Here is a 57,671-nt window from a genome sequence, read left to right as displayed (position 1 = left end):
CGTTCTGGCTGTAGAGCGCGTCGAACAGCCCGCGCAGCACCACTTCGGTGACTTCGTACGCAGTCTGGATGTCGTGATCGCCGTCGAGCAGCACCTCCGGCTCGACCATCGGCACCAGACCCTGCTCCTGGCACAACGCGGCGTAACGCGCGAGCGCGTGGGCGTTGACGTCGATGCAGGTACCCGACGGCATGTCTTCGCCGATCGTGATCACCGCCCGCCACTTGGCGAAGCGCGCGCCGAGCTTGTAGTACTCCTCGAGCCGCGAACGCAGGCCGTCGAGGCCTTCGGTCACCAGTTCGCCGGGGAAGCCCGCCAGCGCGTGCGTGCCCTTGTCGACCTTGATGCCCGGGATGATGCCCTGCTGCGTCAGGTACTTCGCGAACGGCACACCGGCCTTGGTCGACTGGCGCAGGGTCTCGTCGAACAGGATCGCGCCGCTGATGTGCTCCGACAGCTTCGGCGTGGTCAGCAGCAGCTCGCGATAGGCGCGGCGGTTCTCTTCGTTGTTCGGAATGCCGACCTGTTCGAAGCGCTTGCCGATCGTGCCCGTCGACTCGTCGATCGCGATGATGCCCTTGCCCTTCGCCACCATGGCCTGGGCGGTTTCGGCAAGCTGTTCGATGCTCATGACGGGTTCCGGGATCGCGACGGGAAAGGGCCGCGATTATAGCCCGGCGCATCGGCCGGGCCTCCGGAACACGCGGACCGGGCGTTACAGCTCGCCCAGCCCCTCGGCGCGACCGTCGGCGCCGACCTGCAGCAGGCGCAGCGTGTTGGTGGCGCCATGGGTTTCCATGTGCTCGCCGCTGGTGAACACGACGCGCTGGCCAGGACCAAGCAGCCCCGCCTCGACCAGCAGCCGCACGCTGCCGCGCGCGGCCTCGCGCGGGGTCTGGCCGCGGCTGTCGTAGTTGAACGGGAACACGTCGCGCATCAGCGACATGCGCCGGCGCGCACCGTCGTGACGCGCGAACGCATAGATCGACGCGCCGCCGCGGAACCGGGACAGGTAGCGCGCGGTGCCGCCCGATTCGGTCATCGCGACGATCGCGCCGACGCCGACGTGTTCGGACAGGAACATGGCCGCCATCGCGATCGCATGGTCGGCGCGCTCGAGGTTGCGCTGCGCCTTCTCGAAATCGGTGTCGTGCGCGAACTGGCGTTCGGCGCCGACGCAGATGCGCGCCATCGCTTCCACCGCGCGCACCGGATAGGCGCCCGCGGCGGTTTCGGCCGACAGCATCACCGCATCGGTGCCGTCGATGACCGAATTGGCCACGTCCAGCACTTCGGCGCGCGTCGGCATCGGGCTTTCCACCATCGACTGCAGCATCTGCGTCGCGGTGATGACCACCTTGTTGCGGGCCAGCGACTCGCGGATGATCTTCTTCTGCAGGCCGGGCAGCTCGGCATCGCCGATCTCCACGCCCAAGTCGCCGCGCGCCACCATCACCACGTCGCTGGCGTCGATGATCTCGCTGAGGTTGTCGATCGCCTCGGTACGCTCGATCTTCGACACCAGTGCGGCGTCGCTGCCGTGCGAGCGGGCGATCGAGCGCGCCTCTTCCATGTCGGCGGCGTTGCGGCAGAACGACACCGCGATGAAGTCGACGCCGATGTCCGCAGCGACCTTGATCAGCTCACGGTCGTGATCGGTCAGCGCGCCCAGCGACAGGCCGCCGCCCTGCTTGTTGAGCCCCTTGCGGTTCGACAGCACACCGTCGTTGAGCACCGTGGTGACGATGCGTGCGCCTTCGACGGCGGTGACCTGCAGCTGCATCAGGCCGTCGTCGAGCAGCAGCACGTCGCCGGCTTCCACGTCGCCCGGCAGGCCGAGATAGCTGACGCCGACTTCGTCGACGGTGCCCGGAGGCGCCGCGGGATCGGCCACCAGATCGAAGCGCGCGCCGGCGCGCAACTGCACCTTGCCGTCAGCGAATTTCTCGATGCGGATCTTCGGGCCCGGCAGGTCGGCCAGGATGCCGATCTCGACGCCGGCGCGATCGGCCGCCGCGCGCACGGCTTCGGCGCGGACCTGCTGCGAGGACGGATCGCCGTGCGAGAAGTTCAGCCGGACCGCGTTGACGCCGGCAGCGATGAGCGCATCGAGGACGCCGGGCGCGTCGGTCGCGGGGCCCAGCGTGGCGAGAATGCGGGTGCGGCGACGGTGCGCCGGAACGGAAGGCAGGTCGGTCTTGATCATGGGGCGAATGGTATCCACCGGTGGTCGGCCGCACGTCGCACGGCAATCAGGAGACGGCGCCTTCGTGACGGCACGCCGCCTCCGAAGCTTACTGCGAAATCCGCAGCCGGCGTGGACCGCACTGCAGGCCGGCCCGGTTCGCTGCGCGTGTAGTGCCACGTGCAACCCGCAGCGACACTTGACGCCTGCCGTATGCGCTCAGAGCAGTGCGGCCACCAGCGCTGCAGGCGAAGCGACCACATGCTGCGCGCCGGCGGTCTGCAGCTCGGCGGCATCTCCGAAGCCCCATTGCACCCCGATGCCGCGCATGCCGTGCTGCACGGCGCCTTCCATGTCGTAGCGCCGGTCGCCGATCATCGTCGCGTCGGCTGCGGTCAGCGCCAACCGCGACAGCGCCTCGGCGATCAGTTCGCGCTTGTAGCGGCGCGCGTTGTCCTCGCTGGCGCCGACGACGGTTTCGAAGACAGCGCCGAACGGCAGCGCGTCGACGATGCGCCGCGCGAAACCCGCGTTCTTCGAGGTGACCACGGCCATCCGGTAACCGGCCGCCTGCAGGGTGGTGATCATCTCTGGGATGCCGGCATACACCGAATGCGCGCGCCAGCCACCTGCATCGTAGCGTTCGCGGTACAGCGCGACCGCCTGCTCGGCGCGGGCACGATCGCCGTCGAACAGCGCCTCGTAGCTGTCGCGCAACGGCGGGCCGATCCACGGCAGCAGCGCCTCGCGCGACAGCGGCGGGTGCCCCAGCACCTCGAGCGTGTATGCGATCCCGCCGAGGATGCCCGGCTCCGAATCGATCAGCGTGCCGTCGAGATCGAAGAACAGCGCCCGGGTCACGCCCCGCGGGCGTCGAGCGCTGCGACCGCCGGCAGCGTCTTGCCTTCGAGGAATTCGAGGAACGCGCCGCCGCCGGTGGAGATGTAGGACACGTCGTCGGCGATGCCGTACTTGTCGACCGCTGCCAGCGTGTCACCGCCACCGGCGATCGAGAACGCCTTCGAGGCGGCGATCGCGCGCGCCATGGTCTCGGTGCCCTTGCCGAACGCATCGAACTCGAATACGCCCACCGGGCCGTTCCAGACCACGGTGCCGGCCTCGGCGATCATCGCGGCGTAGCGCTTGGCGGTGTCCGGGCCGATGTCGAGGATCATGTCGTCGGCGCCCACGGCGTCCACCGCCTTGACCGTCGCCGGCGCATCGGCCGAGAACGCGGGCGCAACGACGACGTCGGTGGGCACCGGAATGTCGGCGCCGCGCGCCTTCGCGTCGGCCATGATCTGCTTCGCGGTGTCGAGCAGGTCGCTCTCGACCAGCGACTTGCCGACGCCGTGGCCCAGCGCGGCGATGAAGGTGTTGGCGATGCCGCCGCCGACGATCAGCTGGTCGACCTTGCCGACCAGCGACGACAGCAGTTCGAGCTTGGTCGAGACCTTGCTGCCGGCAACGATCGCCAGCAGCGGACGCGCCGGCGCGTCGAGCGCCTTGGCCAGTGCGTCGAGCTCGGCCATCAGCAACGGACCACCGGCGGCGATGTTGGCGAAGCGGATCACGCCATGCGTCGACGCCTGCGCGCGGTGCGCGGTGCCGAAGGCATCCATGACGAACACGTCGCACAGGGCTGCGTATTTCTTCGCCAGCGCCTCGTCGTCATCCTTCTCGCCGACATTCATGCGGCAGTTCTCGAGCAGTACCAGCTGGCCCGGTGCGACCTCGACACCGTCGACCCAGTCGCGCACCAGCGGCACCTCGATGCCGAGCAGCTCCGACAGACGCGCGGCCACCGGCGCCAGCGAGTCGGCCTCGCTCCAGCTGCCTTCCTTCGGACGGCCCAGATGCGACGTCACCATGACCGCCGCGCCCTTCTCCAACGCGTAGCGCAGCGTCGGCAGCGACGCGGTGATGCGCTGGTCGGAGGTGACCGTGCCGCCGTCGACGGGGACGTTGAGATCCTGCCGGATCAGCACGCGCTTGCCGGAAAGGTCGAGGTCGGTCATGCGGACGATGGTCATGGGCTCTGGAGTCTCTTGAATGATCGGAATGATGTGCGCCATGCCTTCCATGGCGTGACACGGCTGCAATCGCGGACACCTGCCCGCCCATCCATGGCCGGGCGCTCGCCGCGCGGACTGCCGGAAGGCAGTCCGCTCAGACCGGCTCGCCCTGCCGGATCAGCACGCGCTGACCGGAAAGATAGAGATCGGTCATGCGGACGATGGTCATGGCGTCGGGCTCGCTGTATTCGGAAGGAGAACGCGGATGCGTCAGCGGCCCATTGTCTGCGGTGTACCTGCAGCCACGCAAACCCGCTCTGCGGGAGCTCAACGTGGCTTCGGCGCCCGCAGCAAACTCAGTGCGAAACCACCCACCAGCACCACGCCCAGCAGCAACACCCCCCACAGCAACCACGTCCCCCAGTCGCGCGGCGGCGTATCGTCCAGCGCGACAGCGCCGGCCAGTTCGGTGCGCGCGCCCAGCGTCGCCAGCGCGGGCTGCCAGCGTCCGCCGTTGCGCGCGCGCAGATCCGCCAGCAGCGGCGCGACCGCCGCATCGACGCGCACCGCGCGGCCACTGCCCGCCCGCAGCGAAAACGGCGCCGCGCCTTCCGCGACGAACACCAGACGTTCGGGCCGGTAGCCGAGCCGCAGCACCGGCGCAGCGCCCGCAGACGGCGCATCCGGCTGCAGCCGCCACTGGCGCGCGCGCAGCGTCGTGTCGAGCGCGCGCGGTGGCGTGCGGGATGCCGCATCCGCGCCGACCCGGTACACGAGCCAGTCACTGGCGACCGTGCGCCATGGCGCATCGTCGGTCTCGCGCACCGACAGCGTCCAGCGCGCGGTCGCATTGCCATCCAGACCGAGGTCGACGTGGGTCACCGGCAGGCGCGCATCCAGCCGGAACACGAAGCCCCCTTCCGCATCGGCGGGGACCGACGGTTCGAGCGCACGCCACTGCAATGCAGGCGCTTCGGCGAACGCGGGCGACTCGCCCGTGATCGAGACGATCGCCGGCATCGTGCCGGCGCCGGCACCGGGCGTGAGCCGCAGATACCGGGTGCGCACGGGGCCGTCGAACACGATGCGCCGCTCGACCAGACGCGCCTCGCCACGACGCAGGTCGAGCAGGCGTCCGCCCGCGGGCAGCGGCTGCCAGGCGCGCAGATCCTCCGAGCCTTCGACCTGCATGGCGCGTTCGAACGCGACGTCGGCAACGCCCCAGTCGAGCACCAGTGCCTGCAGCGGCACCTCGAGGGCGCCGGCGTCCACCAGCAGCGCGGCCGGCGGCGCATCGCCCGGCGCGGACTGCCACTGGATGCGTCGCAGGCGGCCGTCGGGATCGACTTCGCTGATCGCGGCGATATCGCTGCCTGCGCGCGCGGCCGACGCCGGCAGCGGAAACCAGGCCAGTGCCTGCGTCGTGGGCAGGGCCGCAGGCGCGGGCGCCGACTGCAGCAGCGCCGGCACCTGTCGGCCGTCGCGGTTGACCACCACCAGATCGCGCAGCACCGGCGACACCGTGGTGGCGTAGACCGCGTCATCGAGTTCGACCTGGTAGGCGCCGGCATCGCTCGACGGCAAGGCCAGCGGCCATTGCGCGACGAAGGCGTCGTCACTGGTGGCCGCGAGCGTCGCACTGCTGAGCAGCCCCAAAGCGAGCACGGCCATGCGGTTCGGGACTCGACTCATACGATCGCCTCCTGTGCGGTTTCGGATGCGGGCGCGCGCGGCGGCGCCGGCGCGAAGAAGCCGACGACCGTGCACAGCAGGCCGTAGGCGATGAACGAGCCGATGCCCCACAGATTGCCGAGATGGCTGCGGTCGACCAGCACCAGCTTGGCCAGCACGATCGCCATCAGCGCCGCGCCCGCCAGCCACAGCATGCGTTGGCCGCGGCGCGAGCCGATGACCCAGCCCAGCACGCCCAGCACGCTCCAGACGACGGTCAGGCTGGTCTGCGCGAGGCTGCTGCCCACGAGTGCGCTGCTCCACGGCACGCCGCCCCAGTGATGGGCGCCGCGCAGCGTGATCACGGTGACCAGCAGGAACGCACCGGCCGACAGCATCGGCACGCGGGCGCGCCCATCAAACGGCGAATCGCCGCGCCAGAGCCAGCGCGCGATCAGCAACAGCACCGCGACCTGTGCGAGATCGAGCGGATTGATCAGCGCGATCCACGGCAGCGGCGCGGCATTGCCTGCGCTACCGAGCGCCAGCAGCCACCAGAGGGCCAGCAGCGCGCAACACACGGTGCGGAATGCCGCGCGCATCGGGTCGAAGGTCGCCCCCAGCGGATGCGTGAGCCACGACCAGCGCAGCAAGGCCACCGAGGTGATCGCCAGCCAGGGCGTCACGGCGGCGACCAGCGACCAGCCATCGCCGCCGTCCATCCGTTCGGAGAGCTGTACCAGCAGCAGCGACACCGCGAACGGCCACAGCAGCCACCAGACGAACTGCGCAGCGCGGGCGAATCCGCCCTCGCCGACGCGCAGGCACAGCAGGCTGCGTACGCCGAGTGCGGCGAAGACGAGCCACGCCCAGAGGCCGTTGCCGGCGAAGGGCTGCTGATGCGCGACGGCCTGGAGGTACGCCAGCGGCAGCGCCGCCGCAAGGGCAAGGCAGGCGGTGCCGGCCAGCAGCGGATCGAAGACGCGCCGGCTGCGCTCGGCGGCCAGCCACCCGGTCACCGCCGCGAGCACCAGAAGTGCATCGGGGAAGTCCCGTGCCGGCAGCACGCGCTGCAGTTCGAACGTCCAAGCCGCCAGCCACCAGAGCATCGCCCACAGGTAGGCCAGTCGCGCCGGGAGGGTCGCACCTGCCCGGGCATAGGCCCACGCGATCGCGAGCCCGGCGACCACGAACAGCATCGCGCCGACGAACAGGCCATGCGCGAACGGCGTATCACTGACGGTCGTGTTGCCGGCCGCGAACACGTAGGCCACCACCGCCGCGCCCTGCAGCGCGATGCCCGACCAGCGCGGCAGACGCCGCTGCTGACGCAGGCCCAGCCAGACCAGCGCCGCACCTTCGAGCGCGAAGACACTCGCAGTGGCCTGCGCCGACAGCGCCAGGGGTACGGCCAGCGTCGCGAAGCCCGCGGCCAGCAATGCGTACCCCTGCTGCAGCACCTCGAAGCGGCCACCGCGACGCAGCCACCACGACAGTCCGGCATACACCGCCGCCAGTCCGAGCGCGCAGAGTGCCAGCGTGGTCGTGTCGTCGCGCATCAGACCCGCCTGCAGCGAAAACGCGATCAGCGGCGTGCCGAACACCAGGCAGCCGTCGATCAGATCGCGCCGCCCCATCGGCCGGCGCCGCGCATGCAGCAACGGCACCGCCAGATAGATCGCGAAGAACAGCGCCAGGAACGCCTGCGCCGAGCGGTAATCGGCCGCCTGGTAATCCAGCACGCCCCACAGCGTGCCGATACCGAAAGTGAAGACGAAGCCCAGCAGATTGAGCAGGCGCCAGGCGCGGAACCAAGCGATCGCCACGATCGCGGTGTTGAGCACCGCGTAATAACCGAACAGCGCGACATGGTTGCCGCTGCCGGTCGAGAGCCAGATCGGCGCGAGGAATCCGGCCAGCACGGCGAACACCGCCAGCGCCATCGCGCCCTGCAGCACCGCCAGCGCACCGGCGCCGAACACCAGCAGCACACTGGCGGCGAACGCGAATCCCGGCTCGACCAGCCCGAACAGCTTCGACGCCGCGAACACCACCAGCAGCAGGATGCCGATCATGCCGCCCTGCAGGCTGAGCGCGAAGGTGCGATGGCTGTCCCGTCGCAGCCAGCCGAAGACCAAGCCGGCGACCGCCGCCGCCGAAACCGCGGCCAGGCGTATCGACACCGGCACCTGCAGCAGGCCCTGGTCGCTGGCGTATTTGAGCAGCGCGGCGACGCCTGCGAACAGCACCAGCATGCCGATCTTCACCGGCACGTTGCCGGAGGTGAACCACTGCCGCACCAGACGCAGGCCACGTTCGACCACGCCCGGGCCTGTCGGCGCTTCCGGCGGGCGGTGGGCGGACGCCGACGGCGCGGGACGCACCGGATCCGCATCGCGCCACTGCGCACGTGGCAGCGCGGGCGGCAGGGGCGGCGGTGCAGCCACGGGTGCAGGCGATGCTGGCCGCACGTGGTCCGGCGCAGGCGGCTGGACCGGCGATGTCGGTGAGACGGATGCGGACGCGGCGGCAGGCGTCGCACGGAAGGCGGACGGCGCCGATGCTGCGGGCATCGCCCGGGCGGCGATCTCCGCGCGCAGCCGTTCGCTGACGTCTTCGAGATCGGCGACGCGCCGCCGCAGGCCGAACAGCATGATCAGGCCCACGACCAGCAGGACGGGCACCGACAGCAGCGCAAGCCCGATCAATACGACGAGTTCTTCCATGGCACCCCCGCCGCGCCGGACGGCGCGCCCGGTCACATTACGCGGGGCCGCTCCGAAAACAAGAAGCCCCGCGGGTGCGGGGCTTCGGGTATCGCGGCGCGGGACTGCGCGCTTACTTCGCCGCGACCACGCGGACCATCTCCAGGCACTTGTTGGAGTAGCCCCACTCGTTGTCGTACCAGCTGACCAGCTTGACGAAGGTCGGGTCCAGCGCGATGCCGGCCTCGGCATCGAACACCGAAGTGCAGGTCTCGCCGCGGAAGTCCGTGGCGACCACCTTGTCTTCGGTGTAGCCGAGAATGCCCTTCAGCGCGCCTTCGCTCTGCGCCTTCATTTCGGCGCAGATTTCGTCGTAGCTGGCCGGCTTGTCGAGTTCGACCACCAGATCGACCACCGACACGTCGGACGTCGGCACGCGGAAGCTCATGCCGGTCAGCTTCTTGTTGAGCTCCGGAATCACCACGCCGACGGCCTTGGCCGCGCCGGTGCTCGACGGAATGATGTTCTCGAGGATGCCGCGGCCGCCGCGCCAGTCCTTGTTGCTCGGGCCGTCGACGGTCTTCTGCGTCGCGGTGGCCGCATGCACGGTGGTCATCAGGCCGCGCTTGATACCCCACTTGTCGTGCATGACCTTGGCGATCGGCGCCAGGCAGTTGGTGGTGCACGAGGCATTGGAGATGATCGCCTCGCCCTTGTAGCTCTTGTCGTTGACGCCGTAGACGAACATCGGCGTGTCGTCCTTCGACGGCGCCGACAGGATCACCTTCTTCGCGCCCGCATCGATGTGCTTCTGCGCGGTGTCCTTGGTCAGGAACAGGCCGGTCGACTCGATGACGACGTCGGCGCCCACCTCGTCCCACTTCAAGTTGGCCGGGTCGCGTTCCTGGGTCAGGCGGATCTGCTTGCCGTTGACGGTCAGCGTGTTGCCCTCGACCGACACCGTGCCCTTGAAGCGGCCGTGCACCGAGTCGTAGGACAGCATGTAGGCCAGGTAGTCCGGCTCCAGCAGGTCGTTGATCGCGACGATCTCGATGTCGCCGTCGAAGTTCTCCACTGCCGAACGCAGCACGTTGCGGCCGATGCGGCCGAAACCGTTGATGCCAACCTTGATCGCCATGAATCCGGACTCCTGCGGCCGCGCGCACGCGGCAAAAAGTGGGAAAGACGTGGCCGCGCGGCGCGTGGGCGCCAGCCCGGACAACCGCTGCACAGTCTACCAGCCGCGCTGATCCCGGGCCCCGTGCCGGCCCCGCGCGGCGTGCGCAATGATTCCAATCAAGGCGTTCGCAGCGGGCGGCCGGAAGACTGCCGGCACCCCACAACGACCGGACACGCCCGATGCGCACGCTGCCCCTCGCCCTGATCGCCCTCGCCTGCTTGGCGACCGCCTTGCCTGCCGCTGCCCAGTCGGCCGGCGACTGGACCGTTGCGCTCGGCGCGCATCGCGTGGATCCGAAGTCCAACAACGGCAGCCTGGCCGGCGGCACGCTGCCGCTGTCGATCGGCAGCAGCACCCGCCCAACCATCGCGGTCGAATATCTCGTGCGTGACCGCATCGGCGTCGAACTGCTCGCGGCTACCCCGTTCCGCCACGATCTTGACATCGTCGGCCTCGGCCGGATCGGCAGCACCAAGCACCTCCCGCCGACCCTGAGCCTGCAATACCACTTCGCGCCCCACGCGCGCGTCGCACCGTTCCTCGGCGCGGGGCTCAACTACACGATGTTCTTCGAAGAAGAGACCCGCGGCGCACTCGCAGGCGCAAAGCTCGCCCTCGGCGATTCATGGGGCCTGGCGCTGCATGCCGGCGTCGACATCCAGGCGGGACCCGGCAAGCTGCGGCTGGACGCGCGGTGGATGGATATCGAGAGTGACGTGCGGCTGGATGGGGCACTTCTAGGCCGCGCGCAAATCGATCCACTGACATATGGCGCCTCATATGTTTTAGACCTGTGAGCAAAGAAAATTTTTTCTACAAGCGCATCCACATGAGCCCTATCGAAATTGAAATCGTTGGAAAAAGGGTTGCCATAGATTCGCTCAACAAAAACCGACTTAAAAAATTAACTTCAGCTGTCGCTCCATCTGAAAATCGAGCAGCTACTGAGGCCGTTCTAATCTGCATCAATTACGTAGACGGCCATTGCCTTGAAAGGCTCCCGATCAACATACCCATACCTATTCTGGAGTTCGTAGATGTGGATATGTCTACCTTCACTACCCTTCGAACAAAGCAGACGCAAATACGGGTAGCCGAAGACCTCGCCAAAAGAGCAGCACAACGGGCCATTGTCTCCGCTGTCTCCGAGCCAATAGATCTCATGCTTATCGAGAACTGCACCGAAACCATGCTCCTGGACGAGAAAAGGCTCACTCTCCCAGAGACTCAGCATCTCCTCTATTGACGGAAGCCGCCGACTATCGATCCGCGGCTCGCCAATCAAATCCGTTTGCACCCCCACCTGATACCTGCGGTCTCGATATATATCTCGCTCATTTCCGCCCAGAATCCGCGATACATCGTTGATGAACCACGAGATCCCATTCGTGGAATCGTAGACCTTGTAAGCTGAAACATGGTCACTGGATTGCACGCACGTAATCTGGAGCGATCTATGTCGCCACGTCACGGGAATCCTCCTTGATTGCCGAAACGAAATTCCATCGCCTTTTAGTGCCTTGCGGCAATCAGCAGCCGACCGCAACGCGGGTTGCGCGAGAGGGCTTGCAAGCGGGAAAAGACCGGTTGCAGAGTGGTCGAGCTGCAGAACTAGTGCTGCCTTTTCATAAGTCCCGGAAGGATCCGAGCTCCCCCAACTAACTAATAGGTCCTTCATCAAGTCGGTCCATTCCACGCTATAGCAACGAGCGTCGCCCTTGAGCGCGGCTAGCAGGAAGAGATATTCCAACACTGAGCGATGTGCAAACTTAAATTGCCCTTCGATATCGCGATTCAATAAAGATCTAGACTTTAATTTCCATGTTTCAAGAGGCGCGCTATGAGCTTCTGCGATCTCTTCTAGAATAGAAGGCGCAATTCGATCACCGTGGCCGGACCGCTGAAGATGGTAGCAGCGCACAGCAAGCTCTATTGATATATCCCTTAAGTCGCTTGGGCTGATCCAGTCACTTTCTCGCTCTAGCCACTTTTCCACGAGAAATTCATAGAGACCAAAAAGCTCCGTAATTGACCTGCCATCCCGAACGAGATCCGGTAATAGCTCTAGGAGCATGGGTCGAGTGCTTAGCTCAGAGATCGAAGTAACAAGAGCAAGCGCTTCTCTCCGAAATCGCCAGTTCCTCAGAGAAGTGAGCGGAAACTGCTTGGCTAGGTAGGCTTGAATCTGCTTCGCCGAGAATGGAGCCAGGAACAAGCGATGCAGCGGGAGCTCCCGGCTCTGGCCGGCCTTTCGTGCCGCGACGTACATAATCCCGCTACTGACAGGAACTGCTGCATCGTCCGCGAAGAACTGTGATCGGCATGTCACCACAACATTACGAAAGTCTGCCGCAGCATTCATCAACTCGGCAAGACGGCCATCAGGGTCTCCAACAGCTCGGTGATCCTCGTCGAAAGCATCTAAAAAACAAATGGCATTTCTTTTATCAGAGAACCTTTTGATCTCATCGACGGCATTCTCACGCCCGAGAGAAATAACTGCTATCCGACGCCGCTTGGATTTTCTCTTCTTTATTTCTCGAGCATAGTAGTTAATGCAGAAACTCGTCTTGCCCATTCCAGAGTCAGCCAATAATATGACATGCCTCTTTGGCCCACCAGCCTCGAAGTGATCGTCAATTGTTTTGAACAGTGGACCTAGTGCCACCACGGTTCTTGAGTCATCTTCATTTGCCGGGTCCGTCTGCATGCAGCTAGGAGCTATGTAGTTGCGACGGGAATGCGCTATATCCTCACTAGTGAAAGAAGCAACTCCGGAATCTCTATAGATTTGGTCCGCAATAGCCTTAGCGTTTCGCTTCGCGGCCAGTTCCAGAATTGCGTTTACCAAGCGCGGAAAACCCGCGATCGCTGCGCATGCGCTGCCAAGGAACACAATAATTGCGTAAATAGGCATTGCCTTGATGGCATCAATCGTGTTCTGCATTAATTATCGCTCGATTATTTAAATTGCAGAAAGAATAGTAACTAGTGAAAAATCTTAATCAGATGTTATGCAATCAGCAACAACGCGCGCCCCATGAAGAAATAATAAAGCATCATTAATAAGTTCAGTGGAGGATGCTGCAAGCATGAGGACCAGAGGGGCGCGACACCTCGCCTAAGCGATATCTACGCGAGCAATAAGGGCAGCGCACCTAGCACTGCCCTATTGCTGCTGGCACACCCAAATCGGTGAAGCGCCCAGAGACCCTTTGCTCCATACAGGCCGCGTGAATGAAAGTTATTTTGGTCTTATCACTGAACAAGAAGAATTGCGAGCATTCGATGCGGCGATCTCTTACAGAAGTTTTTCTAGTGAGCAGGAAGCATGTAGCCAACTGAGGGAGTCAGACATGATTGAGATCGAGGTTAAGGACGTTGGCAAGGGCCGATTCGAAGTAGAGGCACTTGGTCGCCATCACGAAGCTTTCGAGGGGCGATTCGGAGCGATTTGCGCAGCACATGCGCTCGCCGAGGAAGCGTTGCGCATGGGCGAGCAGGTGCGGGTCGTTCTGCCGGCAGACGTTGACTGGGAAATCCGGCTCGGGAACTCAACCTCTGATTAGGCTGCGGACCTATCGACTCGCCGAGCAGTGCAGCTCGCGAAACGCTTTCGGGCGACGTCCTAACAGACGGCGCTGCACAAGCAGCCCTTCGACAGGCAACTCCCCAGACGCGGAGAGTTGTTTTGAGGAACTACTGAGCATCATCTCGCTAGCGCCTTCTGAGACAGCTCCGCTGTCGGCTGGGCAAGAGAATAGCTAGGCTTCTTCACCGACTCAGCGCAGGCAAGTGGGGCCTCCGTTAGAATTACTCCATGCTGCGTCGAATCCTTCTGTGCGGTGGCCTGCTGGCCGCCTTCGCCCTCCCCTCGTCCGCCCTCGCCTGGGGCAAGCTCGGCCACCGTCTGGTGGCGCAGGTCGCCGAGCGCGATCTGACGCCTGCCGCGCGCGCCGAGGTGTCCCGGCTGCTGGCCGGCGAGCCGGACCCCACCCTGCCCGGCATCGCCAGCTGGGCGGACGAGCTGCGCGAGCACGATCCGGACCTGGGCAAGCGCTCGGCGCGTTGGCACTACGTCAACATCGGCGAGTCGAACTGCCGCTACGAGGCGCGGCGCGACTGTCCGAACGGCGACTGCGTGATCGAGGCGCTGAAAACCCAGACCGCGATCCTCGCCGACCGCACACGTCCACGCGCCGAACGGGCCCAGGCGCTGAAGTTCGTCGTGCACTTCACCGGCGATGCGCATCAGCCGATGCACGCCGGCTACGGTCACGACCGTGGCGGCAACGACCGGCAGATCAGCTTCCACGGCCGCGGCACCAACCTGCACGCGTTCTGGGACAGCGGCATGCTCAACAGCCAGAACCTGTCCGGCGACGCCTGGCTGGCCCGCATCGGCACGCGTGCGCCGTCGGCCGATGCCGGCAGCTCGGTGCGTCTGCCGCCTCCGGCAGCCGACTGGGCAGAAGCGGCGTGCCGCATTGCAGTGGCGCCCGGGGTCTACCCGCGCCGGGCGCGGATTAGCGATGCCTACGTGACCACGCACCTGCCGCAGGCCGAGCAGGCCCTGCGCGATGCAGGCGCCCGTCTCGGCGCATTGCTCAACGCCGCGCTGGCAACACCCGCGCAACGCTGAACTTACGCAATCGCAACCTCCGCCCGCGCCGGGTGCTCTAGCATCGGGCGTGTTCAGGCAGGAGGATCGCGATGTCGTCACCGCAGGTCACCCCGTTCCACCACGCCGGCAGCGGCACGTGGAGTTACATCGTCCGCGATCCTGCGTCGAACGCAGCGGCGATCGTCGATCCGGTGCTGGATTTCGACATGGCCTCCGCGCACACATCCACCGCTTCGGCGCTGGGGCTGCTGGACCACGTGCAGGCGCATGGGCTCGATGTGCAGTGGATCCTCGAAACCCACGCCCATGCCGACCATCTGTCTGCCGGCGACTGGTTGCGCGGACAGTTGCCGCGCGCGCGGCTGGCCATCGGCGACGGCATCCGCACGGTGCAGAAGACCTTCCGGCCGATCTTCAATCTGGGCGCGCATTTCCCGGTCGACGGCTCGCAGTTCGACCGGCTGTTCGCCGCCGATGACAGGTTCGCGATCGGCGCGCTCGAAGGCCGCACGATCCCGGTACCCGGCCATACCAGCGACAGCAGCGCCTATCTCATCGGCGATGCACTGTTCACCGGCGACTCGCTGTTCATGCCCGACGGCGGCACCGCCCGTTGCGATTTCCCGGGTGGCGATGCCGCCACGCTCTACCGCTCCATCCAGCGCCTGTTCGAACTGCCCGACGCCACCCGCGTCTTCGTCTGCCACGACTACGGACCGGGCGGCCGGGCGGTGGCCTGCGAAACCACCATCGGCGCGCAGAAGCGGGACAACATCCATGTCGGCCACGGCATCGACGCTGCCACCTTCGTCGCATTGCGCGAGGCGCGCGATGCCACGTTGCCGATGCCGGCGCTGCTGCTGCCGTCGGTGCAGACCAACATCCGCGCCGGCGCCCTGCCCGACCCCGAATCCAACGGCGTGCGCTATCTGAAGTTGCCGATCGGCACGCTCTGAGACCGCGTTGTCGCTCCCGGGGGCGCGTCGCTATGCTCGATCACTCGTCAGGAGGGCGCGCCGTGTTCCGATTCCGACATCTGTGTGCGCTGCTGGTGCTGGGCGCGTCCGCGGTCCATGGCCAGACGCCCGCGCCGCATGGTCCGGCCACCCACCAGCGGGCCGCCGCGCCGGTCGATCCGTCGCCGGTCGTGATCCCGCTCGACGCCGCCGCACGTGCGTCGCTGACCCGGCACACGGTCGACGCCACGGTGCATGGCCGGACGCTGCGGTGCGAAGGCGTCGCGCTGGCGGCGCTGCTGCAGGCCACCGGCGCGATGCCCGATACACCGCTGCGCGGCGCGCTTCTCGACCGCTACGCGCTGGTCACCGCCCGCGACGGCTACCGCACGCTGTTTTCGCTGGGCGAACTCGACGCCACGCTGGGCAATCGCGGGGTCTATCTGGTCGACCGTTGCGACGGCGCACCACTCGACGCCGACAGCGGGCCGCTGCGCCTGCTGGTGCCCGATGACACGCGCCCGGCGCGCGGCGTGCGCCAGGTCGAACGCATCACCGTCATCGCCGCTCCCTGATCCTGTCGTCTCCATTCCGGAATTCCGATGCCCATGCGCCGTTCCCATCGCTGGCTGCGCGCGTCCGCCGCCCTGCTGCTGATCGCCCTTGCCGCACTCGCCACCCTGCCGGTCGCCGCCCAGGACCGCGCACCGATCACGGTCTTCGCCGCCGCGAGCCTCAAGGAATCGATGGACGCCGCGGCCGCGCGCTACCAGCGCGAGACGGGACAGCCGGTACGGGTGTCCTATGCCGCCAGTTCCGCGCTCGCCCGGCAGATCGAGCAGCGCGCACCGGCCGATGTCTTCGTGTCCGCCGATCTGGAATGGATGGACTGGTTGCAGACGCGTCAGCTGATCGACACCGGCTCGCGCCGCGTGCTGCTCGGCAACACCCTGGTGCTGGTGGCACCGGCCGACAGCGCCGCGCAGCCGTTGGCACTCGCGCGCGGTACGGATCTGCGGCCGCTTCTCGGCGCGCGCGGCCGCCTGTCGCTGGCCTTGACCGCCAGCGTGCCGGCCGGCAAGTACGCCCGGGCCGCGTTCGAATCGCTGGGCATGTGGTCGGCCCTGCAGCCCCGTGTGGCCGAATCCGACAGCGTGCGTTCGGCGCTGACCCTCGTCGCGCGCGGCGAAGCGCCGCTGGGCGTGGTCTACGGCAGCGATGCGAAGGCCGAGCCGCAGGTGAAGGTGCTGGCGACGTTCCCCGCCGACAGTCATCCGCAGATCGTGTATCCGGTCGCCCGCATCGCGGCGAGCCGCCACCCGCAGGCCGATGCCTTCGTGCGCTGGCTCGACGGCGAGGCCGCATCGTCGATCTTCCGCGCGCACGGCTTTTCGATCCGCTGATCGATGGCAGACCCGGACACGCTGCTGGGCTTCGGCCCCGATGAACTGCTGGCGATCCGGCTGAGTCTGAAGGTCGCCGCGGCCGCCGCGCTGTGCAGCCTGCCGCCGGGCATCGCGATCGCCTGGCTGCTCGCGCGCCGGCGCTTCTTCGGCAAGGCACTGCTCGATGCCCTGGTGCATCTGCCGCTGGTGCTGCCGCCGGTGGTCGTGGGTTACGCGCTGCTGGTGATGCTGGGCGGCAACGGCCTCATCGGCCGCTGGCTGGACGACACGCTGGGGTTCTCCTTCGCATTCCGCTGGACGGGCGCCGCGCTGGCCAGCGCGATCATGGGCTTCCCGCTGATGGTGCGGACCATCCGCTTGTCGATCGAGAACGTCGACCGCCGCCTCGAGCACGCTGCCGCCACGCTCGGCGCCAGCCCGCTGCGGGTGTTCTGCACCATCACCCTGCCGCTCGCCTGGCCAGGCGTGATCGCCGGCGCGGTGCTGGCGTTCGCGAAGGCGCTGGGCGAGTTCGGCGCGACGATCACCTTCGTGTCCAATATCCCCGGCGAGACGCAGACCGTGTCGTCGGCGATCTACGGACTGATGCAGGTGCCCGACGGCGAAGCCGGCATCTGGCGGCTGGCGGCGGTGTCGGTGGCGATCTCGCTGGCCGCGCTGATGGCCTCCGAGTGGCTGGTGCGCCGCCAGCGCGGCGAGGTGCGCGACTGATGCTGCACGTCGACATCGATCTGCGCCGCGGCAGCTTCGCGCGGCACATCCGCGTCGAGTCCGCGCAGCGCGTGCTCGCGCTGACGGGCCCCTCGGGCGCCGGCAAGACCAGCGTGCTCCATGCGATCGCGGGGCTTGTGCGCCCGCGCGCGGGGCGCATCGAGATCGACGGCCGGGTGCTGTTCGACAGTGCCGCGCGCATCGACGTGCCGGCGCATCGCCGGCGCGTCGGTTACGTGTTTCAGGACGCGCGCCTGTTCCCGCACCTCGACGTGCTGCGCAACCTGCGCTACGGCCGCCATCACGCTGGCGCCGACAGCTTCGCACTGGATCACGTGGTCGAGCTGCTCGGCATTTCGGGCCTGCTGCAGCGCCAGGTGGCGAATCTCTCCGGCGGCGAAGCGCAGCGGGTGGCGATCGGCCGCGCGTTGCTGTCGCAGCCGGCGGTGCTGCTGTTCGACGAACCGCTGTCGGCGCTCGACGAGGCGCGACGCGAAGAGTTGATCCCCTGGCTGCAGCGCGTGCGCGACGAGGTGCGCCTGCCGATGCTCTACGTCAGCCACACCAGCGACGATGTGCGCCGCCTCGCCGACGCGGTGCACACGCTGGACTGAGCCGCCGCAATGGCGGTTGCGACGCACCGGGAGCCATCGGCGTCGGGCTGCGGATCGCACCCTGCCCCCCCGGCGCTGCGATTGCACCCGAGCGGGCGCACTGCGCTTCGCAGACCGGGCGTGCTGCAGTCCGCTGCGCGCACGACGGTGTCGCGATGCGGACGTCGACCGTTCCCGGCGGCGCGAGGCGTTTCGGGACCTCCGGCGCGGTCGGCGTGCCAGCCGCGCACGCCCGGCCGGAAGTGACTCCGCCTTCATCGCGGATCCCCGATAAGGCCTCATGCCGAAATCCCTGCTTCTCCTGCTGCTGTGCCTGTGCTTGGCCGCATGCGGCCCGTATCCGCGCGACGCCCACGACAGCAGCGCCCGCGCGCAGGCAGCCATGCGGGTCGGCCTGAGCCACGATCCGCCGTACGTGCAGGTGCGCGACGGCGAGGCGCCGGGCGGTGCGGAAGTCGACCTGATCGCACGGTTCGCCGCCGCGCGCGGGCTGCGCGTCGAATGGGTGGTCGGGGGCCACGACGCGCTGATGGAGGATCTTCTCGCGCATCGACTGCACATGGTGGCCGGCGGGCATTCGCCGCAGTCGCCCTGGGCGGAGGTCGGCTGGTCGCGCGACTACAGGCTGCCCGACGCGCACGACCGTCCGTCCCGTCGACGGCTCGCACTGCCGCCGGGCGAGAACGCCTGGCACCTCACCGTCGACCGCTGGCTGCATGCGCAGCGCGGGGTCACGCGATGAGCGAGGCCCGCGCGACACCCGTCCGGCGCAGACCGCGTCCGCTCGGCGCGGCCCAGCTGCGTGATCTGCAGCGGGCGGCGCGCCTGTGCTGGTGGTCGATCGCGCTGCTCGGCGCGATCACCGTGATGATGTTCCTGACGATGGGCGGCTCGCAGGCGATGCTGACCGCGCTGGTCGAGGACGTGCTCAGCCTGCTGCCGCCGATCGCGTTCCTGATCGCGCTGCGCTTCCGCACCCGCGGCGTCGACGCGACATACGTCGACGGACGCGAGCGCGCCTTCGACATCACGTTCCTCGCATCGTCCGTGGCCCTGACCGCGGTCGGCCTGCTGCTGGTCGTCGACGGCCTGCACGTCCTGGCGACGCGCACGCATCCGGTGGTGGGGTCGATCGCGATCGGCGATGCCGTGGTGTGGCAGGGCTGGGTGATGATCGCGGCGCTCGCGGTGTCCTGCGTGCCGCCGGTGATTCTGGGCCGCATGAAGCTCAAGCTCGCACGCGCGCTCGACTCCAAGCCGCTGCACACCGACGCCGACATGAACAAGGCGGACTGGATGACAGCGGTGGCCGGCATCGTCGGCGTGCTGGGCATCGGATTCGGGCTGTGGTGGGCGGACGCGGCCGCGGCGGTCTTCATCGCGTTCGAGGTGCTGCGCGATGGCGTACGCAACCTGCGCAACGCGGTGCGCGATCTGCACGACGCCCGGCCCCAGCGGGTGGACCGCAGCGACCACGACACGCTGCCGGACCAGGTAGTGGAGGCGGTCTCCCGCCATCCGGACGTCGCGGCCTGCCGGGTGCGGTTCCACGAGGAGGGTCTGCGCCTGTCGGGCGTGGTGTACGCGACGCCCCGCGCGGGGGCGCTCACCGCTGCGGCCGCGCAGGCGATCCGCGAGACCGCGCGCGCGGTGCACTGGCGCATCGACGAGGTCCATGTGGTGCCCGATGGCGCCGATGCGCCGGACGGGGACACTTCATCGTCGCGCGGGTAGGCTTGCCGGATGACTGTCTATCTCGATGACGTGGCGGCGGCGGCCGTCCATCTGCGCGCCCAGGTCCCCGGCGCGCTGCACGTCGGGGCACCGCTCGGCATCGGCAAGCCGCACCGGCTGCTCAACGCGCTGTTCGATCTGGCGATCGCCGATCCGACGCGGCCGTTCACGCTCTACACCGCGCTCTCGCTGGACCCGCCATCGGCCGGCGACGATCTCGAGGGCCGCTTCATCGGACCGTTCGCGAACCGGCACTTCGGCGAGGACTTCGTGCGCCTGAAGTACGTAGACGCGCTGCGCCGCAATGCGCTGCCGCCGCACGTGGAGGTCGAGGAGTTCTACATGCAGTCGGGCGCGATGCTCGGCTCGCACCAAGCGCAACGCCGCTATGCCAGCCTCAACTACACGCACGTCGCCCGCGCACTCGCCGACCGTGGCGTCAACGTGCTGGTGCAGAAGGTGGCGGCCAACGACGACGGCTCGCGCTTCTCGCTGTCGTCAAACACCGACCTGACGTTCGATGCGATCGATGCACTCGTTGCGGCCGGTCATCCGCGGCCACTGGTCGTGGGCGAAATCGACCCCGCGCTGCCGTGGCTCGACGGCACCGCGGCGGTGGACGCGGCGTTCTTCGATGTCGTGATCGCACCGCCGCCACCCTGGCCGCGCCTGTTCGGGCTGCCGCGCCAGCCGGTGTCGGATGCCGACTACGCGATCGGCTTCTACGCCAGCACGCTGGTGCGCGACGGTGGCACGCTGCAGATCGGCATCGGCGCGCTGGCCGATGCGCTGTGCCATGCGCTGGCGCTGCGCCACACCGACAACGCCGCCTACCGGCGCGTGCTGCATGCGCTCGATCCCGATCTCGCCAGCCACCGCACGGTGCAGGCCGTCGGCGGACTCGATCCGTTCGACACCGGCCTCTACGGCTGCAGCGAGATGATCAACGAGGGCTTCAAGCGTCTGGTCGAAGTGGGCGTGATCAAGCGCCGCGTCGTCGACAAGGCCAGCCTGATGCGGCGGGTCAACGACGGCACCGCGAGTGCGCTCGATCTCGATCTGCTCGAACGCAACGGCGAATTCCTGCACGGCGCGTTCTATCTCGGCTCGCCGGATTTCTATGCCTGGCTGCGCGGCCTCGACGACGAGACCCGGCGCGGCATCGGCATGAAGCGCGTCGGCGAGGTCAACGAACTCTACGGTCTCGACGAAGGGCTGGAGCGACTGCAGCGCCGCGACGCGCGTTTCTTCAACAGCTGCATGATGGCGACCGCGCTGGGCGCGGCGGTGTCCGACGGTCTGGAGGACGGCCGCGTGGTGTCCGGTGTCGGCGGCCAGTACAACTTCGTCGCGATGGGCCATGCGCTGCCCGACGCGCGCTCGGTGCTGCTGCTGCGCGCCGCGCGCGATGCCGGTGGCGGACGCGAGGCGAACATCCGCTGGAACTATGGCCACACCACCATTCCGCGCCACCTGCGTGATGTCTACATCACCGAGTACGGCATCGCCGACATCCGCGGCGCGACCGACGAGGACTGCACGCGCGCGATGGCGCGCATTGCGGAAGCCCCGCATCAGGCGGGGCTGGTGGCGCGTGCGCAGGCGGCCGGCAAGCTCGATGCGCGTTTCGTGGTGCCCGCACCCTGGCAGCGCAACACGCCGGACACACTGCGCCAGGCGCTGGCGCCGCTGCGCGCCGACGGCAGCCTGCCCGACTACCCGCTGGGCAGCGATTTCGACGTCGTCGAACAGCGCCTGCTGCGCGCCCTGGCCTGGTTGCGCACGCGCACCGCGACGCGCCGGGGCAAGCTCGCGACGGTGTTCGATGCGCTGCGCGCAGGCATCGGCGACGACACGCCCGCGCTCGCGCGCATGCAGTTGCAGGCGCCGAGCGGCCTCAACGAACACCTGATGGCGCGGCTGGTGTCACTCGGCCTGCGCCGCACTGAGCGCCCCAGCGCGCCCCAGGATGTGATCGCACCGACGTCCGCTACCTGAGTCGCGGTTGCGATCGCGTGCCGCGCCTCCATTTCGTTCGACACACCCGTGCAGGACCCGCAATGACCACCCGCGCCGACCAGCTCCGCGATGCCCTCGCCGGATTGCAGCCCACCCACCTCGAGGTCGAGGACGAGAGCCACATGCACAGCCGCGGGCTGGAAACGCACTACAAGGCGGTCGTGGTCAGCGCGGCGTTCGACGGCAAGCGTGCGCTGCAACGGCACCAGGCGGTGTATCGCGCGCTCGGTCCGCAGATGCAGCAGATCCATGCGCTGGCGCTGCACACGTTCACGCCCGACGAGTGGGCGGCCGAAGTGCAGGTGCCCGATTCGCCGCATTGCCGCGGCGGCAGCAAGCACGACACGCCGGTGGGGTGACGCGCGGCTTCGCAGGATGGGTAGCGCGTAGCGACACCCATCAATACGGAAAGCGGTTCGGACTTCGGATCATCGCGAGCGTTCGTCCTCACCGACCCCTCTTCCAAAGGGACAGGGGCTTGGGCCGCGATCCGCGGATTCTGAATTTCCACGTCTCTGCATATCGCAGACTCGCGACGAATCGCCCACAGAAAAAGCCCGCTTGCGCGGGCTTTTTCGTTCACTGCTGCAGATCGCGCGTCGCGATCAGAGCGCCTTCGCCGCTTCGACGATCTTCTCGACCGTGATGCCGAAGTGCTGGAACAGCTTGTCCGCCGGCGCGGACGCGCCGAAGCTGTCGATGCCGATCACGGCGCCGTCGAGACCCACATAGGCGCGCCAGAACGGGGTGACGCCGGCTTCGATGGCGACGCGCTTGCGCACGGCGTTCGGCAGCACCGATTCGCGATACGCCGCGTCCTGGCGATCGAACACGTCGGTCGAGGGCATCGACACCACGCGCACCGTGTCGCCGAGCTGCTCGGCCGCCTGGGTCGCCAGACCGATCTCCGAACCGGTCGCGATCAGGATGATCTCCGGCGTGCCGACCGAATCCTTCAGCACGTAGCCGCCACGCGCGATGTCGGCGACCTGCGCCGCGTCGCGCGCCTGGTGCGGCAGGTTCTGGCGCGAGAACACCAGGCAGCTCGGGCCGTCCTGGCGGGTGATCGCGCACTTCCACGCCACCGCCGATTCGACCGCGTCGCACGGACGCCACACGTCGTTGTTCGGGATGTAGCGCAAGGACGCGAGATGCTCGACCGGCTGGTGGGTCGGGCCGTCTTCGCCCAGACCGATCGAATCGTGCGTGTAGACGTGGATCGCGTGCGCGGGGATCAGCGCGCTCATGCGCACCGCGTTGCGGGCGTAATCGCTGAAGACCAGGAACGTCGCGTCGAAGGGAATGAACCCGCCGTGCAGCGCCAGGCCGTTGGCGATCGCGCTCATGCCGAACTCGCGCACGCCGTAATAGACGTAGTTCGCGTTGGCATCGGTGCTGGCCGCGGAGGTGCTGCCCTTCCACAGGGTCAGGTTGGAATGCGCGAGGTCGGCCGAGCCGCCGATGATTTCCGGCAACAGCGGCGCGAACGCTTCGATCGCCATCTGCGAGGCCTTGCGCGAGGCAACCGTCGGGCCGTCTGCCTGCAGCTTGGCGATGAACGCATCGGCCGCGTCGACGAAGCCGTCCGGCAGGTCGCCGTGCGAGCGGCGCACGAGTTCGGCGGCGAGATCCGGGTACTTGGCCTGGTAGGCATCGAACTGCTGGTTCCATTCCGACTCGCGCACCTGGCCGGCCTCGACCGCGCGCCAGCCGTCACGCAGCGCCTGCGGCACCTCGAACGGGCCGTGGGCCCAGCCGAGCGCGGCGCGGGTGGCGTCGGATTCGTCCTGGCCCAGCGGCGCGCCGTGCGAGGACTCCTTGCCGGCGCGGTTGGGCGAACCGAAGCCGATCGTCGTGCGGCAGCACACCAACACCGGCTTGTCGTCCTGCGCGGTGGCGGCGTCGATCGCACGCGAGATCGCATCGGCATCGTGGCCGTCGACGTCGCGGATCACGCGCCAGCCGTAGGCCTCGAAACGCGCCGGCGTGTCGTCGGTGAACCAGCCCTCGGTATTGCCGTCGATCGAGATGCGGTTGTCGTCCCAGAACGCGACCAGCTTGCCCAGGCCCAGCGTGCCGGCGAGCGACGCGGCCTCGTGCGAGATGCCTTCCATCAGGCAGCCGTCGCCCATGAACACCCAGGTGCGATGGTCGACGACGGCGAACTCGGGACGGTTGAAGCGCTGCGCGAGCAGACGCTCGGCGAGCGCGAAACCGACCGCGTTCGCGAAGCCCTGGCCCAGCGGACCGGTGGTGGTCTCCACGCCGGGCGTTTCGTGGCGCTCGGGGTGACCGGCGGTCTTGCTGTGCAGCTGGCGGAAGTTCTTCAGCTCTTCCAGCGGCAGGTCATAACCCGACAGGTGCAGCAGCGCGTAATGCAGCATCGAGCCGTGACCGTTCGACAGCACGAAGCGGTCGCGGTTGAACCACTGCGGGTTCGCCGGGTTGTGGCTCAGATGGTCGTTCCACAGCACTTCGGCGATGTCGGCCATGCCCATCGGCATGCCGGGATGGCCGGACTTGGCGGCATCGACGGCGTCGATGGCGAGGAAACGGATGGCGTTGGCGAGTTCGCGACGGGTCGGCTGGGTCATGGACTGGACTGGAGGCAGCTGCGAGGACGGGAGCCGACGATTGTCCCATGCCCGCCGGATCGTTGCCGGCGGGCGCGTCTCGCGCGGTCAGCCGCGGCTGTCGACCGGTACTGCCGTGGCGTCGGTTCCGTCCCGGCTCTCGTACTGTAGCTCGCTGCGGCCGATGACGACCGAGCCGGCCATGTCGCCGCCGATATTGACGACGGTGCGGCACATGTCGAGCAGGCGGTCGACGCCCAGGATCAGGCCAATGCCTTCGGGCGGAATACCGAACATCACCAGGATCATCGCGATGACCGGCAACGACCCGCCCGGCACGCCGGCCGCGCCGATCGAGCCGAAGATGCACAGCACCAGGATCATGACCTGCTGCCCCATGCTCAGGTCCACACCGAAGAACTGCGCCAGGAACAGCACCGTGATGCCTTCGAACAGCGCTGTTCCGTTCATGTTGGCGGTCGCGCCGAGCGTGCACACGAAGCGCGCCACCCGGCGCGGCACACCGAGGTTCTCCTCGGTGACCTTCAGGGTGGTCGGCAGCGTCGCGCTGGATGACGAGGTCGAGAATGCAGTCAGCAATGCCGGCTGCGCGCCGCGGAAGAACGCCAGCGGGCCCATGCCGCCGAACACCCGCAGCAGAATCGGAATGACGATGAAGAAATGCACGCCCAGCGCCAGCAGCACGGTGCCGACGAAGCGCGCCAGCTGGATCAGCACGTCGACGCCGAGCTTGGCAGTGATCGAAAACAGCAGCGCGGCCACCGCGTAGGGCGCCAGCGCGATGACCCAGCCGATCAGCTTCAGGCAGATGTCGTAGACGCCCTGCACTGCGGACACGAAGCTGCGCGTGCCGTCGCTGCGGATCACCGTCGCAGCGATGCCGAACATCAGCGAGAAGAACATCACCGCGATCAGGTCGCCCTCGGCGGCTGCCGCCACCGGGTTGCGTGGCACGATGTTGAGCAGCACCTGCAGGCCCGATACGCCCTCGCGTGCGTTGGCGATCTCGCCGGCACGCTGCGAGGTGTCCGCCAGCAACTGCTGGCCGATCTCCGGCGACAGGCCGCGGCCGGGTTGCAGCACGTTCACCGCAACAAGACCGATGACGACGGCGATCGACGTCACCGCGAGGATCCACACCAGCGTTTTCACGCCGATGCGGCCCAGCGACGCGGGATCACCGATCTCGACCACGCCCAGGATCAGCGCGGAAAACACCAGCGGGATCACCAGCATGAACAGCAGGCGCAGGAAGATCTGGCCGACCGGATCGGTCACGTAGGTGATCAGGGCGTCGAGCCAACCCGCTTCGCCGATATAGAGATTGGCGACGATGCCGGCCACCGTCCCGAGCACGAACCCGATGAGCATCTTGGTATGCAGCGGCATGCCGCCAGCGCCGGGGGTCGAGGTCATCGGGAACGATCCTGTGCAGAGGTGAGGCAGCTTAGCAAAGCGCCGCGCATCCCCCGTTGCCCGATGCGACGCCCCTGTCGACCGTCAGCCGGTATCCTTGGCGCATGTCTTCGCTTCCCCCTGCCGGCGCCGCCGGCGACGCGCTCGGCGTCCTGCAGCGCGTCTTCGGCCATGCCGCCTTCCGCGGCGAACAGGCCGCCATCGTCGAACACGTGGCTGCGGGCCACGACGCGCTCGTGCTGATGCCCACCGGCGGCGGCAAGTCGATGTGCTTCCAGGTGCCTGCCCTGCTGCGCGACGGGGTGGCGATCGTGGTCTCGCCGCTGATCGCGCTGATGCAGGACCAGGTGGACGCGCTCCTGCAGTCGGGCGTGCGCGCCGCCTACCTCAATTCCACGCTGGACGGCGAGACCGCGCAGCGGGTGGAGCGCGAGTTGCTCGCCGGGGAACTCGACCTGCTGTACGTCGCGCCCGAACGCCTGCTCACGCCGCGCTTCCTGTCGCTGCTCGACCGCGCGCCGCTCGCGCTGTTCGCGATCGACGAGGCGCACTGCGTGTCGCAGTGGGGCCACGATTTCCGCCGCGAGTACCGCGAGCTGACGATCCTGCACGAGCGCTGGCCGCACGTGCCGCGCATCGCGCTGACCGCGACCGCCGATCCGCCGACCCAGCGCGAGATCGCCGAGCGCCTGCAGCTGGAGGACGCGCGCCGCTTCGTCAGCTCCTTCGACCGGCCCAACATCCGCTACACCGTGGTGCAGAAGGACAACGCCAAACGCCAGTTGCTCGACTTCGTGCAGGCGCACCGTGGCGCCGCCGGCATCGTCTACTGCCTGTCGCGGCGCAAGGTCGAGGAGACCGCCGAGTACCTCGCCGGCCAGGGCATCGACGCGATTCCGTATCACGCCGGCATGGATGCGGACCTGCGCGCTGCGAACCAGCGACGTTTCCTGCGCAGCGACGGCGTGGTGGTGGTCGCGACGATCGCGTTCGGCATGGGCATCGACAAGCCGGACGTGCGCTTCGTTGCGCACACCGACCTGCCGAAATCGATCGAGGGCTATTACCAGGAAACCGGCCGCGGCGGCCGCGACGGCGAGCCGGCCGATGCGTGGATGTGCTACGGCCTCGGCGATCTGGTGCTGCTGCGGCAGATGATCGAACAGTCGGACTCGGGCGACGAGCGCAAGCGCTTGGAGCACCGCAAGCTCGACGCGCTGGTGGGCTACTGCGAAACGATGCGCTGCCGGCGCCAGGTGCTGCTGGCGAACTTCGGCGAGGACTATGCGGCCAATGGCGCGGGCCAGCCCTGCGGCAATTGCGACAACTGCCTCGACCCGCCCGACGCGTGGGATGCCACCGTGCCCGCGCAGAAGGCGCTGAGCTGCGTCTACCGCAGCGGCCAGCGCTTCGGCGCCGCGCACATCATCGACATCTTGCGCGGCAGCGAGAGCGAACGCATCCGCCAGTTCGGCCACAACCAGCTGAGCACCTACGGCGTGGGCACGGACGTCGATGCGCGGGTGTGGAAGAGCGTGCTGCGCCAGCTCGTCGCGCAGGGCCTGCTCGACGTCGATGCCGAAGGCTACGGCGGCCTGCGACTGACCGAAGCCAGTCGCGGCGTGCTGAAGGGCGAGACGCAGGTGATGCTGCGCAAACCGACGAACACGAAGGAACGCGTGCGGACCGCACGCGCCGCGACCGGCGCCGACATCGATCTGGCACCGGCCGACCGGCCGCTGTTCGAATCGCTGCGTGCCCTGCGCGGACGCCTGGCGCGCGAGCAGAACGTGCCCGCCTACGTGATCTTCCACGACGCCACGCTGCGCGAGATCGCACGCCTGCGCCCGATCAGCCACGGCCAGCTTGGTGGCATCGGCGGCGTTGGCGCCGGCAAGCTGGAACGCTACGGCGACGCCGTGCTGGAAACGGTGCTCGACGCGGACTGACCGCCTGTCTCGCTACCCGACCGGACGTCAGCCCGGCCGGGCACCCGAGGACCCTCAGCGCGCAGCGACGCCGCGCACTTCCACGTCGACGCGACGATCCGGCGCAAGGCATTCGACCAGCGCCGACCGTGCGAGCGTATCCGCGCAACCGGTCGTGACCGGTTCGGCCTCGCCCTTGCCGACGGCGACGATCGCGTCGGCCGGCACGCCGTTCGACACCAGCAGCGCCCGGACCGTGTCGGCGCGACGCTGCGACAGCAGCTGGTTCGCATCGGCGCTGCCGATGCGGTCGGTGTGTCCGATCACGGTCACGACCGACGGACCCGCCTCGCGGATCTCCGATGCCAGCTGGGTGAGCAGCTCGCTGCCACGCGGCTGGATGTCGCGGGCCTCGTGCCGCGCGAACGCGAACAGTGCGTCGGCCGACAGGTTCACCCGGCGCACGCCGGCCTCGGCGCTGCGCGCGTCGGCCTCGTCGGCCAGCCGGTCCGCGCACGACGCCGGACTCCAGTGGAAAGTCTGTCCGAGATGCGCGCGGTCGAAGATCACCTTGTACTGGCAGGTGACCACGCCCTCGGGCGTGCGGAAATGGAAGAGGTAATCCCACTCGCGCACGCCGACGAGGCCTTCGCGGAAATGCGGCCGGCCCAGCGCCTTGTAGAGCTGGTCCTTGGTGACGCCCGGACCGATGTTGCGCAGGTCGGCGACGTTGGGGAACGTGCCTTCGGCGAGCACGGCACCCGATGCGTCGGGAAACACGACCTCGCCGGCGACGCCCTCGGGCGAGATGTCACGGCTGACGTGGCGCGTGCCGCACGCGCTCAGCGCGCCGGCGACGGCAATGGCGAGCAGCGCGCCGCGCACGGCTTTGGAACAATCGATGGAGTAGCGCATGTCCTGAACCTCTTGAGAGGCCCGTGCGGGTGGCACGGGCGGTGTCGAATCCCTGATCGCGTCGATCGAACACGGGCCCGGCGCACGGCCGGGCCCGACGGTCACCACTGGATGCCCGCACCCACCGAGAAGCCCCAGTCCCGCGCGGTGTTGCCGCTGGCCTGTGCCCGGTAGACGTAGCGCCCGTTCTCGGTGATGCCCGACAGTCCGACGGCCATGCCGTACTCGCTCTGGTAGCCGCCCACGCCGACCGCCAGCATGCTCTTGCCCGGCAGATAGGCCTGCGGCAGACCCGCCATCGCCATCGCCGACGAGGTTGCGCCGCGATAGCCGCGTTCGATGGTCCACATGTCGTCCTGGATCTGGGAGATGCGGCCGTCCGTGTACTGGTTGGCCACATTGATCGCCTGGTTGACGCCGCCGTTGAGCTGGTTGACGTTGACCGCATCGGTGCCTGCGATGCCGGGCGCGAGGCCCGTGATCGTGCGGCCGCCGACGTTGACTTCACCCGTCGAGGTGCTGTTGCCGACGTAGGCGGCGTTGTAGTTGCTCTGCGCGCCCACGGTGGTCGCCGAACCCGCACCCAGCGCCACGCTGTTGCCGTGGCTCGCCGTCGCGCCCTGGCCCAGCGCGGTGCTGTTGGTGGCCGTCGCCTTCGCGCCCTGGCCGACCGCCGTGCTGCCGGCGCCCGTCGCCTGGCTCTGGTTGCCCAGCGCCACGCTGTTGTTGCCGCTGGCCACCGCACCGTTGCCGCCGGCCGTCGCGTTCTGCCCGGTCGGCGCCGGCGCGACGTAGGCCTCGCCCTGGCTGATCTGGAACGGACCGCTCGCGCCGGTTTCCAGGTTGTCGAGACGACCGCCCACTTCCACGACCACGCCTTCCACGCTGGTCACGCGATCGTCGAGATCGGTGATGTCGCCGCGGATGTCGACGATGTCGCCCTGGATGTCGGTGATGTCCCCTTGGATGTCGATGATGTCGCCTTCGATCGCCGTCACGCGGCCGTCGATCACGTCGATCCGGTTGTTGACCCCGGCGATCTGGCCGTCGGTGTAGCTGTTCGCCTCGTTGATCGCGTAATCCACGCCGCCCTGCAGCTGGCTGACGTTGACCGCATCGGTCGCCGCCGAGCCCGCCGCGACGCCCGTCACCTGACGGCCGCCGACGTTGAGCTCGCCGGTGGAATCGCTGTTGCCGACGAACGCGCCCTGGTAACCCGTCTGCGCACCCACGGTGGTCGCCGAACCCGCGCCCAGCGCGATGCTGTTGGCGTGGCTGCTCACCGCGCCCGCACCGATCGCCAGGCTGTTGAGCGACAGCGCCTGCGCACGCGCGCCGATCGCGATGCCGCCATCACCGACCGCGGCACTGGCGAGACCCAGCGCAACGGCCTCGTCGCCGTCCGCGGTCGCGTCCTTGCCGGCGGCGATCGCGTCGTCGCCGGTGGCGCCGTCATTGTCGAAGTTGCCGCCGCCGGAGGAGTTCACGCTGTAGTACTTGGTGCGGTTGGTCTCGACGGTGTCGGTGAGCTGGCTCACGTTGACGGCATCGGTCGGCGCGCTGCCGGCCGCGACGTTGGTGATGACCGAGCCGCCCGCATCGATGCCGGCGAGCGTCACGCTCGGACCGCCGACGATCGTCAGGCCGGTGTCGCCCAGCTTCACGTCGGTGCCGATCGCCACGCCCGTGGTGTCGATGACGGTGTCGCCCGCGGTCAGGCTTTCGACCGCCAGATCGTCGGCCAGATCGAAAGTGACGTCGTTGCTGGTCGTCGACTTCGTGACGACGATATTGCCGTCGGTGTTGTTGAGGTCGACGTTGTTGCCGGTCGTGCTGTTGACGGCCACGTTGCTGCCGTTCTGCCCTTGCGCGGTGACGTTCCAGCCGGCGTTCGCCGTCTGGTTCACCAACTGGAGCTGCTCTTCGGTCGCCGCGCGGCCGCTGCCGTCGGCGAAGCCGGGCGCATCGATGGTCCGGTTCGTCAGACCGCCGATCGTGCCGGCATCGCCGCTGATGACGAGCGGATTCGCGCCGCCCACCGACACCGTGTTGCCGGTGATCGAGGTCGTGCCACCGGCGTCGGTCACCGCGATCGTGCCCGCGCCCACCACCGTGCTGTTGCCGGCACCGTCGTCGACCGCGAGTCCGTTGCTATCGAGCACCGCGTCGCCGGTCGTCACGCTGTCGAGATCGAGGCTCCGGTTGAGCGTGATCGCGACGACACCCGCGTCGTCCACACCCGTCTGCGCGACACCCAGATTCGCATCACCGGTGAAGGTCACCTGTCCGTTCGGACCGATATTGGCCGTGTTGCCCGCCGCATCGGTGACGTTCCAGCCGGCGTTGGCGGTCTGGTTCACCAGATCGAGCTGCTCTTCGGTCGCCGCGCGGCCGCTGCCGTCGGCGAAGCCGGGCGCGTCGATGGTCTGGTTCGTCAGGCCCCCGATCGTGCCGGCATCGCCGCTAATGACGAGCGGATTCGCGCCGCCCACCGACACCGTGTTGCCGTTGATCGAGGTCGTGCCGTTCGCATCGGTCACTGCGATCGTGCCCGCGCCCACCACCGTGCTGTTGCCGGCACCGTCGTTGGTCGCCAGGCCCCTCGTATCGACCACCGTGTTGCCGGCCGTCAGGCTGTCCACCTCGATGTCGTCCGCCAGATCGAAGGTGACGTCGTTGCGGGTGCCGGTCTTCGACACCACGATGTTGCCGTCGGCGTTGTTGAAATCGACCGTATTGCCGGTCGGGCTGTTGACGCCGACATTGCTGCCGTTGGCGCCCTCGGCAGTCACGTTCCAGCCTGCGTTCGCGACCTCGGCCACTTCATCAAGCGCGGTGTTGGTGGCATGCAGCTGCGAGCCGTTGATCGCATCCGTGCTGCTCGCGCTGATGCGGCCCGCAGCGACATTGGTGACCGTGCGCTCGACGCCGACGCTGCCGACGCTGATCGTGCTGGTCGGCGTCACGCCCGCGAACAGATAGTCGGTACCGTTGAGGGTGACGCCGGTCGTACCCACCGCGACCGCCGTCACCGAGCCGGCACCCAGCGCGACGCTGTTGTTGTGCAGCGCCTGGGTATTGGAGCCGAGTGCGAGGCTGTGGACCCCGTTCGCGGTCGCGTTGACGCCCATGGCGATCGCACCGGTGCCCGAGGCCGTCGCGCGCTGGCCCTGGGCGATGCTGAAGGCCGCATTGGCGATGGCGTCCCGACCCACTGCGATCGCGCTGGCTTCCAGCGCACGCGCGCCGTTGCCAACGGCGACGGCGCTCTGTCCGCCCGCCTCCGCGGCTGTACCGGCGGCGTAGCCGCCTTCACCGGCCGCCGTGCTGTCGACACCGATGGCGACGGCATTGAGACCGGTCGCACCGTCGTTTCCGAAATTGCCGCCCGCCACCCCGTTGTCGTTGACGCTGAAGTAGCGCGTCGTGCTGGCGTTGATGGAGTTGGACAGCTGGCTGAAGTTGACGGCGTCTGTCGGATCGGTCCCGGCCGCGACGTTGGTGATCTTCTGCCCGCCCGCATCGATACCGCCGGCCGTGATGCTGGGGCCGCCCGCGATCACCAGGCCGGTGTCACCCAGCTTCACCGTGTTCCCCACCGCCACGCCGGTCGTATCGATGACCGTGTCGCCTGCGGTGAGCCGGTCGACCTGGATCTCGTCGGCGAGGTTGAACACCAGATTGGTGCCGGTCCGCGCAATCTGGATGTTGTTGTCGGTATTGCTGAAATCGACGTTGCCACGCGGCGCGACATTCGCTCGCGTGGTCGAGCCGTTCACCCCGACGTTCCACCCCGCGTTCGCCGTGGTGTTCACGCGGGTCAGCGCGTCCTGCACGTTGGTGTACGACGTGCCGTCGACCGCCAGTCCAGCGGTGACCAGATGCGTCGTCGGGCTGTAGGCGGAGGTGCCCCCCAGCGCGGCCGCAGTGCTGCTGCCCAGCGAGTCGAGGTTGGTGCCCAGTGCACCGACGGCCTGGTTGGTCGCGAACAGCTGGCTGCCATTGATCGCGTCGGTACTCGTACCCGACACCCGGCCCGCGGCGACGTTGGTGATCGTCCGCTTGTCGGTTCCTGTGCCCACGCTGACCGTGGCCACCGGCGTCGTACCGGCGTAGCTATAGGTGACGTTGTCGATCGTCGCACCGGATGTGGGAACCGCGGCTGCGGTCACTGCATTGCGACCCAGTGCGACCGAGCCGGGATTGCTGGCGCGGCTGCCCTGACCGAGCGCCAGTGCGCCGATGGCCGTGGCTTGGGCGTCCTGGCCGACGGCCGTGGCGCCAAGCGCAGTCGCCCGTGACGCAGCGCCCAGCGCGAGCGTGTTCGCCAGCGTGGCCTGGGCATCGTTGCCGAAGGCAGCGGACGAATCGCCCGATGCACGCGACGCGTGACCGGCCGCGATCGCATTGACGCCCGTCGCGCGCGCATCGTCGCCGAGCGCGGAGGCCGACGCCTGCGTGGCCTGCGCGCCACGACCCGACGCAGTCGCGCCCGTGGCCGACGCCTGCGCACGGTCGCCCTGTGCGATCGACGAGATGCCGCTGGCGTTCGCACCGCGGCCCTGTGCTTGCGCAGCCTCTGCGCTCGCGATCGCGCCATCGCCCTGGGCGATCGACGACACACCGCTGGCGTTCGCACCCCGGCCCTGTGCCTGCGCAGCCTCTGCACTCGCGACCGCACCATCGCCCTGGGCGATCGACGACACGCCGCTGGCGTTCGCGTTGCGGCCGAGGGCCAGTGCCGCTTCCTCGCTCGCGCTGGCGGCATCGCCGACGGCGGTGGACGCCGTCTGCGATGCACGTGACGCACGGCCGATCGCAGTCGCATCCTGGTACACCGCCTGCGCGCCATTGCCGATCGCGATGGTGTTGATGTTGAGGCCTTCCTCACCCGGCTGCGGCGCGAAGCCCGACACCGCGGCGGTACCGATCGCCACGCCGTTGGCGGCCAAGCCGCGGCTGTTGGTGCCCGACGCGATCGAATTGACACCCGACGCCGCCGAATCCGTGCCGCTGGCCTGCGCATTGAGGGCGCTGGCGCGCGCGCGGGTGCCGGTGGCGACCGCGCTCTCCGCAACGGCGTGGGCATCGAAGCCCTGCGCCATCGCATTGCGCTCGGAGGCGAGTGCGCTGTTGCCGACGGCGATGCCGTTGTCGGCGGTCACTTCCGCATCGGTACCGATCACGACGGCGTTGTCGACCGTTTCGTTCGGCGACTTGCGGTCCGCCTGCGCGTTGGTGCCGATCACGACGGAGTTCAGGCCGTTGGCCACCGCCCGGTCGCCGATCGCAACGGTGCCGTCGTCATAGGCCTGGCTCGCGCTGCCGATCGCGGTGGAGCGATCGCCGAGCGCCGCGACGTTGTTGCCGATCGCGCTGGCGGCATCGCCGACCGAGCGCGCGCGATAGCCGACCGACAGGCCGCCCGCACCATCCGCATCGGCCTGCGGACCGATCGCCATCGCGTCGACGCCCGAGGCGCCAGAGTTGTCGCGATTGGCCGGATCGGTCGAGTTGATGCTCACGTAGCGCGAGGCATTCGCGTCGATCGCGGCGTTGAGCTGTCCGAGATTGACGGCCTGGTCGCCGAGGACCGCGGCGGCCGTCGTGATGGTGCCGTCCGCGTTGCGGATCACCGCATTGCCGGGCGCCACGCTGACCGCGCCACTCGAGACCGCCCGGATCGCCTCGGCAACCGTGCTGTACCGCTGTGTGCCGCCCGAGCTGTCCGCCAGTTCGATGACATAACCGGTGTAGTTGCCGTCCGGCCCAACGGTAATGTTGCCGCCGACCAGGTTCGCCGTCGCGGTCTGCGCCGCGCGCAGCTGGTTGACGTTCACCGCGTCGAAGCCCTGCGCGCCGTCGGCCACGTTGACGATGCGGCGCTGCAGATTGGACGCGCTGCTGCCGACCGAGACCACGGTGCCGTCGCCGAAGGTGTTGCCGGTGAGGAAGCTCGTGCCCACCGCATCAGTGGCGAGTGCACGCGAATTGAAGCCGATCGCCGCGCTGCCGCCTTCGGCGAACGCGCTGCGACCCAGAGCTACGCCCTGGCCCGCGGCTGAAGCCTCGGTGCCGATCGCCACCGCGCTCACGCCGGTGGTGCGTGCGTTGTAGCCGAACGCGGCCGAATCGCTGGATGCCGACGCGAGCGCGCCGATCGCGGTGCCGCGGTCCACGGCACCCGCGCCCTGGTTGGCGCGATAGCCGATCGCGATGTTGAAATCGCCCTCCACGGCCGTGCCGGCCTGGCTGCCGATCGCGATGTTCTGGTCGCCCAGCACGCCCGTGCCCGCCTGGAAGCCGATCGCCGTCGTCTGGTTGCCGACCACGTTCGTGCCTGCGCCGGTACCGATGGCGATGTGCGATGTGCGGTCGCCTGCCTCCGTACCGCCGGTGCCGACGCCGGCCCCGGTGCCGAGTGCGATGCCGTTGGGCGAAATGGCCTGCGCGCCGCTGCCGGCGGCGAACGCGTTGCCGCCGTTCGCCGTGGCCTGGCCGATGGCGATGCTGCCGCCGCCGTTCGCGGCCGCCAGCGCACCGAGCGCGGTCGCGTTGCCTGCATTGGCCGTTGCCCGGAAACCGATCGCGGTCGCCTGGTTGCTCTGCGCGCCGGACACGCTGGCACCGGTGCCGATGGCCAGCGCGTCGGCGACGAATTCGGATGTCACGCTTGCGCCGTCGCCGAGGGCGATGGTGCGGTTGCCCGCCGCGGATGCAGCGCGGCCGATCGCGACGCCACCCGCGCCGTCCGGCGCCGTGGCAGACGCCGTGCCGACGACAGCGCCCTGACCGATCGCGATCGCAGCCGTCGCACCGTCGGTGGTGACGGCGCCATCGCCGGACGCCAGGCTGCTGTCGCCGCCCGCGACCGAACGCGGGCCGATGGCGACCGACTCGTCGCCGAGCGCCTGGGAATCCGCTTCCGCCGAGCGCGCACGGAAGTAACGCACGCCGCCTGCACCTTCTTCGATGAAGAGGCCGAAGATCTGCCGGCCGGTCACCGCATCGGAACTGACGGCGTTCACTGCACCGTCGGCGACGTTGGTGATGCGCGCGCCGCCCGCGTTGATGCCGGCGGTGGTCACGCTCGGACCACCGGTGATGGTCAGACCGGTCGACGCCAGCCGCACCGCGCCGCCGACCGCGACACCTGCCGTGGACGTCACGGTTGCGCCCGTGGTGACGGTGTCCACGTTGAGATTGCGATTCAGGGTGAGCGCGACGCCTGCCGCATCATCGTTGCCGGTCAGCGCGACACCCAGATTGGGATCGCCGGAGAACGTGACCTGGCCGTTGGGCCCGATGTTGTAGGTAGTCGCGCCGACCGCGACGTTCCAGCCTGCACCGGCCTGCGCCTGCACGGCCTGCAACTGCGAGAGATTGACCGCATGGTCGGCGGCGCTGCCTGCCGCGACGCCCGAGATCACGCGATTTCCCGCCTGGATTCCGGCCGTGGTGATGCTGGGTGCACCGGCGCCCAGGGTCAGTCCATTGGCGCCGAGCCTGACGTCGGTGCCGATGGCGACGCCGTTTGTATCGATGCGCGTTGCGCCGGCCGTGACCGTGTCGACGTCGATATCGCGTGCCAGCTGGATTTCGATGACGGCATCGTCGTCGGTGCCGGTCTGGGTCACGCGGATGTTGGGATCACCGGTGAAGGTCACCGTGCCGTCAGGACCGATGGCGGCATCGTTGGTGCCATCGGTCACGGTGAACTCCTGCGCGGCCAGCGGCGCGCTGAAGAGCGCGATGCACAGGGCCGAGATCGGCAGCGCAGGGTTCCGGGCGCCGCCTACCAGTCGGGACAGCGTGGACGACATGCCGGCGGGACGATGTCCCGAGGCCAGTTCGGAAGCCACCACCCACTGCATCAGGGTCGAATTCCAGACCCGGCGGAAAATCCTGTTCATCAATGCTCTCCTCTGATCGCGCGTGTCGACCAAGCCGGAAACGTGACTGACTTGGCAATAAATGTGGATGCACGACCCACTAAGCATCTTTAATGCCAACTCCATCACAGCGGAACGGTGCGGTTCATTGTCTGGACCGGCGGCAGAGCCCTACTTTTGGGCGGGGCAAAATCTGACCGATCCGGTCACATTCGGCAGCCGCCGCCGGAATCGACCAGCGCGGACCGCGCGTGCAGGGCTGCTATAACGTCGCCATGAACTACTCGATGCTCGCAGCGGCCTTTCTCGCCGCCTCGTCCTTCCAGCCCGTGTTCGCCCAGGCGCCACCGCGCGCGCAGGCGGCGCCCCAGTCGATCTATGCGATGAGCGCCGCCGGCCTGGGCAGCGCGATGACCTATTGCATGGCCAAACACGGACCGCTGCGCGAGGGCTCTCCGGCCGCACGCTGCTACGCCCGCGCGCGCGCCATCCTCGCCGCGGCCGATGCGCGTCGGCACGCCGAACAGGCCGATGCGCGCTGCGCCGATCCCGCCACCTTCAATGCATGCATCACGCCCGAGGTCGGCCGCTTCGTGTTCGCGCTCAACGCGGAGTTCACCCGGCAGGCGCTCTGAGCGTCCCGCGCCGCGAGTGCGCTCGCCAGAATCGCCAAACGATTCGCGCCTGCGCCGCTCCGCGTGCCCGCGCATCGGCATGGACGCCTTTTCAAGAGCGCAGCGCCGTGTACGGGCGCGCGGCAGCGCCCCTGGATCCACAACGCTTACGCGTCGGCCCGGTAGATCGGACAGGCGCGGCTTTGCCGCGATGGGCGGGCGCCAACGCGGATGCAGGTCCGGAGAATGGTGGGTCGTGATGGATTCGAACCATCGACCAGCGGATTAAAAGTCCGATGCTCTACCGACTGAGCTAACGACCCGGAAAGACAGTCGCCGACGACGAAGGCCGGCGCAGGGGGCGCATTCTAGCGCAATGTGGAAGGCGCGTCGGTCTCAGACCGTCGCAGGCGCGTAGTGCGTCGGATCGGGCACGCCTGCGGCGTGGAATCCGTCGGCGCGCAGGCGGCACGCATCGCAGTGACCACAGGCCAGCCCTTGCGCGTCGGCGTTGTAGCAGGACACCGTCAAACCGAAGTCCACGCCCAGGCGCACGCCCTCGCGCACGATGTCGCCCTTGCCCATGCGCTGCAGCGGCGCGTGGACGCGGATGCCCGCGCCTTCGACGCCCGCCTTGGTCGCCAGGTTGGCCAGCCGCTCGAACGCGTCGACGAATTCCGGCCGGCAATCGGGGTAGCCGGAATAGTCGACGGCATTGACGCCGCAGAAGATGTCCGCCGCGCCCAGCACTTCGGCCCAGCCGAGCGCCAGCGACAGCATGATGGTGTTGCGCGCCGGCACGTAGGTCACCGGAATGCCGTCTCCGCCCGCGTCGGGCACGTCGATGTCGTCGGTCAGTGCCGAGCCGCCGATGCTGCGCAGATCGACGTCGACGGTCTTGTGCACGGTGACGCCCATCGCGGCGGCGACGCGCGCGGCGGCATCGAGTTCGGAGGTATGCCGCTGGCCGTAGCGCACGCTCAGCGCATGCACATCGAAGCCCTGTTCCTGGGCGATGGCGATGACGGCGGCGGAGTCCATGCCTCCGGACAACAGGACGACGGCTTTTCTCATGGGGGAATCTGGATGGGGAACGGAATTCGGATGTCGCGTGACAGGCTAGCGCGGCTTTCGGTCAGACGCGCGGCTCAGCGCCCCGGCGCGTCGTCCCACAGCAGCTTGTGCAGCTGCATCTGGAACTTCACCGGCAGGCGGTCTGCGACGATCCAGTCGGCCAGTTCGCGGCCGGTGATCTCGCCCTTGCTCGGCGAGAACAGCACGTCGCAGCGGTGCGGCAGGCCCTTGGTCAGCACGACGTCGCGCGCCCACTCGTAGTCGGCTCGGGAGCACACGACGAACTTGATCTGGTCGTGCGCGGTGAGCAAGGGAAGATTCTCCCAGCGATTGCGATGCGCTTCGTTGGAGGCCGGCGTCTTGATGTCCAGTACGCGACTCACGCGCGGATCGACGTCGCCGATGTCGAGTGCGCCCGATGTTTCCAGCGACACCTGGTAACCGGCATCGCACAGGCGACGCAGCAGACCGATGCAGCGCTTCTGCGCCAACGGCTCGCCACCGGTCACGCAGACGTGCCGGACGCCGTGTTTCGCCACTTCAACGAGGATGTCGTCGACCGTCCACCAGTCGCCGCCGTGGAACGCATACGCGGTGTCGCAGTACGTACAGCGCAGCGGGCAGCCGGTCAGGCGTACGAACACCGTCGGCCAGCCCGCATCGCGGGCCTCGCCCTGCAGCGACAGGAAGACTTCGGTGAGCTTGAGCCGGTCGGCCGCGGATGCGGCGACCGCATCGGGCGCGACGTCGGTCATGGGTCAGCGCAGACGCGAGAGCTGGATCGCGCGGAGCCGGTCGGCGGCGGTACGCGCCGCATCGGTGCCCGGATACTGCTTGCCGACATCGGCCAGCGTCGTTTCCGCGCCGTCGAGGTCTTTCAGACCGTACTGCGACAGGCCGACCTTGAGCATCGCGCCCGGGGCCTTGTCGCTCTGCGGATAACGCTGCAGCAGCGACAGGAACTGTTCCTGCGCCAATGCGTAATTCTGGGTGACGTAATAACTTTCGCCGAGCCAGTACAGCGCGTTCGGCGCATAACTGCCCTGCGGATGCTGCTGCAGGAAGCCCTGGAACAGCGTGGCGGATTCGTCGTAGCGGGCGTTCTTCAATGCATCGAAGGCCTGCTCGTACGCGGCGCGTTCGTCCGCGGGAGCGGCCTGCGGCGCAGCCGCCGGCACATCCATCGCCGCGTCACGCGCGGCCTGCGCATTCGCGCCTGCCGCAGGTGCCGGCGTTGCGGCGCCGGTGGGATCGGGCAGCTCCAGTCCACCGCCACCGCCCTGCCCGCCTTCGAGCCTGTTGAGCCGGCCGTCGATGTCGAGGTACTGGCTGCGGTTGCTGGACTTGAGTTGCTCGTTCTGTTGCTGCAGTTCCTCGACCTGCGACCGCAGCGCCTGCATCTCGCGACGCAGCTGGTCGACCTGGTTGAGCATCTGCATGTTGGCGCTGGTATCCCCGGCGCGCGCTTCGAGCGAGGCCACGCGGTCCGCGAGGCTCGCCCGTTGCGCCCAGGCGGGCGCGGCGACCAAGAGGGTCGCCGCGAACGCGACTGGAAGTACCAGCCAATGACGCATCGAACGCATCAGCGGGCGGTGTAGATGATCTCGACGCGACGATTGCGGGCCCAGCAATCTTCGTTCGAGTCATTGCAGACCGGACGCTCTTCGCCGTAGCTGACGACCGCCAGCTGGGCAGCCGAACCGCCGTTGGCCTGCAGCGCCGAGGACACACCATTGCCACGACGCTCGCCCAGGCCCTGGTTGTACTCGCGGCTGCCGCGCTCGTCGGCGTGGCCTTCCAGCGAGATACGCGAAGCGCTGCGGTCACGCAGATACTTGGCATGGCAGGCCATCACGGCCTGGAATTCGGGACGCAGGTTGTCCTGATCCAGATCGAAGTAGACGACGCGCTGACGCAGGCAAGCGTCGCTGTCGAGGTCGGCCGGGGTGTAGGCGCCCGCGGTGGGGCCGGTCGGCGCAACGGTGCCGGTCGACGGACCGGTATCGACCGGTGCCTCTTCCTTGACCTTCTTGGAACATGCGACAGCGGCGGTGCAGAGCATCGCGGCCAGCATCAAACGGGTGGTCGTCTTCATCTCGTCGATCCTTGGGTTTCTATGGCAACAGGGCAATTGTTATTAAACGGGACGTGCAGGCAGCGTCAGCGCTGTTCCCGGTACGGACCCCATGCCGGCTCGCGCACATCGCCATCGGCGAGGACGAGGCGCTGACGCACACGGCCGTCCGAAGACACCGCATACAACACACCCCTGCGCCCCTCACGCGCCGCGTACAGGACCATGCCGGCGTTCGGGGCGAAACTCGGCGATTCGTCGAGCGACCCGGGCGACAGCGTGGACCAGCGGGGCGACCCCAGGCTGCGATCCAGCAGTGCAATACGGTACACGTTGCCCGAACCTTGCGCCACGACGATTTTCTTGCCATCGAAGGAGACCGAGGGGTCGGCGTTGTAGCTGCCCTCGAAAGTCACGCGCGTGGCACTGCCACCCGACACCGGCGCCTGGTAGACCTGCGGCCGTCCGCCGCGGTCGGAGATGAAGTAGAGACTGCCGCCGTCAGCCGCCCACGAGGGCGAGGTGTCGATGGCGAAGTGGTTGGTGACCTGGGTCAGCGACTTGCTGCCGAGGTCCATCACGTAGATCTCGGGGTTGCCGCTGCGCGAGAGCGAAAGCGCCAGACGGCGGCCATCGGGCGAGAAGGTCGGGGCGCCGTTGATGCCGCGGAAGCTCGAGACCAGCTCGCGACCGCCGCTGGTGATGTCCTGGATGTAGATCGCCGAATTGCCGCTCTCGAAGCTGACGTAGGCGACGCGGCGGCCGTCCGGGCTCCAGCTCGGCGACATCAGCGGTTCGTTGGAGCGCACGACCGTCTGCGGGTTGTGGCCGTCGGAGTCGGCGACGATCAGCGCATACCGCGCGCTTGGGCCGACGCCGGACTGGGTGATGTAGGCGATCCGGGTCCAGAACGCGCCGCGCACGCCGGTGATCTTCTCGTAGATCGCGTCGGCCATCTGGTGGGCGACGTCACGCATCGCATTCGGACGGGCCGTCATCGCCAGGCCGAGCACGCGCTCCTGCTTGGCGACGTCGAACAGCTCGTACTCGACCCGGTAGCTGCCGCCGCCTGCGTCGACGACCCGGCCCACCACAAGAAAATCCTGGCGCAGCGCGCGCCAGGTCGGGTACTGGACTTCGCTGCCGCGGGTCGGGCGCTCGACGATGTCGCGCTCGGGCAGCGTGCGGAACTGGCCGGAGCGGTCGAGGTCGGCGCGCACGACGGCGGCGACATCGGTATCGGGCGCGGCGCCGCTGCCCTGATAGGGCATCGGCACGACGGCGATCGGCATCGCCTGGGCGCTGCCGCCGGTGATGTCGATCTCGAGGCCCTGCTGCTGCGCGCTGGCGAGCATGGGCAGACCGAGCGCGAACAGAGCCAACAGGCAACGGATCAGAATGGGTTTCATCGGCTTACCGGTTTGGAGAGAGTGAACCCGGGCAGCTTGGCCGCTGGACCGGGGGACAGGATGAATACCAGCGCAATCATCACCCTGCGCAGGTGAACGTGACGGTGAAACCGCACGCGACGCGCGGCTTGCATCGGCGCGTCGTACGCACAGTGTGGCCGGCCCACGCTGCAACGTGCATGCGCCGGAGCGAAACCGGCGCGACGCGCCGGCGTCAGTCCTGCGCCGTGAACGTGAAATTGAGCCGGCGGTTGAACACGGACTCGAAGCCCGCGTACGGCAACGGCTCCGCCGCGCGCACCGCCGCTTCGACGGAACGGCGGCCCTGCGCGTCATAGGGGCAGGACGCGTCGAACTCGACGTTCATGACCTCGCCCCCCGGCAACTGGGTGATGTAGAGGCGGCAGCGCTGGCCGACCTGCACATTGTCCGGACGACGCCAGTTGCGACGCACGGCCTCCTGGATCGCGGCGGCATACTTCGCAGCCAGACCGCTGTCGCCATCGGGACGACCCGGCGGCGGGCTGGCGGCGGACGCAGCGGCGCGCTGCGCGGATGTCTGCTGCGCGTTGCGCTCGGCGATCTGTTTCAGGCGCTGCTCGGCGAGCTGCGCTTCGCGCTGGGTCTTCTCGCGTTCGGCGCGCAGCTTCTCGAGTTCCTGGCGCGCAAGGCGGCGCTTCTCCTCGGCCTCCTGCTGCTTCTGCTGCTCGGCGAGCTCGATCTGCGCCTGGCGACGCTTCTCTTCCTGCTCCTTCTCGCGCTGCTCGGCGGCCAGCGCGTCGCGGCGCACGGCGGCCTGGGACACGGTATCGGGCTCGGGCACGACTTCCTGCAGCTGCGGCTGGCGCGGCTCGACCGCGTCTTCGGGGCGCGGTTCGGGCAACGGCTGCGGCGGCGCGGACGCGGGCGCCTCGACCGGCTCGGGCACCGGGTCGGGAACGGGCGTGGGCACCGGGTCCGGCACCGCCTCGGGCGCAGGTTCGGGATCGGGCAGCGGGTCGGGGCGGTCGGCCAATGCGCGCTGGTCGGCGGCGCTCAGCGCGTTGGGGTCGATCAGGTCGGCCGACACCGGTGAGCCCATCGCCGATTCGGGCCGCGACGACGCGCTCCACAGCGCGCCGAGGATGATCAGGCCGAACAGCAGCACATGGACCAGGATCGACAGTCCGATCGCCACCACATTGTCGGAACGCGACTCGCGCATCTCAGTTCGCGCTTTCCGCCGGACGGCTGATCAAGCTGACCTTGGTGATGCCGGCCTCGTTGATGAGGTCGATGGCGTTCATGATCCGCTGGTAGCTGGCCGCGCCATCGCCACTGACGAGGATGGTCGCGTCCGGGTTCTGGGTGTGGATGCCGCGCAGACGCGCGACCAGATCCTCACGCGAGACCGAGGTGTTCTGCTGCTCGACCATCAGCGCGAGCTGGCCGTCGGGATAGACGCTGACCACGACCGGATCCTGCGGCGAGCCGAGCGACATCGCACGGGAGTCCGGCAGGTTGATGTCGGTGCCCAGATTCATCAGCGGCGTGGTGACCATGAAGATGATCAGCAGCACCAGCATCACGTCGATGTAGGGCACGACGTTGATTTCGTTCTTGAGCTTGCGCCGCTTGGAACGGCGAAGGGAGATCGACGACATGGCGGAATCCGGGTGCGGGGACGGTCGAGCGCGTACGAACCGGCGCGCGCGCGCGTCGGACGGGAATCACTCGACGCCGGTCTGGCGCTCGAGAATCGAGGAGAACTCGTCGGAGAAGGCTTCGAACCGTGTCGCGACCCGCTCGACCTTGGTCGCGAAGCGGTTGTAGGCCCACACCGCCGGAATCGCGGCGAACAGGCCCATCGCGGTGGCGATCAGCGCTTCGGAGATGCCGGGCGCGACGGTGGCGATGGTCGCTTCCTTGACGCTCGCCAGGCCGTGGAACGAAATCATGATGCCCCACACGGTGCCCAGCAGACCGACGTAGGGCGCGATCGAACCGACGTTGGCGAGGTACTCGAGATTGCTCTCAAGCCCATCGAGTTCTCGCGCGCCGGCGACACGCATGCCGCGCTGCGCGCCTTCGAGATGCGTGCGCGCGTCGACGCCGCGGCGCTGCCGCTGGCGCGAATACTCGCGGTAGCCCGCTTCGAAGATGGCCTCCAGGCCCTCGATCTCACGGTTGCGTTCGGTCGCGGACGCGTAGAGTTTGCTGATCTCGGCACCGGACCAGAACCGCTCCTCGAAACGGTCGGCTTCCTTCTCGGCGCGGTCGAGCAGGCGCTTCTTGCGGAAGATGATCACCCACGACGACACCGACGCGAACAGCAGCAGCAGCATCACCAGCTGCACCGGAATCGACGCATGGAGGATCAGCTCGAGGATGCTGAGATCGTTGGGGAGCGGCGCGCTGGCAGCCGCGGCGGCGCCGGTGTTCGCGAGCTCGGTCGCGCCGGCGGCGGCCTCTTCAGGCAAGGCCTGCACCTGAGCGGCGGACTGCAACAGCACGGGCATGGGACTCATCCAGGATTACTCCGCTGACGTTTCGAGTGACTTGAGTTGTGTATAGAGCGCGTCGGGAATCGCACGCGGCCTGAAATCGGATGCCGACAACGCTGCGACGCGCACCTCGGCATCGAGCAGCAGAACGCCATCGCGGCGCACCTCCTGCACGAACACCGCGCTCGCGCGACGGCACTGCTGGAGCACCACGCTGACCTCCAGCGCATCGTCGAGCCGCGCAGGGCCGCGGAAGTCGATGCGCATCGCACGGACCGCGAATACCGTGCCGTGTGCATCGAGCAACGACTGCTGTCCGTAGCCGTGTGCCCGCAACCACTCGCTGCGCGCGCGTTCCAGAAACGCCACGTACTGCGCGTGGTAGACCACGCCACCCGCGTCGGTATCTTCCCAATAGACGCGTGTCGGCCAACTGAATAGACCCGTAGCGCCGGTCGCGGATGCAGACATTTCGGTCAACGCCGTGCCTCGCAGGCCATCAGAACAGGTGGCCGGGGGTCGCGGTGGCATCGCGGCGCGGCTCCAGGCCCAGATGACGCCAGGCCTTGGTGGTCGCCATGCGGCCGCGCGCGGTGCGCACGAGATAGCCCTGCTGGATCAGATAGGGCTCGATGACATCTTCCAGGGTGCCGCGTTCCTCGCTGAGGGCGGCCGCCATCGACTCGACGCCGACCGGACCGCCGTCGAAATTCTCGATGATCAGATGCAGCAGGCGCCGATCGAGCTCGTCGAAACCTTCCGGATCGACCTTCAGCATCTGCATCGCGGCGATCGCGACGTCGCGATCGATGCGCCCGCCGGCGCGGACCTGCGCGTAGTCGCGCACCCGGCGCAGCAGACGGTTGGCGATGCGCGGCGTGCCGCGCGAACGCCGGGCGATCTCGGCCGCGCCGTCGCCTTCGCAGGACAGGCCGAGGATCTGCGCCGAGCGGCGCACGATCCGCGTCAGTTCCTCGGTGCTGTAGAACTCCAGGCGCTGCACGATGCCGAAGCGGTCGCGCAACGGCGCGGTCAGCAGGCCCGCGCGCGTGGTCGCGCCGATCAGGGTGAAGGGCGGCAGATCGATCTTGATCGAACGCGCCGCGGGGCCCTCGCCGATCATGATGTCGAGCTGGAAGTCCTCCATCGCCGGATACAGCACTTCCTCCACCACCGGCGACAGGCGATGGATTTCGTCGATGAACAGCACATCGTGCGGCTGCAGGTTGGTCAGCAGCGCGGCGAGATCACCGGCCTTCTCGATCACCGGCCCCGAAGTCACCCGCAAGGCGACGCCGAGCTCGTTGGCGATCACGTGGCTGAGCGTGGTCTTGCCCAGGCCCGGCGGCCCGAAGATCAACACGTGATCGAGCGCCTCGCGCCGCTGCTTCGCCGCCTCGATGAAGATCGCCATCTGTTCCCGGACGGGCACCTGGCCGAGGTAATCATCCAGCCGCTGCGGCCGGATGCTCGCCTCGACGGCGTCGTCCTCGCGGGTGGCGTCGGCGGCGATGATGCGGTCTGCGGTCATCCGGGCATGATCGCACGGCGCGGACGCGGGGTTGCACGCACGTGCGCGATGCCGCGCTGCGGACGGCCCCCGCGCCAGCGGCCGTCCACACGGGAGCCGGTCAGGCCCGCATTGCGTCCGCGGCCAGCGCGAAGCTGTGCTTGCGGGCGTCGTGGTCGAAGATGTTGGCGGTCAGCAGCAGCTCGTCCGGACGATTGCGGGCGACGAAGTCGGCAATGCCGTCGCGTACGTCGGCGGCATCGCCGATGACCGAACACGCCAGCGACTGGGCCACCATCGCCTTCTCCGCCGGCGACCAGAACGCTTCGATGTCGTCGATCGGTGGCGGGATCAACCCGGGCGTGCCCCGCCGCAGGCGCACGAAACTCTGCTGCTGCGTGGTGAACAGACGCTGCGCCTCGGCGCGTGTGTCCGCCGCGACGACGTTGAGCGCCAGCATCGCGTGCGGCTGGCGCAGGTGCTTCGACGGTCGGAAATCGCGGTGGTAGAGCGCCAGCGCTTCGGACATCGCCGCAGGTGCGAAGTGCGAAGCGAACGCATACGGCAGGCCCAGCGTCGCCGCGAGGCCCGCGCCGAACAGGCTCGAGCCGAGGATCCACACCGGCACGTCGAGACCTGCGCCGGGCACGGCCTGCACGGGCTGGCCGGGCTGCGCCGGCTCGAAATAGCGCAGCAGTTCCATGACATCGGACGGAAACGCATCCGCGCCGGCGTAGTAGCGACGCAGCGCCTTCGTCGTGGGCTGGTCGGTGCCGGGAGCGCGCCCCAGACCGAGATCGATGCGCCCCGGATACAGCGAGGCCAGGGTGCCGAACTGCTCGGCCACCTGCAGCGGCGCGTGGTTGGGCAGCATCACCCCGCCCGAGCCCACCCGGATCGTCGACGTGCCGCCGGCGATGTGCCCGATCAGCACCGCCGTCGCGGCGCTGGCGATGCCGGGCATGTTGTGGTGTTCGGCGAGCCAATAGCGCGCGTAGCCGAGCGCTTCACCGTGGCGGGCGAGATCGAGCGACCGGGCGAAGGATTCGGCCGGCGTACTGCCCTCGGTGACCGGGGCGAGATCGAGAATCGAGAAGGGGATCATGAGAGGCGAACATCCTGGGGGATGCCCTCGACCTTGGGGCGACCGGGTGGGAACACCAGCGCGGGCGGTGGGGTGCTCTGTTCCAGATCGGGTCGGCGCGTGCCCTGCCCTGCCGCGCTCTTGTTGCGACTACCGCTCGCGTCGCCTTCAGACCCTGCTCTCGGCTGCCACCAATCGCAGAGACACGCGGGCTGTCGCCTTGGATTTTCCGTAGCCACGACGCGCCGACGGGTCAGCGTAGGGGCTGTCGGGGTCGCGACTCATGGAAGCCGGCAAGCGCGAAAGCAAAACGCTGCGACGCGCAGCGCCAGGTCAGATCTGCACCTGCGACCCCAACTCCACAAGCCGGTTGCCCGGAATCCGGAAGAACACCGTCGCCGGCGCCGCGTTGCGGTGCATGAAGGCGAACAGCTTGTCGCGCCACACCGGCATGCCGCGATGCGGGCTCGCCACCACCGTCTCGCGGCTGGTGAAGTAGGTCGTGTCCATCGGATCGATGACGATGCCGTTCTCGATGTCCCCGCAACGCATCAGCGCCATCGGCACATCCGGCGTTTCCATGAAACCGAAGCGGATGGTGATGCGGTAGAAGTCGTCGCCGATCGATTCCATCTTCAGACGGCGGTCCGGCGCGGCATAGGGCAGCGTCAGGGTTTCGACGGTGAGGAACACGTTGCGCTCGTGCAGCACCTTGTTGTGCTTGAGGTTGTGCATCAGCGCATGCGGCACGATGCCGCGGTCGCTGGTCAGGAACACCGCGGTGCCGGGGACACGCACCGGCGGCGCGAGCATCAGGCCCGGCAGGAAGGTGTCGAGACGGATGCCGTCCTTCTGGATTTCGGCGTGCAGCAGCTGGCGGCCCCGGCGCCAGGTGCGCAGCAGGGTGAACAGCGTGATGCCGAGCACCAGCGGGAACCAGGCGCCCTGCAGCACCTTGGCACCGTTGGCGACGACGAAGGCGACGTCGATCAGCAGGAACACCGCGCACAGCGGCAGCACCCACTTGCGCCAGCGCGGCCACAGCGCGCGCGCCACGACCACCAGCAACAGGGTGTCGATCAGCATCGTCATCGAGACCGAGATGCCGTAGGCCGCGGCCAGCGCCGAGGACGTCTTGAAACTCAGCACCAGGGCGATGACCACGATCGCCATCGTCCAGTTGATGCCGGGAATGTAGATCTGGCCGATGGTGTCGCTGGAGGTGTGGCGGACGTGCATGCGCGGGATGTAGCCCAGCTGCATCGCTTGGCGCGCCACCGAGAACCCGCCGGTGATCACGGCCTGGGACGCGATGACGGTCGCGCAGGTCGCCAGCACGATCATCGGCCAGCGACCCCATTCCGGTACGCCGATGTAGAACGGGTTCTGGATCGCCGCGGGGTCTTCGAGCACCAGCGCGCCCTGCCCGAGATAGTTGAGCATCAGCGACGGCAGTACGAAGAAGTACCACGCGTAGCGGATCGGCCGCGCGCCGAAGTGGCCCATGTCGGTGTAGATCGCCTCGCCGCCGGTCACGGCCAGCACCACGGCGCCGAGGATGAAGACGCCGCCCCAGCTGTGTTCGAGGAAGAACCGCCCCGCCCACAGGGGATTGATGGCGTTCAGCACCTCCGGCTCGTGGAGGATGTTGAGCACGCCCATCGCCGCGAGCGAGAGGAACCACAGCATCGTGATCGGGCCGAACACGCGGCCGACCTTGGCGGTGCCGTAGCGCTGGGTGCCGAACAGCATGGCCAGCACCACGACGGTGATGGGAATGATCCAGTCGTGCAGCCCGGGCGCGACGACCTCGAGGCCCTCGACCGCCGACAGCACCGAAATCGCCGGGGTGATCACCCCGTCACTGAAGAACAGCGACGCGCCGAACACGCCGAGAATGCCGACCAGATACGCGGATTTGCCGCCCTTGGACAGACAGCGCTGGGCCAGCGCCATCAACGCCATGATGCCGCCCTCGCCGTCGTTGTCGGCGCGCAGGATGATCGTGACGTACTTGAGCGTCACCACCAGCATCAGCGACCAGAAGATCATCGACAGCACGCCCAGCACGGTGTCGTGATTGGCGATCAACCCGTAATGGGGCGAGAACGCTTCGCGCAGGGTGTACAGCGGGCTGGTGCCGATGTCGCCGAAGACGACACCGATCGCGCCGGCGATCAGGCCGGCGAGACCCACCTGGGCGTGTCCCGAACCATGGGGACGCGGGCCCGTGCCGGGCGGACTGCTGGGGTGTGACATGTGGGTCGACCTTGCCGACGGATGCGGGGTGGGTGTCAGCGAAGCGCGGACTGTAGCGCTTTCCGGATGATGAGTTCGGGCGGATCGCCGGCGCTCGCCGCCGCCTTCGCCATGCGCGCCGCGTCGGCCGGTTTGTAGCCCAGCTGCTGCAGCGCCACGACCGCCTCCGACATCGGATCGGCCGGCACCTGGACGCCGCCGATCGCACCGCCCGCGCCGGCCAGGTCGGCCGCGCGGTCGCGCAGTTCGACCACCATGCGCTCGGCGGTCTTCTTGCCGATGCCGGGAATCTTGGTCAACGCGGCGACATCGCCGGTCTGCACCAGACGCGCGAACGCATCCACGCTGACGCCCGACAGCACCGCCAGCGCGATCTTCACGCCGATGCCGGTGACCTTCTGCACGTCACGGAACAGCCGCCGTTCTGACTCGTGCAGGAAGCCGTACAGCGAGACGCTGTCTTCCTTCTGCGCGTAGTGCGTGAACAACGCGACCTCGCGCCCCACCTCCGGCAGGTCGTAGAACGTGCTCATCGGCGCTTCGAGTTCGTAGCCGACGCCGCCCACGTCGATCACCAGCCAGGGCGGGGCCTTGTGGGCCAACGTGCCACGCAGTCTTCCGATCATCGGCGGTGCCTCCTCGGGCGGATGCAATAAGCGGGTTGAACCGCGCGCGGCGTGCACGCGGCAGGCACGCGCCCGCAGCAGCCGGCGCGATGGGCGACGCGGATGGCGCTCATCCCTTCCGCCCCCAGGCCTGCTGCACGCCGACGCCGAGCCGCTTCGCGGTCGCGCTGACGTGCGCGTGGGTGATCGCGACCGCCAGTGCATCGGCGGCGTCGGCCTGCAGCTTGCCGGACAGTCCCAGCATCAGGCCGACCATGTGCTGGATCTGCGCCTTCTCCGCGCTGCCCCGCCCCACCACCGCCAGCTTGACCTCGGTGGCCGCGTATTCGCTGACCGGCAGGTCGCGCAGCACGACCGCGCCGATCGCCGCGCCGCGAGCCTGGCCGAGCTTGAGCGCGGAATCGGGATTGCGCGCCATGAACACCTTCTCGATCGCGACCTCGTCGGGCCGATGCTCGACGATCAACGCGGTGAGCCCGTCGAGCAGGCGCCGCAGGCGCGCGGGAAATTCGCCGGCGGTCACCAGCACCAGCGGCGCGTGGAACACGTGCGTGACCTTGCCCGCAGCATCGACGTCGATGATGCCGACCCCGGTGCGCTGCGAGCCGGGGTCGATGCCGAGAATGCGGGTCACGGGGGTCTTCAGCCCTCGAACTGCGCGTTCGAGTAGACCGCCTGCACGTCGTCGAGATCCTCGAGCAGGTCGAGCATCTTGCGCACCTGCTCGGCCGTCTCGCCGTCGACGGCGATGTCGTTGTCGGCGCGGTAGGTCACTTCGGCGTGGCCGGCGACGATGCCGGCCGCGGTCATGGCGTCGCGCACGGCTTCGAACGCGTCCGCACTGGTCACCACCTCGATCGCGCCGTCTTCCGGATACACGACCACATCGTCGGCGCCGGCCTCGATCGCGGCCTCGGTGACCGCATCCTCGTCCAGGCCTTCGAAGCTCAGCACGCCCAGCCGCTTGAACATGAAGGCGACCGAGCCCTCGGTGCCCATGTTGCCGCCGCACTTGCCGAACGCGTGGCGGACTTCGGCCACGGTGCGCACGCGGTTGTCGGTCAGCGTGTCGACGATCACGGCGACGCCGCCCGGGGCGTAACCCTCGTAGCGGATCTCTTCGTACTCGACGCCTTCCAGCTCGCCGGTCGCCTTCTTGATCGCGCGCTCGACCACGTCCTTGGTCATGTTCTGGGCCATGCCCTTGTCGATCGCCGTGCGCAGGCGCGGATTGTTCGACGGATCCCCGCCGCCGGCACGCGCCGCCACGCCGATCTCGCGGATGATCTTGGTGAAGATCTTGCCGCGCTTGGCGTCGGTCGCGTTCTTGCGGGCCTCGATCGAAGGTCCTCGTCCCATGGGTCGTCAGGTCTGTTGGCGTTGGAAGCCGGCGATTTTACTCCGCATGCCGCGGCCGCGCGTGCGCGAAGCGGCCGTGGCGGAGGAATCCGACGGTCTGGCGCACCGCGTCGGCCGACAGCAGCAGGCCGCTGTGGCTGGCCTGGACCACGATGTGGTCCGCCAGCGCAGGCGCGCGGGTTTCCTCCACCGATACCGTGCCGTCGTGCGGCCCGTCGAACCGCGCCAGCAGCGCGCCCAGCCCACGCGGCACGCAGCCGGCCACCATGCCGACCTCGAGACCCGCCGGCCATTCGACGCACCCGGCATGCAGGAGCTCGGCGCTGCGGCCGAAGTACAGATGCGACATCGGCACCCGGGAGAGCGCATGCGCCGCGCCGCTGCCGCAGACCGGGGAGCCCAGGCAGACGATGCGACCCACCGGCAGGTCCGGCGCAGCGCGTGCCGCCTGCAGCGCCGACAGGCCGCCCAGACTGTGGCCGACGACGTGGGCCGGGCCATGTGCAAGGGCATCGGCTAGCCGCTCGCCCGCCGCACCCGGCCCGCCCGCGATGCTCGGATAGCCGATGATCTCGGGTTCGAAGCCGGCCTCGGCCAGTCCGCGCGCGAAGCGGCGCATCGTCAGGCCGACCATCCAGATGCCGTGCAGCAGCAGCACCCGCGTCGGCGCGCTCATGCGACGGCCTCGCGCGCTGCACGCGTCTGCCGCCAGGCCCGCGGTGAAATACCGCTGTGCGCCTTGAATGCGCGCGACAGCGCGGCCTCACTGCCGTAGCCGACCTCGTCGGCGATCAGTTTCAGCGGCCGACCGCGGCGCAGCGCCTGCTTGGCGAGGCGCACGCGCCAGTCCTGCAGGTACTGCCCGGGGGTCATGCCGACCCTGTCGACGAAGGTGGTCGCGAATGCGCTGCGCGACATGCCCGCGGCCTGCGCGAGCGCGTCGAGTGTCCACGCACCTGCCGGCGTCTCGTGCATCGCGACCAGCGCATTGCGCACGCGCGGGTGCGACAGGCCGGACAGCAGCCCGCCCTGCACCTCGCCCCGCTCCATCAACTGGCGCAGCACCTGGATCATCACCACCTCGAACAGGCGTTCGATCAGGGCCAGGCGCCCGCAGCGCTGGTCGAAGGCTTCCTCGAACAGCAACCCCAGCACCGGTGCCGCGCCGGCGATCTCGTCGAGCGGCAGACACACGACCTCCGGCAGGGCGGCGGCGACCGGATTGTCCGCACCGCCCTCGAAGCCGAGATGGGCGCAGACCATGTCCGCGCCGCGGTCCGGATCGGTCACGAAGCGATGCGCGGTGGGGCGCGGGAACAGCAGCAGGCCAGGGCCGGTGATCGACAGCGTTGTGCTCCCGTAGTGCACCTCCACCGCGCCGCTGCGCACCAGGTGCAGCTGGCCATGGACGCCGTCGCTGTCGAGCGCATTGATGCCGCACAGCGCGCCGGCGTTGAACACCCGGGCATTCATCGGGAAATGCGCCATCAGCGCCGCAAGACGATCCGCCAAGTTCGGACTCCAGGTCAAATTTTTAGGACTTTATATCACCTAAGGTTCCCAGTCGGCGCGCAAAGTGAACTCACCGGGCAGCCCCGCCCATCTACCAGGAGTTCCGCCATGTCCATCGAAAAGAGCCTCTACACCGCTTCCGCCACCGCCACCGGCGGTCGTGACGGCCGCGCCCTGTCCTCCGACCGCGTGCTCGACATCGCCCTGTCCACGCCCCGCGAACTCGGCGGCGCCGGCGGCCCCGGCACCAATCCCGAGCAGCTGTTCGCCGCAGGCTACTCGGCCTGTTTCCTCGGCGCGCTGAAGTTCGTCGCCGGCCGGCAGAAGGTCGCGCTGCCGGCGGCCACCACCGTCACCGGCACGGTCGGCATCGGCCAGATCCCCACCGGGTTCGGCATCGAGGCCGCCCTGCGTATCGACGCGCCGGGCATCGACCGCGAGGTGCTGCAGGACCTGGTCGCGCAGGCCCACATCGTCTGCCCCTACTCCAACGCCACGCGCGGAAACATCGACGTGACGCTGTCGATCGCCGACTGATCCACCCGCACCCGTCCCGCTCCGAATCCATCCCACACACGAGGATCCGCCATGAATGCTTTCACCCGCACCGTCGCCGCCAGCCTGCTGGCCACCGCCCTCCACGCCGCGCACGCCGCGCCGCCGGCCGAACCCACCCGGATCGCTGCCGCCACGGTCGACGGCACCTATGTCGTCACCGCCGACGGCGTGCGTCTCTACGTCAAGGACTGGGGCCCGAAGGACGGCCCGGTCGTGACCTTCAGCCACGGCTGGCCGCTGAGCTCGGACAGCTGGGAATCGCAGATGCTGTTCCTCGCCGGGCAGGGCTATCGCGTCGTCGCCCACGACCGTCGCGGCCACGGCCGCTCCAGCCAGCCCTGGGACGGCAACGACATGGACCACTACGCCGACGACCTCGCCGCGGTGATCAGCGCGCTCGACCTGCGCGACGTCACTTTGGTGGGCTTCTCCACCGGCGGCGGCGAGGTCGCACGCTACATCGGCCGCCACGGCACCGGCCGGGTGAAGAAGGCGGTGCTGGTCGGTGCGGTCACGCCCTTCATGCTGAAGACGAACGACAACCCCGACGGCGCGCCGATCGAACTGTTCGATGGCTTCCGCGCGGCTGCGCAGGCGAACCGGGCGCAGCAGTACCTCGACATCGCCTTGGGCCCGTTCTTCGGCTTCAACCGGCCCGGCGCCACCGTCAACGCGGGGCTGGTGCAGAATTTCTACGTGCAGGGCATGCAGGCCGGCCACAAGAACACGTTCGACTCGATCGCCGCGTTCTCGGCCACCGATTTCCGTCCCGACCTCGCGAAGTTCGACGTGCCCACGCTGGTGATCCACGGCGCCGACGACCAGATCGTGCCGCCGGCGATGTCGGCCCAGCTGGTGCCGCGCCATGTGGCGCAGGCCGAGGTGATCCTCTACCCCGGTGCGCCGCACGGCATCACCGACACGCACAAGGATCGGCTCAACCAGGACCTGCTCGCCTTCCTGCGTCGCTAATCGTTTGCTGCAATCCATGCATCGCCGGCCGCACACCCGTGCGGCCGGCGTTTTCATGGGATGCACGCTGCCGACGCGCCGCCCGCGCGGCGCCCCGGTTCAAAGCTGCGCCGGACGGCGCAGGATGAATTCCAGATCGTTGATGGAGCCGACGGGGAAGATGTAGTCGCCGACCTGCTCGAAGCCGTGACGCGCATAGAAGCGTTGCGCGCCGAGGTTCTCCGACCACACACCGACCCACAGAGTCCGCGGACCATCTCGCAGCAGCCAGGCCATCGCGGCGTCCATCATCCGCGTGCCGTTGCCGCCACCCTGGTGGCCCTGCACGAGATAGAGCCGCTTGAGTTCGCCGTCGCCCCTGGCGACATCGGCATGCGGCAGGCCACACGGACCTGCCGCGGCGTGGCCGATCGCCTCGCCCTCGTGCTCCAGCAACCAGACCGCGTAGTCCGGATGCGCGAGGATCACACGCTGCTTCTCCACCGCGTAGGCATCGGCGAGGAACGCCGTGAGATCCGCCGGCGGATAAAGATGGCCGAAGGTCTCGGTGAACGTACGCGCAGCCAGCGTGGACAGCGTCTGCGCGTCGTCGACGGTAGCGCGGCGGAGCGTCGTCGTCTTGGACGCAGCGTCAACGGATTGTTCGATCATGCGGGAAGCTTCCGACGTAGAGCCCCCCTTGAGTCAAGGGGGGCGCGGCGACAGCCGCAGGGGATCTGGAGCACTGCGCCGGGGCCCGCGACTCCGCTCAGCGGAATCGTGGGGGGACTCACTGCGCAGCAGATGAGGCCCGCGGCCGGACCTGGATATGCACTTCCGCCAGCTGCGCATCGGCGATCGGCGACGGCGCATCGGTCATCAGGCACTGCGCGCCGGTGGTCTTGGGGAACGCGATGACGTCGCGGATCGACTCGGTGCCGGCCATCAGCGCGGCGATGCGGTCGATGCCGAACGCGATGCCGCCATGCGGCGGCGCGCCGTACTTCAGCGCGTCGAGCAGGAAGCCGAACTTGGCCTGCGCTTCCTCGGCGCCGATGCCGAGCAGTTCGAACACCGCCGACTGCATTGACGCGCGGTGGACACGGATCGAACCGCCGCCGATCTCGTTGCCGTTGAGCACCATGTCGTAACCGCGCGACACGGCCGTCGCGGCGTTCGCGCGCAGGTCGGCCTCGTCGTCGACCGACGGTGCGGTGAAGGGGTGATGCAGGGCGACGTAGCGCTGCGCCTCGTCGTCCCATTCGAACATCGGGAAGTCGGTGACCCACAGCGGCGCCCAGCCCTCATTGACCAGGCTGAAATCCTTGCCGGCCTTCAGGCGCACCGCGCCCATGAAGTCGCTGACGGTCGAGTACTTGCCGGCGCCGAAGAACACAAGGTCGCCATTGCCGGCGCCGACGTGCGACACGAGCTCGACGAACGCGGCCTCGTCGAAGAACTTCTGGATCGGCGACGAGACTTCGCCCGCCTCCGAAATCTTGATGTAGGCCAGCCCCTTGGCACCGTACTTCGCGGCATGCGCGGCGTACTCGTCGATCTGCTTGCGGCTCAGACTCGCGCCGCCGGGAATGCGCAGCGCAGCAACGCGGCCACCGGTGTCGTTGGCTGGGCCGGTGAACACCGCGAACTGGCTGTCCTTGACCAGATCGGCCACATCGACCAGCTCCAGCGCGATGCGCAGGTCCGGCTTGTCGGAGCCGTAGCGACGCATCGCCTCGGCATAGGTCATGCGCGGGAATTCTGCGGCGAGTTCGACATTCGCGACATCGCGGAACACGTCGCGGATCATTGCCTCGACGAGATCCTGCACGTCGCGCTCCGACACCCACGCGAACTCCATGTCGAGCTGGGTGAATTCCAGCTGGCGATCGGCACGCAGGGCTTCGTCGCGGAAGCAGCGCGCGATCTGGTAGTAGCGGTCGAAGCCGGCCATCATCAGGATCTGCTTGAACAGCTGCGGCGACTGCGGCAGCGCGTAGAACTCGCCGGGATGCATGCGCGCGGGCACCAGGAAGTCGCGCGCGCCTTCCGGCGTCGCCTTCGTGAGGATCGGCGTTTCGATGTCCTGGAAACCCTTGTCGTCCAGCCAGTGGCGCAGCGCGCTGACCAGCTTGGTGCGCGTGCGCATCTTGCGCTGCATGTTGGGGCTGCGCAGGTCGAGATAACGGTATTTCAGGCGCGTTTCTTCGCCCGGGTTCTCGTGGTGGTGGAACGGCAGCGGCTCTGCCTTGTTCAGCACTTCGATCTGCGTGGCGACGATCTCGACCTGGCCGGTGCGGATCTTCGCGTTGACCGAATGCCGCGCGCGCACCGTACCGGTGATGCGCAGGCAATCCTCGTAGCCCACCTGCTCGGCCGTCGCGACGACGGCGGCATTGCCGTCCGCATCCGACGATTCCGCGACCACCTGCACGATGCCCTCGTGGTCGCGCAGGTCGATGAAGCAGACGCCGCCGAGGTCGCGGGCGACATCGGCCCAGCCGCACAGGGTGACGGTCTGGCCGATCAGCGATTCATCGATCAGGCCGCAGAAATGGGTACGCATGGGAACTCCGGACACGAAAGCGCGGGTGCACGGGCCGCCGTGGCGATGGCCGTGCTGGATGCAAGCCCGCTAGTTTAAGGCGTCGCCGCGACGCGCGCGGCGGCAGGGGCGTCAGTCCGCCGAGGCGGGCTTCGCGGCAGGCTTGGCAGCCGGCTTGGCGTCCACGGCCGCGGGCTTGGACTCGGTCTTGGCCGCAGGCGCCTCGGCAGCCGGCTTGTCGCCACCGGTCTTGGCGCCGCCATCGCCGCTCTCGACCAGGTTGCGCTTCTTGTCGCCGTCCTTCTTGAAGTCGGTCTCGTACCAGCCGCTGCCCGCGAGGCGGAACGACGGCGCAGTGAGCTGCCGCTTGACCGCGGACGCGCCGCACTCGGGGCAGGTCTCGGGGTCGGGATCGGACATCTTCTGCAGACGGTCGAAACTGTGGCCGCATTCGGCGCACTGGAAGGCATAGATCGGCATGGCGGGACGCTGCGAGGAATTCAGGGGGACGGACATGAGGACGCCCCGGGCCGGTTCAAGCCGGCCGGGGGCGCGATTGTGCGGGATCGGGACGGGCGCCGCATCCACGGCGCCCGGGCCTGGTCAGTAGCCCCAGGGCGTCGGCGGCGCGGCGACGGTCCTGGTCAGGTCGAACTCGACCTGGAACTTGCGGCCGCCGGGACGGGCCAGCTCGTAGACGAAGCGCTGGCCGGGGTCGATCTCCATCGCCCAGGTGTTGGTGACGGAGGCGTTGAGGCCTTCCTTCTCGAACATGGCGATCGATTCGGCATCGACCGGGAATTCCTGGCGTTGCGCGGTGCCGGCGTTCTGCGATTCGCCGCCGTACATGGTGACCGGATCGTCGCTGCCGTCGGGCATGCGGTGGTCGTGCTTCAGGCGCAGGCCGTGGTCGGTGCGGGTCAGGATCCAGGTGCGCGAGTGGTCGTCGCCGACATGGAAGGGGATGCGCAGCTCCTCCTTGCGGTTGCTGCAATCGCGCACGTGCATCACCAGTGCCTTGCCCTCGAACGGATCGGGCTCGGCGCCG

49 protein-coding genes and 1 tRNA gene (2 of these 50 cut by a window edge) are annotated in these 57,671 nt (G+C 68.4%); 16 read left to right on the top strand and 34 right to left on the bottom strand.

The features are described from left to right. From CURTO8I2_RS01255 to gap, 7 genes are all read right to left on the bottom strand, one after another. Positions 1 to 631, bottom strand: partial view of a class I fructose-bisphosphate aldolase gene (locus tag CURTO8I2_RS01255; protein WP_159677999.1) — the 5' portion only. 374 nt of this gene lie to the left of the window's left edge; only the first 631 of its 1,005 coding nucleotides appear in the window; its start codon is at positions 629 to 631; the stop codon falls past the left edge of the window. 84 nt (positions 632 to 715) lie between these two features. Then, a complete protein-coding gene (gene pyk, locus CURTO8I2_RS01250) occupies positions 716 to 2,206 on the bottom strand; it encodes a pyruvate kinase (RefSeq protein ID WP_159677997.1) in 1,491 nt (496 codons plus the stop codon). A gap of 198 nt (positions 2,207 to 2,404) precedes the next feature. Further along, a complete protein-coding gene (locus CURTO8I2_RS01245) occupies positions 2,405 to 3,046 on the bottom strand; it encodes an HAD hydrolase-like protein (RefSeq protein ID WP_159677995.1) in 642 nt (213 codons plus the stop codon). Then, the gene (locus tag CURTO8I2_RS01240) at positions 3,043 to 4,218 is read right to left on the bottom strand and encodes a phosphoglycerate kinase (protein WP_159677994.1); all 1,176 of its coding nucleotides are present in this window, start codon (positions 4,216 to 4,218) and stop codon (positions 3,043 to 3,045) included. The genes CURTO8I2_RS01245 and CURTO8I2_RS01240 overlap by 4 nt, the downstream gene beginning before the upstream one ends. Before the next feature lie 309 nt (positions 4,219 to 4,527). Next, the gene (locus CURTO8I2_RS01235; protein WP_159677992.1) at positions 4,528 to 5,892 is read right to left on the bottom strand and encodes a DUF3999 family protein; all 1,365 of its coding nucleotides are present in this window, start codon (positions 5,890 to 5,892) and stop codon (positions 4,528 to 4,530) included. Then, positions 5,889 to 8,597 (bottom strand): DUF2339 domain-containing protein, encoded by a 2,709-nt coding sequence (locus CURTO8I2_RS01230; RefSeq protein WP_159677990.1) that lies wholly within the window; start codon positions 8,595 to 8,597, stop codon positions 5,889 to 5,891. Before CURTO8I2_RS01230 ends, CURTO8I2_RS01235 begins: the two co-directional genes overlap by 4 nt. 112 nt (positions 8,598 to 8,709) lie before the next feature. After that, positions 8,710 to 9,714 carry a type I glyceraldehyde-3-phosphate dehydrogenase gene (gene gap, locus CURTO8I2_RS01225; RefSeq protein ID WP_159677988.1) on the bottom strand — a complete coding sequence of 335 codons (1,005 nt, stop codon included), beginning with the start codon at positions 9,712 to 9,714 and terminating at the stop codon, positions 8,710 to 8,712. A 221-nt stretch (positions 9,715 to 9,935) separates the two neighbouring features. Here gap and CURTO8I2_RS01220 point away from each other — a divergent pair, with 221 nt between their 5' ends. Then, positions 9,936 to 10,553, top strand: a complete 618-nt coding sequence (locus CURTO8I2_RS01220; RefSeq protein WP_159677986.1) for an OmpW family outer membrane protein — start codon at positions 9,936 to 9,938, stop codon at positions 10,551 to 10,553. Between the two features lie 158 nt (positions 10,554 to 10,711). Here CURTO8I2_RS01220 and CURTO8I2_RS01215 read toward each other — a convergent pair whose 3' ends face one another. Further along, on the bottom strand, positions 10,712 to 12,703 hold the full coding sequence (locus tag CURTO8I2_RS01215; RefSeq protein ID WP_159677984.1) for a hypothetical protein: 1,992 nt from the start codon (positions 12,701 to 12,703) through the stop codon (positions 10,712 to 10,714). A 286-nt stretch (positions 12,704 to 12,989) separates the two neighbouring features. Between CURTO8I2_RS01215 and CURTO8I2_RS15380 the strand changes: the two genes are divergently transcribed. From CURTO8I2_RS15380 to CURTO8I2_RS01160, 11 genes are all read left to right on the top strand, one after another. Next, positions 12,990 to 13,325 carry a hypothetical protein gene (locus tag CURTO8I2_RS15380; protein ID WP_236550962.1) on the top strand — a complete coding sequence of 112 codons (336 nt, stop codon included), beginning with the start codon at positions 12,990 to 12,992 and terminating at the stop codon, positions 13,323 to 13,325. 251 nt (positions 13,326 to 13,576) lie between these two features. Then, positions 13,577 to 14,398, top strand: coding sequence for a S1/P1 nuclease (locus CURTO8I2_RS01205; protein ID WP_159677980.1), 822 nt, complete (start codon positions 13,577 to 13,579; stop codon positions 14,396 to 14,398). 71 nt (positions 14,399 to 14,469) lie between these two features. Beyond that, positions 14,470 to 15,336, top strand: a complete 867-nt coding sequence (locus CURTO8I2_RS01200; RefSeq protein WP_159677979.1) for an MBL fold metallo-hydrolase — start codon at positions 14,470 to 14,472, stop codon at positions 15,334 to 15,336. Positions 15,337 to 15,398: 62 nt separating this feature from the next. Further along, the gene (locus CURTO8I2_RS01195) at positions 15,399 to 15,911 is read left to right on the top strand and encodes a molybdopterin-binding protein (protein ID WP_159677977.1); all 513 of its coding nucleotides are present in this window, start codon (positions 15,399 to 15,401) and stop codon (positions 15,909 to 15,911) included. 33 nt (positions 15,912 to 15,944) lie between these two features. Beyond that, a complete protein-coding gene (modA, locus tag CURTO8I2_RS01190; RefSeq protein ID WP_159677976.1) occupies positions 15,945 to 16,739 on the top strand; it encodes a molybdate ABC transporter substrate-binding protein in 795 nt (264 codons plus the stop codon). A 3-nt stretch (positions 16,740 to 16,742) separates the two neighbouring features. Further along, positions 16,743 to 17,453 (top strand): molybdate ABC transporter permease subunit, encoded by a 711-nt coding sequence (gene modB / locus CURTO8I2_RS01185; protein ID WP_201295454.1) that lies wholly within the window; start codon positions 16,743 to 16,745, stop codon positions 17,451 to 17,453. Continuing rightward, complete coding sequence (locus CURTO8I2_RS01180) at positions 17,453 to 18,067, top strand: ATP-binding cassette domain-containing protein (RefSeq protein ID WP_159677974.1); 615 nt, start codon at positions 17,453 to 17,455, stop codon at positions 18,065 to 18,067. The genes modB and CURTO8I2_RS01180 overlap by 1 nt, the downstream gene beginning before the upstream one ends. Before the next feature lie 280 nt (positions 18,068 to 18,347). Further along, complete coding sequence (locus CURTO8I2_RS01175; RefSeq protein WP_159677972.1) at positions 18,348 to 18,809, top strand: transporter substrate-binding domain-containing protein; 462 nt, start codon at positions 18,348 to 18,350, stop codon at positions 18,807 to 18,809. Continuing rightward, positions 18,806 to 19,801, top strand: a complete 996-nt coding sequence (locus tag CURTO8I2_RS01170) for a cation transporter (protein ID WP_159677971.1) — start codon at positions 18,806 to 18,808, stop codon at positions 19,799 to 19,801. Before CURTO8I2_RS01175 ends, CURTO8I2_RS01170 begins: the two co-directional genes overlap by 4 nt. 9 nt (positions 19,802 to 19,810) lie before the next feature. Next, entirely contained in the window at positions 19,811 to 21,799 is a 1,989-nt protein-coding gene (locus CURTO8I2_RS01165; RefSeq protein WP_159677969.1) for an acetyl-CoA hydrolase/transferase C-terminal domain-containing protein, read from the top strand. Positions 21,800 to 21,861: 62 nt separating this feature from the next. Further along, positions 21,862 to 22,179, top strand: coding sequence for a BolA family protein (locus tag CURTO8I2_RS01160; RefSeq protein ID WP_159677968.1), 318 nt, complete (start codon positions 21,862 to 21,864; stop codon positions 22,177 to 22,179). Between the two features lie 246 nt (positions 22,180 to 22,425). Here the strand turns inward: CURTO8I2_RS01160 and tkt are convergent, their stop codons facing one another. Beyond that, positions 22,426 to 24,414 (bottom strand): transketolase, encoded by a 1,989-nt coding sequence (tkt, locus tag CURTO8I2_RS01155; protein ID WP_159677966.1) that lies wholly within the window; start codon positions 24,412 to 24,414, stop codon positions 22,426 to 22,428. Positions 24,415 to 24,501: 87 nt separating this feature from the next. Further along, entirely contained in the window at positions 24,502 to 25,830 is a 1,329-nt protein-coding gene (locus CURTO8I2_RS01150) for a dicarboxylate/amino acid:cation symporter (RefSeq protein WP_201295453.1), read from the bottom strand. A gap of 104 nt (positions 25,831 to 25,934) precedes the next feature. On the opposite strand from CURTO8I2_RS01150, the gene recQ reads away from it, so the two are divergent. After that, positions 25,935 to 27,779 carry a DNA helicase RecQ gene (recQ, locus tag CURTO8I2_RS01145; RefSeq protein ID WP_159677965.1) on the top strand — a complete coding sequence of 615 codons (1,845 nt, stop codon included), beginning with the start codon at positions 25,935 to 25,937 and terminating at the stop codon, positions 27,777 to 27,779. 54 nt (positions 27,780 to 27,833) lie between these two features. On the opposite strand, the gene CURTO8I2_RS01140 is transcribed toward recQ, so the two are convergent. After that, positions 27,834 to 28,673: an OmpA family protein gene (locus CURTO8I2_RS01140; protein ID WP_159677963.1), complete on the bottom strand. Its 840-nt coding sequence runs from the start codon at positions 28,671 to 28,673 to the stop codon at positions 27,834 to 27,836. Positions 28,674 to 28,774: 101 nt separating this feature from the next. After that, entirely contained in the window at positions 28,775 to 36,586 is a 7,812-nt protein-coding gene (locus CURTO8I2_RS01135) for a YadA-like family protein (RefSeq protein ID WP_159677962.1), read from the bottom strand. Between the two features lie 254 nt (positions 36,587 to 36,840). Between CURTO8I2_RS01135 and CURTO8I2_RS01130 the strand changes: the two genes are divergently transcribed. Further along, a complete protein-coding gene (locus tag CURTO8I2_RS01130) occupies positions 36,841 to 37,200 on the top strand; it encodes a hypothetical protein (RefSeq protein ID WP_159677960.1) in 360 nt (119 codons plus the stop codon). A 226-nt stretch (positions 37,201 to 37,426) separates the two neighbouring features. Here the strand turns inward: CURTO8I2_RS01130 and CURTO8I2_RS01125 are convergent. From CURTO8I2_RS01125 to CURTO8I2_RS01040, 18 genes are all read right to left on the bottom strand, one after another. Continuing rightward, positions 37,427 to 37,502, bottom strand: a tRNA-Lys gene (locus tag CURTO8I2_RS01125). A 73-nt stretch (positions 37,503 to 37,575) separates the two neighbouring features. After that, entirely contained in the window at positions 37,576 to 38,253 is a 678-nt protein-coding gene (gene queC / locus CURTO8I2_RS01120) for a 7-cyano-7-deazaguanine synthase QueC (RefSeq protein ID WP_159677959.1), read from the bottom strand. A 74-nt stretch (positions 38,254 to 38,327) separates the two neighbouring features. Next, complete coding sequence (gene queE / locus CURTO8I2_RS01115) at positions 38,328 to 39,008, bottom strand: 7-carboxy-7-deazaguanine synthase QueE (RefSeq protein WP_159677957.1); 681 nt, start codon at positions 39,006 to 39,008, stop codon at positions 38,328 to 38,330. A gap of 3 nt (positions 39,009 to 39,011) precedes the next feature. Continuing rightward, positions 39,012 to 39,827, bottom strand: a complete 816-nt coding sequence (gene ybgF, locus CURTO8I2_RS01110) for a tol-pal system protein YbgF (RefSeq protein WP_159681491.1) — start codon at positions 39,825 to 39,827, stop codon at positions 39,012 to 39,014. Between the two features lie 8 nt (positions 39,828 to 39,835). After that, positions 39,836 to 40,348, bottom strand: a complete 513-nt coding sequence (gene pal, locus CURTO8I2_RS01105; RefSeq protein ID WP_159677956.1) for a peptidoglycan-associated lipoprotein Pal — start codon at positions 40,346 to 40,348, stop codon at positions 39,836 to 39,838. A 65-nt stretch (positions 40,349 to 40,413) separates the two neighbouring features. Continuing rightward, positions 40,414 to 41,736, bottom strand: coding sequence for a Tol-Pal system beta propeller repeat protein TolB (tolB, locus tag CURTO8I2_RS01100; protein ID WP_159677954.1), 1,323 nt, complete (start codon positions 41,734 to 41,736; stop codon positions 40,414 to 40,416). 214 nt (positions 41,737 to 41,950) lie between these two features. Continuing rightward, entirely contained in the window at positions 41,951 to 42,940 is a 990-nt protein-coding gene (locus CURTO8I2_RS01095) for a cell envelope integrity protein TolA (RefSeq protein WP_159677953.1), read from the bottom strand. 1 nt (position 42,941) lies between these two features. Next, complete coding sequence (locus CURTO8I2_RS01090) at positions 42,942 to 43,379, bottom strand: biopolymer transporter ExbD (RefSeq protein ID WP_159677951.1); 438 nt, start codon at positions 43,377 to 43,379, stop codon at positions 42,942 to 42,944. Between the two features lie 66 nt (positions 43,380 to 43,445). Next, positions 43,446 to 44,243, bottom strand: a complete 798-nt coding sequence (tolQ, locus tag CURTO8I2_RS01085; RefSeq protein WP_343161344.1) for a protein TolQ — start codon at positions 44,241 to 44,243, stop codon at positions 43,446 to 43,448. 6 nt (positions 44,244 to 44,249) lie between these two features. Continuing rightward, the gene (gene ybgC / locus CURTO8I2_RS01080; RefSeq protein WP_159677950.1) at positions 44,250 to 44,690 is read right to left on the bottom strand and encodes a tol-pal system-associated acyl-CoA thioesterase; all 441 of its coding nucleotides are present in this window, start codon (positions 44,688 to 44,690) and stop codon (positions 44,250 to 44,252) included. Between the two features lie 28 nt (positions 44,691 to 44,718). Further along, positions 44,719 to 45,750 carry a Holliday junction branch migration DNA helicase RuvB gene (gene ruvB, locus CURTO8I2_RS01075; RefSeq protein WP_159677949.1) on the bottom strand — a complete coding sequence of 344 codons (1,032 nt, stop codon included), beginning with the start codon at positions 45,748 to 45,750 and terminating at the stop codon, positions 44,719 to 44,721. Positions 45,751 to 45,850: 100 nt separating this feature from the next. After that, on the bottom strand, positions 45,851 to 46,834 hold the full coding sequence (locus tag CURTO8I2_RS01070) for an LLM class flavin-dependent oxidoreductase (protein ID WP_159677947.1): 984 nt from the start codon (positions 46,832 to 46,834) through the stop codon (positions 45,851 to 45,853). 312 nt (positions 46,835 to 47,146) lie between these two features. Further along, positions 47,147 to 49,009 carry a potassium transporter Kup gene (locus tag CURTO8I2_RS01065; RefSeq protein WP_343161354.1) on the bottom strand — a complete coding sequence of 621 codons (1,863 nt, stop codon included), beginning with the start codon at positions 49,007 to 49,009 and terminating at the stop codon, positions 47,147 to 47,149. A 98-nt stretch (positions 49,010 to 49,107) separates the two neighbouring features. Beyond that, positions 49,108 to 49,698: a Holliday junction branch migration protein RuvA gene (gene ruvA / locus CURTO8I2_RS01060; RefSeq protein WP_159677944.1), complete on the bottom strand. Its 591-nt coding sequence runs from the start codon at positions 49,696 to 49,698 to the stop codon at positions 49,108 to 49,110. A gap of 109 nt (positions 49,699 to 49,807) precedes the next feature. Then, on the bottom strand, positions 49,808 to 50,332 hold the full coding sequence (ruvC, locus tag CURTO8I2_RS01055; RefSeq protein WP_159677942.1) for a crossover junction endodeoxyribonuclease RuvC: 525 nt from the start codon (positions 50,330 to 50,332) through the stop codon (positions 49,808 to 49,810). A gap of 8 nt (positions 50,333 to 50,340) precedes the next feature. Continuing rightward, the gene (locus tag CURTO8I2_RS01050) at positions 50,341 to 51,057 is read right to left on the bottom strand and encodes a YebC/PmpR family DNA-binding transcriptional regulator (RefSeq protein ID WP_159677941.1); all 717 of its coding nucleotides are present in this window, start codon (positions 51,055 to 51,057) and stop codon (positions 50,341 to 50,343) included. 37 nt (positions 51,058 to 51,094) lie between these two features. After that, positions 51,095 to 51,733 carry an alpha/beta hydrolase gene (locus tag CURTO8I2_RS01045; RefSeq protein WP_159677940.1) on the bottom strand — a complete coding sequence of 213 codons (639 nt, stop codon included), beginning with the start codon at positions 51,731 to 51,733 and terminating at the stop codon, positions 51,095 to 51,097. Further along, positions 51,730 to 52,569 carry an AraC family transcriptional regulator gene (locus CURTO8I2_RS01040; protein ID WP_159677938.1) on the bottom strand — a complete coding sequence of 280 codons (840 nt, stop codon included), beginning with the start codon at positions 52,567 to 52,569 and terminating at the stop codon, positions 51,730 to 51,732. The genes CURTO8I2_RS01045 and CURTO8I2_RS01040 overlap by 4 nt, the downstream gene beginning before the upstream one ends. Before the next feature lie 108 nt (positions 52,570 to 52,677). Here CURTO8I2_RS01040 and CURTO8I2_RS01035 point away from each other — a divergent pair, with 108 nt between their 5' ends. Continuing rightward, positions 52,678 to 53,106, top strand: a complete 429-nt coding sequence (locus CURTO8I2_RS01035; protein WP_159677936.1) for an organic hydroperoxide resistance protein — start codon at positions 52,678 to 52,680, stop codon at positions 53,104 to 53,106. A 51-nt stretch (positions 53,107 to 53,157) separates the two neighbouring features. Next, on the top strand, positions 53,158 to 54,099 hold the full coding sequence (locus CURTO8I2_RS01030) for an alpha/beta hydrolase (protein ID WP_159677934.1): 942 nt from the start codon (positions 53,158 to 53,160) through the stop codon (positions 54,097 to 54,099). A gap of 99 nt (positions 54,100 to 54,198) precedes the next feature. Here CURTO8I2_RS01030 and CURTO8I2_RS01025 read toward each other — a convergent pair whose 3' ends face one another. From CURTO8I2_RS01025 to CURTO8I2_RS01010, 4 genes are all read right to left on the bottom strand, one after another. Then, positions 54,199 to 54,750 (bottom strand): GNAT family N-acetyltransferase, encoded by a 552-nt coding sequence (locus CURTO8I2_RS01025; RefSeq protein WP_159677932.1) that lies wholly within the window; start codon positions 54,748 to 54,750, stop codon positions 54,199 to 54,201. A gap of 118 nt (positions 54,751 to 54,868) precedes the next feature. Beyond that, positions 54,869 to 56,644 (bottom strand): aspartate--tRNA ligase, encoded by a 1,776-nt coding sequence (aspS, locus tag CURTO8I2_RS01020; protein ID WP_159677930.1) that lies wholly within the window; start codon positions 56,642 to 56,644, stop codon positions 54,869 to 54,871. 111 nt (positions 56,645 to 56,755) lie between these two features. Then, entirely contained in the window at positions 56,756 to 57,103 is a 348-nt protein-coding gene (locus CURTO8I2_RS01015; protein ID WP_159681489.1) for a zinc ribbon domain-containing protein, read from the bottom strand. 123 nt (positions 57,104 to 57,226) lie between these two features. After that, positions 57,227 to 57,671: the 3' portion of a hypothetical protein gene (locus tag CURTO8I2_RS01010; protein ID WP_201295452.1), read on the bottom strand. Its footprint extends 251 nt past the window's final position; the window shows 445 of its 696 coding nt (coding positions 252-696); its start codon lies beyond the right edge, outside the window; it ends in the stop codon at positions 57,227 to 57,229.

This window comes from Luteimonas sp. 9C, from assembly GCF_902506295.1.
In the GTDB taxonomy this organism is placed as follows: Bacteria; Pseudomonadota; Gammaproteobacteria; order Xanthomonadales; family Xanthomonadaceae; genus Luteimonas.
The sequence above is the reverse complement of the archived record's forward strand: the minus strand, read 5'-3'. Positions and strand labels throughout refer to the sequence as shown.

Excerpts from the sequence above, each read along its gene's own strand:
- pyk (WP_159677997.1), bottom strand. The coding sequence starts at position 2,206 with ATGATCAAGACCGACCTGCCTTCCGTTCCGGCGCACCGTCGCCGCACC.
- CURTO8I2_RS01240 (WP_159677994.1), bottom strand. The coding sequence starts at position 4,218 with ATGACCATCGTCCGCATGACCGACCTCGACCTTTCCGGCAAGCGCGTG.
- CURTO8I2_RS01235 (WP_159677992.1), bottom strand. The coding sequence starts at position 5,892 with ATGAGTCGAGTCCCGAACCGCATGGCCGTGCTCGCTTTGGGGCTGCTC.
- CURTO8I2_RS01230 (WP_159677990.1), bottom strand. The coding sequence starts at position 8,597 with ATGGAAGAACTCGTCGTATTGATCGGGCTTGCGCTGCTGTCGGTGCCC.
- gap (WP_159677988.1), bottom strand. The coding sequence starts at position 9,714 with ATGGCGATCAAGGTTGGCATCAACGGTTTCGGCCGCATCGGCCGCAAC.
- CURTO8I2_RS01220 (WP_159677986.1), top strand. The coding sequence starts at position 9,936 with ATGCGCACGCTGCCCCTCGCCCTGATCGCCCTCGCCTGCTTGGCGACC.
- CURTO8I2_RS01215 (WP_159677984.1), bottom strand. The coding sequence starts at position 12,703 with ATGCAGAACACGATTGATGCCATCAAGGCAATGCCTATTTACGCAATT.
- CURTO8I2_RS01205 (WP_159677980.1), top strand. The coding sequence starts at position 13,577 with ATGCTGCGTCGAATCCTTCTGTGCGGTGGCCTGCTGGCCGCCTTCGCC.
- CURTO8I2_RS01200 (WP_159677979.1), top strand. The coding sequence starts at position 14,470 with ATGTCGTCACCGCAGGTCACCCCGTTCCACCACGCCGGCAGCGGCACG.
- modA (WP_159677976.1), top strand. The coding sequence starts at position 15,945 with ATGCGCCGTTCCCATCGCTGGCTGCGCGCGTCCGCCGCCCTGCTGCTG.
- modB (WP_201295454.1), top strand. The coding sequence starts at position 16,743 with ATGGCAGACCCGGACACGCTGCTGGGCTTCGGCCCCGATGAACTGCTG.
- CURTO8I2_RS01180 (WP_159677974.1), top strand. The coding sequence starts at position 17,453 with ATGCTGCACGTCGACATCGATCTGCGCCGCGGCAGCTTCGCGCGGCAC.
- CURTO8I2_RS01175 (WP_159677972.1), top strand. The coding sequence starts at position 18,348 with ATGCCGAAATCCCTGCTTCTCCTGCTGCTGTGCCTGTGCTTGGCCGCA.
- CURTO8I2_RS01170 (WP_159677971.1), top strand. The coding sequence starts at position 18,806 with ATGAGCGAGGCCCGCGCGACACCCGTCCGGCGCAGACCGCGTCCGCTC.
- CURTO8I2_RS01165 (WP_159677969.1), top strand. The coding sequence starts at position 19,811 with ATGACTGTCTATCTCGATGACGTGGCGGCGGCGGCCGTCCATCTGCGC.
- CURTO8I2_RS01160 (WP_159677968.1), top strand. The coding sequence starts at position 21,862 with ATGACCACCCGCGCCGACCAGCTCCGCGATGCCCTCGCCGGATTGCAG.
- tkt (WP_159677966.1), bottom strand. The coding sequence starts at position 24,414 with ATGACCCAGCCGACCCGTCGCGAACTCGCCAACGCCATCCGTTTCCTC.
- CURTO8I2_RS01150 (WP_201295453.1), bottom strand. The coding sequence starts at position 25,830 with ATGACCTCGACCCCCGGCGCTGGCGGCATGCCGCTGCATACCAAGATG.
- recQ (WP_159677965.1), top strand. The coding sequence starts at position 25,935 with ATGTCTTCGCTTCCCCCTGCCGGCGCCGCCGGCGACGCGCTCGGCGTC.
- CURTO8I2_RS01140 (WP_159677963.1), bottom strand. The coding sequence starts at position 28,673 with ATGCGCTACTCCATCGATTGTTCCAAAGCCGTGCGCGGCGCGCTGCTC.
- CURTO8I2_RS01135 (WP_159677962.1), bottom strand. The coding sequence starts at position 36,586 with ATGAACAGGATTTTCCGCCGGGTCTGGAATTCGACCCTGATGCAGTGG.
- CURTO8I2_RS01130 (WP_159677960.1), top strand. The coding sequence starts at position 36,841 with ATGAACTACTCGATGCTCGCAGCGGCCTTTCTCGCCGCCTCGTCCTTC.
- queC (WP_159677959.1), bottom strand. The coding sequence starts at position 38,253 with ATGAGAAAAGCCGTCGTCCTGTTGTCCGGAGGCATGGACTCCGCCGCC.
- queE (WP_159677957.1), bottom strand. The coding sequence starts at position 39,008 with ATGACCGACGTCGCGCCCGATGCGGTCGCCGCATCCGCGGCCGACCGG.
- ybgF (WP_159681491.1), bottom strand. The coding sequence starts at position 39,827 with ATGCGTCATTGGCTGGTACTTCCAGTCGCGTTCGCGGCGACCCTCTTG.
- pal (WP_159677956.1), bottom strand. The coding sequence starts at position 40,348 with ATGAAGACGACCACCCGTTTGATGCTGGCCGCGATGCTCTGCACCGCC.
- tolB (WP_159677954.1), bottom strand. The coding sequence starts at position 41,736 with ATGAAACCCATTCTGATCCGTTGCCTGTTGGCTCTGTTCGCGCTCGGT.
- CURTO8I2_RS01095 (WP_159677953.1), bottom strand. The coding sequence starts at position 42,940 with ATGCGCGAGTCGCGTTCCGACAATGTGGTGGCGATCGGACTGTCGATC.
- CURTO8I2_RS01090 (WP_159677951.1), bottom strand. The coding sequence starts at position 43,379 with ATGTCGTCGATCTCCCTTCGCCGTTCCAAGCGGCGCAAGCTCAAGAAC.
- tolQ (WP_343161344.1), bottom strand. The coding sequence starts at position 44,243 with ATGAGTCCCATGCCCGTGCTGTTGCAGTCCGCCGCTCAGGTGCAGGCC.
- ybgC (WP_159677950.1), bottom strand. The coding sequence starts at position 44,690 with ATGTCTGCATCCGCGACCGGCGCTACGGGTCTATTCAGTTGGCCGACA.
- ruvB (WP_159677949.1), bottom strand. The coding sequence starts at position 45,750 with ATGACCGCAGACCGCATCATCGCCGCCGACGCCACCCGCGAGGACGAC.
- CURTO8I2_RS01070 (WP_159677947.1), bottom strand. The coding sequence starts at position 46,834 with ATGATCCCCTTCTCGATTCTCGATCTCGCCCCGGTCACCGAGGGCAGT.
- ruvA (WP_159677944.1), bottom strand. The coding sequence starts at position 49,698 with ATGATCGGAAGACTGCGTGGCACGTTGGCCCACAAGGCCCCGCCCTGG.
- CURTO8I2_RS01050 (WP_159677941.1), bottom strand. The coding sequence starts at position 51,057 with ATGGGACGAGGACCTTCGATCGAGGCCCGCAAGAACGCGACCGACGCC.
- CURTO8I2_RS01045 (WP_159677940.1), bottom strand. The coding sequence starts at position 51,733 with ATGAGCGCGCCGACGCGGGTGCTGCTGCTGCACGGCATCTGGATGGTC.
- CURTO8I2_RS01035 (WP_159677936.1), top strand. The coding sequence starts at position 52,678 with ATGTCCATCGAAAAGAGCCTCTACACCGCTTCCGCCACCGCCACCGGC.
- CURTO8I2_RS01030 (WP_159677934.1), top strand. The coding sequence starts at position 53,158 with ATGAATGCTTTCACCCGCACCGTCGCCGCCAGCCTGCTGGCCACCGCC.
- CURTO8I2_RS01025 (WP_159677932.1), bottom strand. The coding sequence starts at position 54,750 with ATGATCGAACAATCCGTTGACGCTGCGTCCAAGACGACGACGCTCCGC.
- aspS (WP_159677930.1), bottom strand. The coding sequence starts at position 56,644 with ATGCGTACCCATTTCTGCGGCCTGATCGATGAATCGCTGATCGGCCAG.
- CURTO8I2_RS01015 (WP_159681489.1), bottom strand. The coding sequence starts at position 57,103 with ATGCCGATCTATGCCTTCCAGTGCGCCGAATGCGGCCACAGTTTCGAC.